The sequence below is a fragment of the Nonomuraea sp. NPDC004580 genome (assembly GCF_040609855.1).
Lineage (GTDB): Bacteria > Actinomycetota > Actinomycetes > Streptosporangiales > Streptosporangiaceae > Nonomuraea > Nonomuraea salmonea.
Window position 1 is genome coordinate 56,595 of sequence record NZ_JBEXLH010000018.1, and the last position, 57,671, is coordinate 114,265.

Here is a 57,671-nt window from a genome sequence, read left to right on the forward strand (position 1 = left end):
GTGCCGCGCCCCCAGCCGCTGCCAGGTGAGCCGAAATTCCTGCTCGACGTGCATCTCGGCACGCTGGCGCGGCGGCTGCGGCTGCTCGGCATCGACACCGCCTACCACAACGACATGGACGACCCGGCGCTCGTGGTGCAGGCCAACGAGGAGCGGCGGGTGCTGCTCACCCAGGACCGCGGCCTGCTGCGCCGCCGCGCGCTCTGGCTGGGCGCGTACGTCCGCGGCTCGGCCCCGTCCGACCAGCTGCGCGACCTGCTGGAGCGGTTCGCGCCGCCGCTGCGCCCCTGGACGCGCTGCACCGCCTGCAACGGCGTGCTGCGGCCGGTGACCAAGGACGAGGTGGAGCCGCTGCTGGAGGCGGGCACCCGGCGCTCCTACGACGCCTACGGCCGCTGCGGCTCGTGCGGCCGGGTCTACTGGCACGGCGCGCACAGCGGCCACCTGGAGGAGATCGTCCGCATGGCCACCGCCTGGTCCGCGTGAACCGGGCGACGATGGAGGGCCGCATGGAGTTCCGCATCATGGGGCCGCTCGCGGTGCTCGACGCCGAGGGCCGCGACCGCACCCCGACCGTGCCCAAGCACCGCGACCTGCTCGCCCTGTTCCTGCTGCACGCGGGCCGTCCGCTGACGGTCGAGCGGCTGCGCAGGCTGTTATGGGCGAGCGAGGGCGGCGACAGGTCCGACTCCCTGGTCCGCGGGTACGTGGGCGAGCTGCGCCGGCTGGTCGGCAAAGACGTGATCACGACCGTGTCCGGCTCCTACGTGCTGGCGCTGGGCGACGGCCTGCTCGACGTCGACAGGTTCCGGCTGCTGGTCGGCAGGGGCGCGAACGAGGAGGCGCTGGCGCTGTGGCGCGGCGAGGCGCTGGAGGACGTCGACCCCGAGGGCGCGCGGTGGGCCGGGACGCGCCGGCTGCGCGAGGAGCTGGAGGAGCTGCGGCTGCTCGCGCTGGAGCGCCGGGTGCAGGCCGACCTCGAGGCCGGGCGGCACCGCGAGCTGCTGGCCGAGCTGAAGCAGCTGACCCGGCTCCACCCGACGTGGCAGCGCTTCCGCGGCCAGTACATGCTGGCCCTCTATCGCAGCGGGCGGCGGGTCGAGGCGCTGGCGGCGTACGCGGTGCTGCGCGACAAGCTCGACGGCGGCCACGCCATCGAGCCCGACCCCGAGCTGCAGCTCCTCTACCACCGCATGCTGCACGACGACGTCTCCCTGCACGTGTCGGCGGGCCCGCCGGTGCTGCTGCCGCCCGACGTCAGCGGCTTCACCGGGCGCGCGGGACTGCTCGAGCGGGTGATCGGCGAGCAGGTGGTGGTGCACGGGCAGGCCGGCGCGGGCAAGTCGGCGCTGGCCGTGCACGCGGCCTGGCTGCGCCGTGCCGACTTCTCCGACGGCATCCTGTACGCCGACCTGCGCGAGACCACGGCACCGGCCGCCGTCCTCGAGGACTTCCTGCGCTGGCTGGGCTGCCCGGCCCAGGCCATCCCGGCCTCGCTGGAGCAGCGGGCCCGGCTGTTCCGCACGTACGCCGCCAACCGGTCGATGCTGGTGCTGCTCGACAACGCGGCGGACGAGGCCCAGGTGCGCCCCCTGCTGTCGGCCTGCCCGACGGTCGTGACCAGCCGGTCCCCGCTCGGCGGCCTGACCGGGGCGCGGCGGCTGTCGGTCGGGGTGCTCGACGAGAAGGAGGCGCTGGAGCTGCTGATCGCGGGTTCCGGCCGGGACGCGGGCGACGAGTCCTGGCCGCGGCTGGCGCGGCTGTGCGGCGGGCTGCCGCTCGCGCTGCGCATCGCGGCCTCCCGGCTGGCGGCCCGCCCCGAGTGGACGGTCGGCTACCTCGTGCGGCTGCTGGAGGACGAGCAGGGGCGGCTCGACCGGCTGCACGCGGGCGACCAGACCGTGCGCAGCGTGCTCGCGATCGGCTTCGACGGCCTTCCCGAGCCCGCCAAGCTGACGCTGCGCGGCCTCGGCGCCCTGTCCGCGCCCGACGTCGCCGACTGGGTGACCGAGCTGCTCGGCGGGCAGGCGGAGGCGCTGGTGGACGCGGGGCTGCTGGAGACGTACGGGGTCGACGTCGCGGGCCAGGTCCGCTACCGGATGCACGACCTGACCCGGCTGTTCGCCCGCGAGCAGCCGGTGCCCGGCGTGCCGGCGAAGGTGGCGGCGGCGGCGCTCGCGCGGGTGCGGGCCTCGCGGTTCTCGCTGGTGTCGGGCGATCCCGGGACGGCGGTCGCCACGCGGGACATCAGGGAGTCGGTGGAGTGGCTGGCGGCCGAGCGGGCGTTCCTGGTCGGCCTGGTCGGCGACCTGCACGCGGCGGGGCTCGACGAGGGGTGCTGGCGGCTCGGCCACCTGCTGGCGCCGTTCCTGGAGCGGCACAGGTTCCTCGACGACTGGCGGACGGTGGCCGGGCTCGGCCTCGCGTCGGCGCGCCGGGCGGGCGACGACCAGGGCGCCGGGCTCGTCCTGCTCGACCTGGGCGACCTGCACCTGGCGGAGCGGCGGTGGGACCAGGCCGAGGAGGTGCTGCGGCCGGCGCTGGAGACGTGCCTGCGGCACGGCGGGGCCCGCCACGCGAACCGGGTGCGGCTCCGGCTCGGCCGCGTCCACCTGGAGCTGGGCCGGCTCGACGCGGCCGAGGAGACGCTGCGGCAGTGCCGCGAGGCCGCCGGCAACGTGCGCGACGAGGCCGACGCCGACCGGGTGCTCGGCGAGGTGCTGCGCCGCGCGGGCCGCCTCGACGAGGCCGCCGGCCGTCTGCTCGCCGCCGTCGAGGGGCTGGCCAAGCTGGGCGACCGGCACCGGCAGGCCGACGCGCTGCTCGACCTGTCCGCCGTACGCCTGGCGCAGGCCGCCAAGCCGGCCGCCAGAGCCGCCGCCGAGCAGGCCAGGGGCATCGCCGTACGCCTCGGCGACCGGCTGCTCGACGCCTACGCCCTGCTGGCCCTGGCCGGGGTGAACCGGGCGGAGGGCGCGGCGGGGCGGGCCGCCGAGCTGGCGGGCGCGGCGCTGGAGGTGTTCGACGAGACCGGCGACCAGCGCGGCGCCGCCAACGCCCGCGCCTTCCTGGCCCACACCCCGCCCCGCTGACCGCCGTGCCCCGCCGTCTCTGAGCGCCCCGCCCCGCTGAGCAGCGCGATGTCAGACGGCCAGGAGTCGCTGGACGTCCTCCCTGTGCAGCTCCTCGGCCGTGCCGGTGCGCACGACGTGGCCCGCGTCGAGGATCACGAACGTGTCGGCCAGCCGCAGCGCGATGTCCAGGTACTGCTCGACCAGCAGCACGGCCAGCCCCGACGCGTGCAGCCGCTCGATGGCCGCCTCGATCTCCAGGATGATCGACGGCTGGATGCCCTCGGTCGGCTCGTCCAGGATGAGCATGCGCGGCCTGGTCACCAGCGCGCGGGCCATCGCGAGCTGCTGCTGCTGGCCGCCCGACAGGTGCCCGGCGCTGCGCTTGAGCAGCGGGCGCAGCGCCGGGAAGAGGTCGAGCGCCTCGTCCACGGCCGACCTGGGCTGCTTGGCGGCCTCGACGGTGACCAGCAGGTTGCCCAGCACCGACAGCTGCGGGAAGCACTGGTGGCCCTGGGGGACGTACCCCATGCCGAGGCGCACCCGCTCGTGCGGCTTGAGCCTGGTGACGTCGCGGCCGTCGAACGTGACCGTGCCCGCCGTCGCGGGCAGCACGCCCATGACGGTGTTGAGCAGCGTGGTCTTCCCCACGCCGTTGCGTCCCATGACGCACACGAGCTGCCCTGGCCCGACCTCCACCGAGACCCCGAACAGCACGCGGGCCCGTCCGTAGCCGGACTCAAGGCCGGTTACCGACAGCATCCCCTGTCCTCCTCCCCAGGTAGACCTCCTGCACGCGGGGGTCTGCGCTGACCTGCTCGACCGATCCCTCCACGAGCACCCTGCCCTCGTGCAGCACGGTCACCGTCGAGGCGTGCCGCCGCAGGAACTCCATGTCGTGCTCCACCACGATCACCGTGTGGTCGTCGGCGATCTGGGTGAGCAGCTCGCCGGTGCGTTCGCGTTCGTCCTTGGACATGCCGGCGACCGGCTCGTCCAGGAGCAGCAGCCGGGGCCGCTGCGCCAGCAGCATGCCGATCTCGAGCCACTGGCGCTGGCCGTGCGAGAGAACGCCGGCTGAACGTCCGGCGAGCTCTTCGAGACCCGTCCTGGCCAGCGCCTCCTCCACGGCCTCCGACACGCCGTCGCGCCTGCGCGCGAGCGTCCACAGCGGCTTGCGGAAGGTGGCCGCGAGGTCGAGGTTCTCCAGCACGGTGAGCGCCTCGAACACCACCGACGTCTGGAACGTGCGGCCGACGCCCATCCGGACGATCTGGTGCTCCTTCCTGCCGACGAGGTCCTGGCCGCCGAAGCGCACGGTGCCGGCCACCGGCCTGGTCAGCCCCGTGATCACGTCGATGAGCGTGGTCTTGCCCGCCCCGTTGGGCCCGATGAGGAAGCGCAGCTCGCCCTCGGGCACGGTCAGGTCCACGCCGTCGAGCGCGCGGAACCCGTCGAACACGACCTGGACGTCACGTAGTTCGAGCACGTCGCAGCCTCCCTGCCAGGCCCACGATCCCTCTCGGGGCCAGCGTCATGACCAGGATGAAGAGCGCTCCCTGCAGGTAGAGCCAGCCGTCGGCGAACTGCTCGCTGAAGGCGGTCTTGGCATACCCCATGACGACCGCGCCGAGCACGGCTCCGGCCAGCGCGTGCCGCCCGCCCACGGCCACCGCGACGACCAGCTCCAGTGACGGCACGACGCCGAGCAGGGCCGGCGAGATGATGCCGACGACCGGGACGAACAGGGCGCCCGCGAGCCCCGCCATGCCCGCCGAGAGGGCGAAGGTGACGGTCTTGACCAGGGCCGGGTCGTAGCCGAGGAAGCGCACCCTGTCCTCGCCGTCGCGTACGGCGACGAGCAGCCGGCCGTACCGGCTGTTCACCAGGTGCCTGGTGGCCAGGTAGAGCACGCCGAGCACGCCCGCGACGACCAGGTAGAGGCCGCGCTGGGTGGAGTCGTCGGCGAGGTCCTGGCCGAACAGCTCGAAGAAGTTCGTCATGCCGTTGGTGCCGCCGGTCAGGCCCTGCTGCCCGACCAGCAGGATGACCATGGCGGCGGCCAGTGCCTGGGTGAGGATCGCGAAGTACGCACCGCGTACGCGCTGGCGGAAGACCAGCGTGCCGAGCAGCACCGCGAGCGCCACGGGCCCCAGGATCGCCATCGCCACCGCGAAGACCGGGTTGGCGAACGGCGCCCACAGCGCGGGCAGCTCCTCCACCCCGCTCCACACCATGAAGTCGGGCAGCCCGCCCGGCCCGGCCTCGTTCAGCTTGAGGTACATCGCCATGGAGTAGCCGCCGAGCCCGAAGAAGACGCCCTGCCCGAGGGTCAGCATACCGCCCTGCCCCCAGGCCAGCCCGATGCCGAGCGCGACGATCGCGTAGCACAGGTATTTGGCGAGCAGCCCGAGCCGGAACGGCTCAAGCAGCAGCGGCGCGGCGATCAGCGCGATCACCGCGACGGTCGCGAAAGGAAGGTTTCGCTTGATCACGTCAGCACCCTCGACCTGAGCACGAACATCCCCTGTGGCCTGATCTGCAGGAAGGCGATGATGACGGCGAACACGATGACCTTGGCCAGCGAGGCGTCCGACCAGAACTCGGCGTAGGAGTTCAGCAGGCCCAGGCCGACGGCGGCGAGCACCGCGCCGCGCAGCTGCCCGAGCCCGCCCGCCACGACGACGAGGAAGGCGTCGACGATGTAGTACGTGCCGAGCGCCGGCCCGACGGGCCCGATGAGCGTCAGCGCCACCCCGGCCACCCCGGCGAGGCCGGAGCCGATGAAGAACGTCAGCATGTCCACCCGGCCGGTGTCGATGCCGCTGGTGGCGGCGAGCCGCCGGTTCTGCACCACGGCCTGCGTCCTGCGGCCCAGGCCGGTGCGCGTGAGGTACGCCCAGACCCCCACCACGCCGGCCACGGCCAGCGCCATGATGAACAGCCGGTTGTAGGGCAGGATGCCCACCCCGCCCGCCAGCCACGAAGGGGCGGGCACCTGCACGTTGGGCGCGCCGAACAGGTCCCGGGCGAGCTGCTGCAGCACCAGGCTGACGCCCCAGGTGAGCAGCAGCGTGTCCAGCGGCCTGCCGTAGAAGTGGCGGATCGCGGCCCGCTCCAGGATCAGCCCCATCACCCCGGCCACCAGGAACGCGACGGGCAGCGCGAGCACGAGGTCCTGCAGCAGGAACGCGGTGTAGGCCCCGGCCATGATGAACTCGCCGTGCGCCATGTTGATCACGCCCATCTGCCCGAACGTGAACGTCAGGCCGAGCGCGATCAGCAGCAGCACCGCCCCGATGGACAGCCCGATGGGGAGCTGGTTGACGAAGGCCGACATCACTGACCCGCCGCCAGGCCGCCCGCCCACGGGTAGCCCTTGAGGTACGGGTCGGGCTTGATCGGCTCGCCCGAGTCCCACACCTGCTTGATCAGGCCGTCGGGCTGGATGATGCCGATGCGGGCGGTCTTGTACATGTGCTGGTTCTCGCCGTCGATGGTGACCAGGCCCTCGGGGCGTTCGAGCGCGATGCCGGGCGCGGCCTTCTTGACCGCCTCCACCTCGGTCGTGCCGGCCTTCTTGACGGCCTCGGCCCACAGGTAGACGGCGTTGTAGCCGGCCTCCATCGGGTCGGAGGTGACCTTGTTCTGGCCGTACTTCGCCTTGTACGCCTTGACGAACGCGTCGTTGGCCGCGGTGTCGGTGGTCTGGTAGTAGTTCCAGGCGACGGGGTGGCCGGCGATGTTGTCCACGCCGATGCCGGTGACCTCCTCCTCGGCGACGCTCACCGACAGCACCGGCATGGTCTCGGCGCTGACCCCTGCGCTCTTGAGCTGCTTGAAGAAGGCCACGTTGCTGTCGCCGTTGAGCGTGTTGAACACGGCGTCGGGCTTGGCCTGGACGACCTTGTTGGTCAGCGTGGAGTATTCGGTGTGGCCGAGCGGGGTGTACTCCTCGCCGAGGATCTCCATGCCGTTCGCGGCGGCGTACGCCTTGATGATCTTGTTGGCCGTACGCGGGAAGACGTAGTCGCTGCCCACCAGGAACAGCTTCTTCTTGCCCTGCTCCTTCAGGTAGTCGAGGCCGGGGATGATCTGCTGGTTGGTGGTGGCGCCGGTGTAGAAGATGTACGGCGAGCTCTCCAGCCCTTCGTACTGCACCGGATACCACAGCAGCGCCTTGTACCGCTCGAAGACCGGCAGCATCGCCTTCCTGCTCGCCGAGGTCCAGCCGCCGAACACGGTGGCCACCTTGTCCTGCCTGATCAGCTTGGTCGCCTTCTCGGCGAAGGTCGGCCAGTCGGAGGCGCCGTCCTCCACGACGGGGACGAGCTTCTTGCCGAGCACGCCGCCGGCCTTGTTGATCTCGTCGATGGCGAGCAGTTCGGCGTCGCGGACGGTGACCTCGCTGATCGCCATCGTGCCGCTCAGCGAGTGCAGCAGGCCGACCTTGATCTCGTTGGACGAGGCGGCGGGTCCGGCGTCCGATCCACACGCCGCTAAGGTTGTGACGAGGAGCGCGGGGACGAGCGCGCGGGCAATCGGGCGGGAGATGCGCACAGCCGTTCCTTCCTGCCGACCGGTACTGCGAGAAAGGTGACTCCGCGACATTTCGCCTTCAGATCTCGAAGGTTAATTGGCGATTGCCGAGTCTTCACAAGCGCACATAACCCGTCATGTCGGTGCTCGCGAAGGCACGAAACCAACACGACATCGACCGGCAACAGGGCGGAAACGGCCGGTTCCTATGGTCCGGCCATGCGGCTTACCTCACACGAGCAGGAGCGGCTGCTCATCCATGTCGCCGCCGGGGTGGCGCGTGAGCGGCGGGCCAGGGGCCTGCGGCTCAACCATCCCGAGGCTACCGCCATCATCGCCTCGTTCCTCATGGAAGGCGCCAGAGACGGGCGCAGCGTGGCCGACCTGATGGAGGCGGGCCGGTCGGTGCTCGGCCGCGCCGACGTCATGGAGGGCGTGCCGGAGATGCTGGAGAGCGTGCAGATCGAGGCCACGTTCCCCGACGGCACGAAGCTCGTCACCGTCCACAGGCCGATCCCGTGATCCCCGGCGAGTACGTCCACCCAGAGGGCGCGATCCCGCTCAACCCGGGGCGCGAGCGGGTGACGATCCGCGTGGTCAACACCGCCGACCGGCCCGTCCAGGTGGGCTCCCACTACCACTTCGCCGCCGCCAACCCCGGCCTCGACTTCGACCGGCGGGCGGCCAGGGGCATGCGGCTCGACGTGCCCGCCGGCACCGCCGTCAGGTTCGAGCCGGGCGTCGAGCGCGACGTGACGCTCGTGCCGCTGGCCGGCCACCGGGTCGTCCCCGGGCTGCGGCCCGAGTGGGCGGGGCCGCTCGATGACTGAGCTGTCCCGCGAGCGATACGCCGCCCTCTACGGCCCCACCACCGGCGACCGCGTCCGGCTGGCCGACACCGACCTGTTCATCGAGGTCACCGACGACCTGTCCATGGGCGCGGCGGGCGCCGGCGACGAAGCCGTCTTCGGCGGCGGCAAGGTCATCCGCGAATCCATGGGCCAGGCCAGGACCACCCGCGCCGACGGCGCCGCCGACCTCGTCATCACCGGCGCGGTCATCCTCGACCACTGGGGCGTGATCAAGGCCGACGTGGGCGTCCGCGACGGCCGCATCGCCGCCGTCGGCAAGGCCGGCAACCCCGACACGATGGACGGCGTCGACATCGTCATCGGCCCGTCCACCGAAGTGCTGGCCGGCAACGGCAAGATCCTCACCGCCGGGGCCGTCGACTCCCACGTCCACCTCATCTGCCCGCAACTCCTCGACGAGGCCATCGGGTCCGGTGTCACGACGATCGTCGGGGGCGGCACCGGACCCGTCGAGGGCACCAAGGCCACCACCGTCACCGGCACCTGGTACCTCGGCCGCATGCTCGAGTCCCTCGACGCCTACCCGCTCAACTTCGCCCTGCTCGGCAAGGGCAACACGGTCAGCACCGAGGGGCTGGCCGAGCAGCTCAGGGCCGGCGCCTCGGGCTTCAAGCTGCACGAGGACTGGGGCACCACCCCGGCCGCCATCGACGCCTGCCTGAGCGTGGCCGACGCCTCCGGCGTGCAGGTCACGATCCACACCGACACGCTGAACGAGGCCGGCTTCCTCGAGTCGACGCTCAAGGCCATCGGCGATCGGACGATTCACGCGTACCACACCGAAGGGGCCGGCGGCGGGCACGCGCCCGACATCATCCGCGCCGCCTCCTACGCCAATGTGCTGCCCTCCTCCACCAACCCCACGAGACCCCACACCGTCAACACCCTCGACGAGCACCTCGACATGCTGATGGTCTGCCACCATCTCAACCCGGCCATCCCCGAGGACCTCGCCTTCGCCGAGTCCCGCATCAGGCCCGGCACGATGGCGGCGGAAGACGTGCTGCACGACCTCGGGGCCATCTCCATGATCGGCTCCGACTCCCAGGCCATGGGACGCGTCGGCGAGACGATCATCCGTACGTGGCAGACCGCCCACGTCATGAAGGCCCGCCGCGGGCAGCTCGGCGACGGCCCCGCCGACAACCTGCGGGCCCGCCGCTACATCGCCAAATACACCATCTGCCCCGCCGTCGCCCACGGGCTCGACGGCGAGCTGGGCTCCGTCGAGCGCGGCAAGCTCGCCGACCTCGTCCTGTGGGACCCGGCCTTCTTCGGGGTCAAGCCCGACCTCGTGCTCAAGGGCGGCGTCGTCGCCTGGGCGCAGATGGGCGACGCCAACGCCTCCATCCCCACGCCCCAGCCGGTGCTGCCGCGCCCCATGTTCGGCGCCTCCCCCGTCACCGCCGCCGCGACCTCCCTGCACTTCGTCGCGCCGCTCGCGCTGGAGTCCGGCCTGGCCGACCGGCTCGACGTCCGCCGCAGGCTCGCGCCCACGGCCGACGTACGCCGGCGCGGCAAGGCCGCCATGCCGCTCAACGACGCGCTCCCCCGGATCGACGTCGCCCCCGACACCTTCGAGGTCCGCATCGACGGCGAGCTGATCGAGCCCGCCCCCGCCACGTCCCTGCCCATGGCCCAGCGCTACTTCCTCTTCTGATGAACCCGTCCCTGCTGCTCCTCACCGACTCCAGGCTCCCCGCGGGCGGCCACGCCCACTCGGGCGGCGTCGAGCGCGCCGTCGCGGCGGGCTCGGTGCACGACGTGCCGTCGCTGGCCGCGTTCCTGCGCGGGCGCCTGCACACCGCCGGCGCGGTCGCCGCCGCGCTGACGGCCGCCGCCCGCACCCACGCCGCCGCCCCTGGCGCGCGGCGGTGGGCGGGGCTGGACGCCGAGGTGGACGCCAGGACCTCGTCCCCCGCCCAGCGCGACGCCTCCCGCACCCAGGGCAGGCTGCTGCTGCGGGTCGCCCGCCGGGTGTGGCCGTCGTCCGTGCTGGAGGAGCTGGGACGGGCCGTACGCGATCCGCACCACCCCACCGCCCTCGGCGCGGCGGCCCACGTCGCCGGCGCCACCTCCGAGGAGGCCGCGCTGGCGGCCGCCTACCACGCGATCACCGGGCCCGCCACCGCCGCCGTACGCCTGCTCGGCCTCGACCCCGTCGCCGTGCACGCCCTGCTCGCCGGGCTCACCCCCGACCTGTCCGCGATCGCCGCCCGCGCCGGATCCACCTCCGGGTGGGACTCGTTGCCCGCGCACTCCGCACCCGCCCTCGACCTCCTCGCCGAGCAGCACGCTCAGGCCGAGGTCAGGCTCTTCGTCTCCTAGGAAAGGACCCCGGCATGGGAGCCAATCACGACGACCACCACCACACGCCCGACGGCCGCGGCCGCGCACTGCGCCTCGGCGTGGGCGGGCCGGTGGGCAGCGGCAAGACGGCCCTGGTCGCGGCCCTGTGCCGGACGCTCGGCCCGTCCCTGTCGCTGGGCGTGGTGACCAACGACATCTACACCACCGAGGACGCCGACTTCCTGCGCCGCGCGGGCGTCCTCGACGAGGAGCGCATCCTGGCCGTCGAGACCGGCTGCTGCCCGCACACGGCGATCCGCGACGACATCGCCGCCAACCTCGACGCCGTCGAGACCCTCGAATACCGGTTCGGGCCGCTCGACCTGGTGATCGTGGAGAGCGGCGGCGACAACCTCACCGCCACCTTCAGCCGCGGGCTGGCCGACCGGCAGATCTTCGTCCTCGACGTGTCGGGCGGCGACAAGGTCCCGCGCAAGGGCGGTCCCGGCGTCACGACGGCCGACCTCCTGGTCATCAACAAGACGGACCTCGCGCCGATGGTGGGCGCCGACCTCGGCGTCATGGCGAGGGACGCGGCGGCCGTACGCGGGGAGCGGCCGGTGCTGTTCACCTCGATCCGCCAGGACCCGACGGCCGACACGGTGGCCGGCTGGGTCAGGGACGAGGTCCGCGCCTGGTCCCACTCCCACACCACCCCCGTCTCATGAACCCCCTCCCCACTCCCACGACCCTGCCCGACCTGCTCGGCACACAGACCCTGACCGCGGTCGAGACCATGGCGCCGGACACCCCGGCGGTGGACGCCGGGGAGGCCGGAGGGCGGGCGATGCGGGCGGGGGCGGTGGTGGAGACCGTTGCCGGGGGTGGGGGGCGTACTGTGATGCGGCGGTTGGCTTCCGCGCCGCCGCTCACGTTGCGGCAGACGGGGCCGCACACCGTGCATCTGGTGTCCACCGCGGCCGGACCGCTCGGTGGTGATCGGCTGCAACTGGACCTGCGGGTCGCCCCTGGCACGACGTTGGAGTTGGGGTCGGTGGCCGCCACTCTTGTGCTGCCCGGTGATGGACCGTCCACCATGGTGGTCACCGCGCATGTCGGTGCGGGGGCGACGCTCAGGTTCGTCCCCGAGCCGACCGTCCTGGCCGCCCGCAGCGACCACCGCCTCCACGTACGCCTCACCCTGGAGCAGGACGCGACGGTACTGTGGCGCGAGGAGATCGTCTTCGGCCGCCACGGAGAGCCGTCCGGCCGCTGCCATGCCCGCTTCGACGCCACCCGCGACGGCGTGCCGCTGCTCAGGCAGGAGTTCACGGTCGGCGACCCGGCCCTGGACGGCTCCCCCGCCGTGTACGGCAGCGCCCGCTGCGTCGGCACGACGTTCATGACCGCCCAGGCCCCGGCGACGGCGGTGGCCGAGGGTGTCGCCGTCCTCCCCCTGGCCGCCCCAGGCACCCTGGTGTCGGCATTGGCCGACGACGCCGTCCAGCTCCGCACCCGCCTGGAGTGGGGCGAACGCCAAGCACTCCCACCCGCCACCCCGTGACCGCACCCATCCTCGGACGGACGCCAAGCCCTCCACCCGCCACCCCCGTAACCGCGCCACCCATGGACGGACGCCGGACGACCGGCCCGCAGCCGGATGTCGGCCCGCAGCGGGGTGATCGGCTCGCACTCCTACCGCGCCACGGTGACGACTCCGTTGCGTACGGTGGTGAGGCGACCTTCCCCGGCTTACGCTGATCGTGTGGCCGAAGACCTCAAGCCCGCGCCCACCCGTTCCCGCCTCGGTCGCGGCCCCGCGTTCGCGGTGCTGGCGGCCGGAGCCCTGCTGGCGTGCTGCGCGGTCCTGCCGTGGGCCGGCCTCCAGGCGACCAGCAGCCTGTTCGGCGCCGGCGTGGCCAGCGACGTGCGCGGCATAGACGACCCGCTCGGCGTCTCCACCCTGCTCGCCGGCCTGACCGCGGTGGGCTGCGGCGTTGCGGGCCTGCTCGCCCGCCCCCGCCTGGCCGCCCTGGCGATCGTGCCGGGGAGCGTCGCGGTGTTCGGGCTGGTGACGTTCGTGATGGGCGACGGCGGCCTGCGCGACCGCGTCTCCATCCACCTCGGCGACCTGCTGTCGATCGAGCCGGTGATCAGATCGGGCTGGTTCGCCGCGCTGGCCTGCGCGGTCGCGGTGGTGCTGCTGTCGGTGCTCGCGCTGGTGCGCCGCTGACCGCCCGGCGCGGGATCAGTCGTAGAAGCCGAGCCGGCGCAGCTGTTTGGGGTCGCGCTGCCAGTCTTTGGCCACGCTGATGCGCAGGTCGAGATAGACGCGGGTGCCGAGCAGCGCCTCGATCTGCTTGCGCGCCTTGGTGCCGACCTCGCGCAGCCGCTCGCCCTTGTGCCCGATGACGATGGCCTTCTGTGAGGGCCGCTCCACGAACATGTGGGCGTAGATGTCGAGCAGGTCGTCGCGGCCCTCCCTGGGCAGCATCTCGTCGACGACCACGGCGATGGAGTGGGGCAGCTCGTCGCGCACGCCCTCCAGCGCCGCCTCCCTGATCAGCTCACCGACCAGCACCTGCTCGGGCTCGTCGGTGAGCTGGCCGCCCTCGTAGAGCGGCGGCGACTCGGGCAGGTGCTCGATCAGCACGTCGGCGACGACGTCGAGCTGGTCGCCCGACTCGGCGGAGACGGGCACGATCGCCGCGAACTCCGCGATCTGCGACACCGCGAGCAACTGCTGGGCGATCTGCTCCTTGCTCGCCAGGTCGCACTTGGTGACCACCGCGATGACGGGCGTCTTCTTCACGGCTGACAGCTTGTCGGCGATGAACCGGTCGCCCTTGCCGATGGGCTCGTTGGCCGGCACGCAGAACCCGATCACGTCGACCTCGGTCAGCGTGGACAGCACGAGGCTGTCGAGCCGCTCGCCGAGCAGCGTGCGGGGGCGGTGGAGGCCGGGGGTGTCGACGATGATGAGCTGGGCGTCGGGCCGGTGCACGATGCCCCTGATGACGCGCCTGGTCGTCTGCGGCTTGGACGAGGTGATCGCCACTTTGGTGCCGACCAGGGCGTTCATCAGCGTGGACTTGCCGACGTTCGGCCTCCCCACGAAGCAGGCGAATCCGGCGCGATGGTTGTCTGGCGAAGTCACATAGTGCATTGTGGCCCATCAACCGGCGTGTTCACGCCACCAGGCATAGGCGAGGGGCAGCACGCCGGGTGTCCAGGCGGTGGTGTCGAGGCCGCCCAGCTCCTCTTCCGCCACCCAGCGGCAGTCGTTGATCTCGACGCCGTCGGGCCGCGGCTCAGGGGATCCGGGCGCGAGCCGGCAGCCGTAGCCGGCGATGACGTAGCCGACCTGGTGCCCGTTGGGATAGACCGTACGGAACTCGGGCCCGCCGTAGACGCCGACCAGCCCCAGCACCTCGATCTCGACGCCCAGTTCCTCGCGCAGCTCCCGCACCACGGCCGCCTCGGGCCGCTCGTCGGGATCGACGCCGCCGCCGGGCGCCGCCCACCGCCCCACGTCGCCGTGGCGGGCCAGCAGCATGCGGCCGGCGTCGTCGAACACGAACCCGGTGACCGACGGCAGCATGAGCAGATCCGTGCCGACCTTCTCCCGCAACCTCGCCAAAAATGGCGACATGGGCATGTCAGCCTCGCAGGGTGCCGTCGGGACCGGCCAGCAGCAGCTTGCCCGCACCCAGCTCGGCCGCCACCGCCTCGTCGGCGGGGCTCGGGTCGCCCTCGCTCACCAGCGCCACCGCTTCGAGCGAGCGCGCGCCGCTGGAGACGGCCATGGCCACCGCCACCTGCACGGCCGAGAGCGTGAGCGCGGACAGGGCCACGTTCGTCGCCGAGTAGGTGCGGCCCGTCTCGTCGCGCACGGCCGCGCCCTCGGCGGAGCCGTTGCGCGCCCTGGCGGCGCGGGCCAGCGTGATGATCTTGCTGTCTTCGGGATCGAGTGTCACGCGCTCTAGGTTAGGCGTTGACCATGGAGATCGCCGCCTCGACGACCTTACGCGTACGCTCGGTGTCCACGTCGTTCATCCCGGTGTGCACCACCGACACCAGCGTGTCGCCGACGCGGGCGAGCACGACGTCCAGCGCGTACGGGTAGCCGTTGAGCCGCCCGCTGAACCGCGCGCCCACGGCGTCGTCGGCCGCCTGCTGCACCGCCTCCTCGATGGGCAGCTCGTGCAGCCGCATGTCGGTGCCGCTCGAGGTGTGCACTTCGCGGCAGTTCCGCATCGCCTCCGACAGGGCGTCGAGATGCTCTTCCGCTTCCTGGTTGGCGTACCTGGCGAGGCCGACCCCGGCCTGCTCACCCAGCCCGTCGCCGAGGTAGCTGACCGCGGCCTGCGCGGTCAGCGCCTGCCCGGGCGCCTGCCCGCCGGCCGGTTCCAGCACGGCCCGGCAGTTCCTGTCCGCCTGCCCGAACGGCATCCGCCAGGCCTGCTCCGGCCTGATCGTGAAGCCGTCGGGCAGGCGTGGCTGCTCCTTGCTGACCACCTCGCGCAGTTGCGCCATGGCCTGTGCGTCGAGGAAGCTCTCGGCTCCGCCGCCGCCGCAACCCGCCAGGAGGCAGGTCAGCAGCGCGCAGGCGCCGATCCCTGGTCTTCGTTTCATGGTCCCCCCTTGATCGGTGGCTTCCCCGCACGAGGAATGGGGCAATCCACCGGAGTGACCACCAATACGCAAAAAGGGTGCCCCCGCCCTGATCAGGACGAGAACACCCTTTACGCCGACCAGCGTCGCGACCAGGATCGTGACGCCGTCGTCCCCCCGGGATCGTCGTCAGGCCGCGAACCCCACCCGGCCTTCGGACGATTCCCCTGTAGACACCCACCGCACTGGATGTCGTGATTTGAGAGTGCCGGAGGCGGCTTGCAGTTGACTTGTAGAACGCTTGCCGTTTCGTCCGCATTCGCCGCCGTCTTGCACGCTCACTTCCGCCTTCGCGCACGCTCACTCCCAGCCCTCTCGCGCGCTCACTCCCGTCCGTTGGACCGCTCGCGCTCGGCGGCGGCGGGAACGACCTCGTCCGGCGGCGGCGTCACCCGCCGCACGACCACCGTGCTGATGCGGTTCCGCCGCCCGGCCAGGCTCTCCGCCGTCAGCGACAGCCCGGCCACCTCCGCGTGCGAGCCCGCGATCGGCACCCGGCCCAGGGCGTGGGCCAGCAGGCCGCCGACGGTCTCGACGTCGTCGACCTCGATCTCGGTGTGGAACAGCTCGCCCAGCTCGTCGACCGGCATGCGGGCGGTGACCCGCATGCCGCCGTCGTCCATGGGCTCGACGCGGGGCGCCTCCTGGTCGTACTCGTCGGTGATCTCCCCGACGATCTCCTCCAGGACGTCCTCGATCGTGACCAGCCCGGCGGTGCCGCCGTACTCGTCGATGACGATCGCGATGTGGATCTGGCGGGCCTGCATCTCCCGCATGAGCTGGTCGATGGGCTTGCTCTCCGGCACGTACGCGGCCGGCCGCAGGATCGACTCGATCGTCTCCTTGCCCCCGCCCTCGCCCGACTCGTGGATCTTGCGGGCGATGTCCTTGAGGTAGGCGATGCCGATGACGTCGTCCTCGTTCTCGCCCACCACGGGGATGCGGGAGAACCCGCTGCGCAGCGCCAGCGACAGCGCCTGGCTGATGGTCTTGGACCGCTCGATGTAGACCATGTCGGTGCGGGGCACCATGACCTCGCGGACGAGCGTGTCGCCCAGCTCGAACACCGAGTGGATCATCTCGCGCTCGTCCGGCTCGATCACCCGGCGCTCCTCGGCCAGGTCGACCAGGTCACGCAGCTCGGCCTCCGAGGTGAACGGGCCGTCGCGGAACCCCTTGCCGGGCGTCAGCGCGTTGCCCAGCAGGATGAGCAGCTTGGGCAGCGGGCCGAAGATGCGGGTCAGGCCGTACACGATCGGCGCGCTGGCCAGCGCGACCGGCTCGGCGTGCTGGCGGCCCAGCGTGCGCGGCATGACGCCGACCACGACGTAGCTGATCACGATCATCGCGGCCGCGGCCCAGAAGTAGGCCCAGCCCTGGTCGTCGAGCAGGTCGATGAAGAGCAGCGTCGCGATCACCGTCGCGACCAGCTCGCAGCTCAGCCGCAGCAGCAGGAGCAGGTTCAGGTAGCGCGGCGGGTCGGTCACGATCGTCTGCAACCGCGCGGCACCGCGCCGCGCCTCACGGACGTATTCGTCGGCACGCACCCGGGAGATGCGTGTCAGCGCCGTTTCCGCACTGGCGATCAGGCCACCGACGACGACGAGCGCGATGGCCGAAAGCAACCAGGCGTTCACCGCGGGTTGCGCACCTCCTGCCACGACTCGAGGAGCCGGGACTGCAGTCCGAACATCTCCTTGTGCTCCTCCGGCTCGGCATGATCGTAGCCGAGCAGGTGCAGGATGCCGTGGGTGCACAGCAGCTCGAGCTCGTCGGCCGTGCTGTGCCCGGCCTCCTTCGCCTGTCTGGCCGCCACCTGCGGGCACAGCACGACGTCGCCCAGCAGCGCCGGGTCGGCCGGCCCCTCGGACTCGCCGCGCGCGCCGCCTCCGGGCCGCAGCTCGTCCATCGGGAAGGCCAGCACGTCGGTCGGGCCTGGCTCGCCCATCCACTTCTCGTGCAGCTCCGCCATGGCGTCCTCGTCGACGACCACGATGGACAGCTCGGCGAGCGGGTTGATGCCCATCTCGCCGAGCACGTGGGCGGCCAGGGCGACGATGCTCTCCTCGTCGACCCCGACGCCCGACTCGTTGTTGATCTCGATGCTCACGGCCGCCGCTTCCCTCGCTGCTGGATCGCCTTCGGCTCCTGGGCCGCCTGCGTGGCGTCGTAGCGCCCGTAGGCGTCGACGATCTCGCTGACGAGCTTGTGCCGCACCACGTCGGAGCTGGTCAGCCGGGCGAAGTGGATGTCGGGGATGCCCTCGAGGATCTCCTGGACCACCCGCAGCCCGCTGACCGTGCCCGCGGGCAGGTCGACCTGCGTGACGTCACCGGTGACCACGATCTTCGAGTTGAACCCGAGCCTGGTCAGGAACATCTTCATCTGCTCGGCCGAGGAGTTCTGCGCCTCGTCGAGGATGATGAAGGCGTCGTTGAGCGTGTTGTGGGTGAGGAGGTGGCCCTCGGTGACGTAGAGGGAGTCCTCGGCCGCCACCTGGATGCACACGCACTCGGCGGTGCCGCCCGGCTCGATGCGCGCGATGTGCCGCGCGGGCCTGGTTTCGGGCAGGCGGATGTCGAGGACGTACGCCTCCTCCCGGCTCGCGTAGGCCACGCCGCCGAGCGACCGCACGAGGGCGATCACGTCGTCGCGGAGCCGCTCGGAGCCGGTGGTGAAGCGCGGGCCGTCTTCGGTTATCGTCCCGGCCGCGTCGAGCAGGCCCTGGAGCAGCGCGAGCCTGATCTCCGGCGTGTTGCGGAGATAGACCTCTGGCACGAACGTCGTGGCAGCGGTGCGGCCCGCCAGGCCGAGCTCGGTGAGCGGATGGGTGAGCGTCATGGTGCCGCCAGAGCGCCCTGCCGGGTGGTGGCCGCTCGTGCGCGGCTCGACGTCCCGGCCGTCGCCGAGGAACAGGCCCAGCGCGTACGGATCCATCGGCACCGCACGCTCGGGGAAGCGGACCGGCGCGGTGAGCATCGGCAGCTCCCACCGGCGCTCGCCGAGCAGCTGCTTGGTCTCCAGCACCCGCCACGGCTCATCCTCGCCGTCGCGGACGGTCCACAGGTGGTCTTCGCTGGCGAGCACGGAGGCGCCGTCGTCGCTGGACAGCCGGTAGATCGTCTTCTCGCCCTGCGGGTAGACCCCCAGCACGGGAGTCGGCTCGCCGTCGGAGCCGACGACGAGGTCGCCGACCTCCAGCTCGCCGATCGCCCGCCAGCCGTCGGGGGTCAGCACCTGGCTGTCCACCGGCTGGGCCCGGCCGCGCATGTAGGCCAGCGGCGCGACCTCGATCGTGCCCGCCGCCATCAGCTTGGGGATGGAGTCGGGGTCGACCATGTCGTGCAGCGCGTCGTAGAGCGGGCGCAGGTAGGGGTCGATCTTCTCGTAGAGCGTGCCGGGCAGGAAGCCCAGGCGCTCGCCCGCCTCGACCGCCGGCCGGGTCAGGATGATGCGGTTGACCCGCTTCTCCTGCAGCGCGCGCACCGCCTTGGCCATGGCGAGGTAGGTCTTGCCGGTGCCGGCGGGGCCGATGCCGAAGACGATGGTGTGGTCGTCGATGGCGTCGACGTAACGCTTCTGGTTGACGGTCTTGGGGCGGATGGTGCGGCCGCGCGAGGACAGGATGTCGAGCGAGAGCACCTCGGCGGGCCGGTCGGAGGTCATGCGGAGCATGGCGATGCTGCGCTCGACCGCGTCGGGGGTGAGCTCCCCGCCGCTGCGCAGGACTTCCACGAGCTCTTCGAAGAGGCGCACGACGGTGCCGCTCTCGTCGGGGCTGCCGGTGACGGTGATCTCGTTGCCGCGTACGTGGATGTCGGCCCGGAAGGCGCCCTCGATGACGCGTAGCAGCTCGTCGCGGGAGCCCAGGAGGCTGACCATCGGGTATTCGTCCGGTATCAGCACCTTCGCTTGAGTCCGCGAGGGAGGTGCTGTGCGTCGGGATTCGTGTAGTTCGGACATGGGCAGGCCAGCGGCCTGATGCCTCCCGGTCTCTTTCGGAGTTCTTCTCCGCCCATCGTATCCGGGGCCGGGCCGATTGCTCGCGTCAATATCACCGCGCCCGGCCTGCCCAGGCCGTCAGCCGGGCGGCCAGGTGAGATCGCGCCCGCCGAGCACGTGGGCGTGCACGTGGAAGACGGTCTGACCGGCGCCTGGACCGGTGTTGAAGACGACGCGGTAGCCGCTCTCGGCGACGCCGCCTTGCACGGCGACCTCGTGCGCGGCTTTGAGCACCTCGTCGGCGAGCCCGTCGTCGGCCGCGGCGAGCGCGGCGGCGTTGGCGTGGTGTTGCTTGGGGATCACCAGCACGTGGGTCGGGGCCTGCGGGTTGATGTCCTGGAACGCCAGGGTCCGGCCGGTTTCGTAAACGATCTCGGCGGGAATCTCCTTGGCGACGATTTTGCAGAAGAGGCAATCGCTCACTCGATCAGCCTACCGAGGGCGCCGCCGTCGGTGAGTCCGTTGCGAATCGGTAATCAGCTGTGTCGTGCGCAGGAAGATCCACAAGGTTAGGGTGAGTGTGCGACACTTCAGCAGAAAAGACGATTCAGGGTCGGGCGAGCGCCACCTGGCGAGGACACGACTGGGTAATGCACCCTAAGGAACCGGGGAAACCTCCAGAACCGGAAGAGCGTAAACCCTCTGGGAAGGCCGCGCGTCCCATTGATGTGACCACCGAAACCCTTCTGGCCGACAGGTCGATGGGGGCGGTGCCGGTCGGGTGGGATGCCGACATGGCCGTTACGGCGCTGTACAGTGCGCATTTTCGGTCATTGGTGCGTCTCGCTGTGTTGCTGGTGCGCGACATAGCAACAGCTGAGGAAGTCGTGCAGGATGCGTTCGTCGCCATCCATGGCGCCTGGCGCAGGCTGCGTGATCCCGACAAAGCACTTGCCTACCTGCGCCAGTCAGTCGTCAACCGGTCCAGGTCGGTGCTGCGCCACCGCGCGGTCGTCGAGAAGTATGCTCCCAAAGGTCTGCCCGACGCGCCGAGCGCCGAGAACGGCGCCATCGGCGAACTGGAACGTTCTGCCGTGATCGAGGCATTACGTGCCCTTCCGACCCGACAGAGAGAGGCTCTGGTTCTACGCTACTACGGTGATCTGTCCGAAGCTGAGATCGCCCACGCCATGGGCATCAGCAAGGGGGCGGTCAAGAGCCACACCGCACGTGGCATGGCCGCCTTGCGATCGGTCCTGGAGAAAATGTCATGACCCAGCCCCCCGACGAGTACGGCGACCTGCTGCGCCGTGCGCTCCGCGCGGAGGCGGACGCGGTCGTGCCCTCGCCGGACGGACTGGAGATCATCCGTGCCCGCATCGAGCGGCGGGGCGTACGCAATCTGTTCTGGTGGCGCGCGGGAGCGGCCGCGGCCAGCGCGGTGCTGGTGGCGGGCGCGATCGTGTTCGCCGTCCCCAGCCTGCGCTCCCAGATCATCGATCAGGCGCCCGTGCGGATCGTGGACGACGAGACGAGCAAGGTGCCGTCCAACTCCTCGACCACCCGGTCCATCGATCCGCCCGCGACCAGCCTGCCACCCCGTCAGTCGCCGCCCGCGGTGGTGCTCCCGGCGACGCCGTCGCCCACCTCGCCCAAGCCGACCCGTAAGGCCGAGTCGACCAGCAGGCCGTCTCCGTCGCCCACCCCCACGCCCACCACGACCCCGTGTCCTTCGGCGCTCGCCGAGGAAGCCGAGCCGCCGTCCGACTGCCCCACCCTCTCACCGTCGCCGACGCCGACACCGTCGTCCACCATGATCGAGACGTCCGCGCCGCCGTCGTGCCCGCCGGAGCAGTGCCCGCCGGACGACGAGATGACCGAGACGCCGCCCGTCGAGGCGACCCCCCTGCAGGACACGCAGACCACGCCCTAGCGGCCCAGCCTTCGCAGGACCCGCCTCAGCGGCTCACCCCTGCAGGACGCGCGAACGAGGCCCTAGCGGCTCACCAGCGACCCGTGCGGCTGAACAGCACGGCGGCCGCCGCCACTCCCGCCGTGGACGTGCGCAGCACCGTCGGCCCGAGCAGCACCGGCTCCGCCTTGGCCGCCCTGAACCGCTCCAGCTCCTCCTCCGAGACCCCGCCTTCCGGCCCCACCACCATGACGACGTCGCCGCCCGCCGGCAGCGCCACGCCCGACAGCGGCTCGGTGGCCTCCTCGTGCAGCACCAGCCCGAGCGCCGCCTCCGCCAGCAGCCGCTCGACGCGTGCCGTGGAGGCGAGGTCGGCCACCTCGGGCAGGTGGAAGCGGCGGGCCTGCTTGCCCGCCTCGCGCGCGGTGGAGCGCCAGCGGCCGAGGGCCTTGGCGACCTTGTCGCCCTTCCACTGGGTGATGCTGCGGGCCGCCGCCCACGGCACGATCACGTCGACGCCGGCCTCGGTCATCATCTCGACCGCAAGCTCGCCCCTGTCGCCCTTGGGCAGCCCCTGGACGACCACCAGCCGGGGCCGCGGCGGCTCGACGTCGTAGCGGCGCAGCACCTCCAGCCGCAGCGCGTCCTTCAGCGCCTCGCGTACGACGCACTCGGCCACCCCGCCCGCCCCGTCGGTGAGGTCGACCCGCTCACCGGCGCGCAACCGGCGTACGGAGGCCGCGTGCCGCCCCTCGGGGCCGTCGAGCGTCAGCTCGGGCCCTTCGAGGTGCGCGCTCAGGAAGACCGGGGCTGTCACCGGCCGTTGAACGCGTCACGCAGGCGGGAGAAAAAACCCTGCTGGCCCGGTGCGAACTTGCCAGGCGGGCGCTCCTCACCTCGCTGCCTGGCCAGCTCGCGCAGCAGCTCTTCCTGAGCCGCGTCGAGACGGCTCGGCGTCTCGACGTTGACGTGGATGAGCAGGTCGCCCCTGCCGGACTCGTTGAGGCGCTGGACGCCTCTGCCGTACATGGTGATGACCTGGCCCGACTGCGTGCCTGGCCGGACGTCGATCTCCTCGGCGCCGTCGAGGGTCTCGACGGACAGCACGGTGCCGAGCGCGGCGGCCGTCATCGGGATCTGGACGGTGCAGTGGAGGTCGTCGCCGCGCCGTTCGAAGATCTCGTGGGGCCGCTCGGCGATCTCGAGGAACAGGTCGCCGGGCGGGCCGCCCCCCGGGCCGACCTCGCCCTCGCCGGCGAGCTGGATGTGGGTGCCGTCCTCGACGCCCGCGGGGATGCGGACCTTGATCGTACGGCGGGTGCGCACCCGGCCGTCGCCGGAGCACTCCTGGCAGGGGTTGCGGATGATGCTGCCGAAGCCGCCGCACTGCGGGCAGGGCCGCGAGGTCATGACCTGGCCCAGGAAGGACCGCGTCACCTGGGAGATCTCGCCGCGCCCGCTGCACATGTCGCAGGTGTCGGGGTGGGTGCCCGGCGCGGTGCCGGCGCCGTGGCAGATGTCGCACAGCACGGCCGTGTCGACGGCCAGCTCGCGCGTGGTGCCGAACGCCGTCTCGCGCAGGTCGAGCTCGACCCTGATGGTGGCGTTGCGTCCCCTGCGGGCACGTGAGCGGGGCCCCCTGGCACCGGTGGCGGTGCCGAAGAAGGCGTCCATGATGTCGCTGAACGGGAAGCCCGCTCCGAAACCTCCCGCGCCGGCGCCCGCTCCCGCGCCGCCGCCGAAGGGGTCGCCACCCAGGTCGTACATCTGGCGCTTGTTCGGGTCGGACAGCACCTCGTAGGCCTGCGTGATCTCTTTGAACCGCTCCTGTGTGTCAGGATCGGGGTTCACGTCAGGGTGCAGCTCTCGGGCGAGCCGGCGATACGCCTTCTTGATCTCGTCCTGACTAGCGTCACGGCGCACCCCGAGGGTGGCGTAGTAGTCGCTGTTTGCCACTTATCGACCTCTTATGATGCAGCCAGGATCTGGCTGACGTAGCGTGCCACCGCGCGCACGGCGCCCATCGTCACGGGATAGTCCATCCTGGTCGGCCCCAGAACGCCGAGCCGGGCCAGTTGGTTGTCGCCAGAACCGTATCCGGTCGCGACGACGGATGTGCCCCTGAGGTACGGGTTTTCCGAGCCGATGCGCACGGTGAGCGCGGACGGGGTGTCTGAGGTTGTCTCGCCGAGCAGCCGCATGAGGACGACGTGCTCCTCAAGCGCCTCCAGCACGTCGCGCAGGCCGGTGGCGAAGTCGGCGCCGGCGAGGTTGGCCGCGCCGGCGAACACGATCTTCTCGTCGTGCCGCTCGACCAGCGTCTCGAGCAGCACGGAGAGGATCGTCGCCGCGGCGGGCCGGTCTTCGATCGGGAGCCTTTCCGGCAGGTCGGCCACCAGCTCGGGCACGCTGCTCAGGCCGCAGCCGTCGAGGCAGGCGTTGAGCACGGCGCGCAGGTTGGCGATGCGGTGGTCTTCGACCGCCTCGGGCAGCTCCACCACGCGCTGCTCGACGCGGCCGGTGTTGGTGATCAGCACGAGCATGACCCGCCGGTCGGTCAGCGGGACGAGCTCGACGTGCCGGACCGTCGAACGGTTGAGCGTCGGGTATTGCACGACCGCCACCTGCCTGGTCAGCTGCGCCAGCAGCCGGACCGTGCGGGTGACGACGTCGTCGAGGTCGACCGCGCCGGCGAGGAACGTCTCGATCGCCCGCCGCTCGGCCGCCGACAACGGCTTGACCTGGGAGAGCCGGTCGACGAACAGGCGATAGCCCTTGTCCGTCGGCACGCGGCCCGCGCTGGTGTGGGGCTGGGTGATGTAGCCCTCCTCCTCCAGCGCGGCCATGTCGTTCCTGACCGTCGCCGGGGAGACCTTCAGATTGTGACGCTCGGCCAGCGCCTTGGAGCCCACCGGTTCGTTGGTGGACACGTAGTCTTCGACAATGGCCCGGAGCACCGCCAGCTTCCGATCGTCGAGCACGTGCTCACCTCCTGCCTCTGTCCCTTACAGGAACGTGGTGTCTAGCACTCTGTGTTCCCGAGTGCCAAGTGTACGGCTCTCGCCCACAAGGTGCGATAACACCGCGTCCCAACTGCTGTCTGGCTTCCTGTGAGCGACAGGCCTCACACTTGCCCTCATGACCGACGATTCCCGGCCTCCGGCGTACGGCCCGCCGCCAGGCTACGGTCCGCCCCAGTACGGACCGCCCCCACAAGGACAGCCGCCGCAGGGACCACACCAGTACGGGCAACAGCCTCCGTTCGGACAGGGGCCACCGCAGTACGGTGATCCCGCTCAGTTCGGCCCGCCATCTCAGTACGGACAATACGGCCAACAGGCCCAATTTCCACCACGAATCGACTCCAAAGCCATAAAGCCCAGCCGCTGGTGGCTGGTGGCGGTCTGGGGCGTGTTCGTGGCCTGCCTGGCGGCCGGCGGCGTGCTGTTCGCCACCGGCCTGGGCGGCGCGACGGACCTGGTGCCCAGGCAGACGTTCGCGTCCGGCGAAAGCGTCACGGTGACGGTCGACCCGGCCGAGAAGCCAGGCGTCTACCTCGCCAGCGACACCGCCGTCACCTACGACTGCTCGATCAGCGGCGAGGCCAAGCTGGCCAAGACCCCCGACCGGCGCACGGTGTCGGCCGGCGACGCCGTGTGGGAGCAGTTCCTGGTGATCAACGCACCGGCCAAGGGCGACTATCAGCTCACCTGCGTCAACCAGGAAGAGGCCACCGTGCGCTACGGCGTCGGCCGCGACTCCTACTCCGTCGTGAACGGCGTCGCCGACGGCCTCATCGCCCTCGTGGTCCTGCCGGGTGCCGGGCTGCTCGCCGCCATCGCCGGAACGATCGTCGTCCTCGTCCGCCGCAGCGGCGCGCGGAAGCGCCTTGCAGTGAGCGGGTGATTTGCTACGGTCCCCGTGTGTACGAGGGCGATGTACTGGCGGGAAATTGGCGGCGGCCGGGCAAGGGCAAGATTCCCAAGGTGCCCGCGGAACCGGACCTCGTCGTGGAGGACGCCGACAGCGGCTTCTGCGGCGCCGTGGTGGCCTGTGACAAGGAGGCCGTCACGCTGGAGGACCGGTTCGGCAAGCGCCGGCTCTTCCCGCTCGCGCCCGCGGCGTTCCTGCTGGAAGGACGTCCCGTGACCCTCGTACGCCCCACCGCCCCCACCGCCCCCACCGGCCCTCGGCGCAGCGCGTCGGGCTCGATCGCCGTCGAAGGGCTGCGGGCCAGGGTCGCCAGGCAGAGCCGCATCTACGTCGAAGGCGTCCACGACGCCGCCCTCGTCGAGAAGATCTGGGGCCACGACCTGCGGGTCGAAGGCGTCGTCGTCGAATACCTCGAAGGCGTCGACCACCTGCCCGCCATCGTCGAGGAGTTCGGCCCCGAGCCGGGGCGGCGCCTCGGCGTGCTCGTCGACCATCTGGTGCCCGGCTCCAAGGAGAGCCGGATCGCCGCCGAGATCACCTCGCCCGACGTGCTCGTGGTCGGGCATCCGTTCGTCGACATCTGGCAGGCGGTCAAGCCGTCCGTGCTGCGCATCCCGGCCTGGCCCGACGTGCCGCGCGGGGTGCCATGGAAGGAGGGCGTCATCGCCGCGCTGGGCTGGCGCATGGAGCCCGCGGAGGCATGGCGGCGCATTCTCGGCGCCGTCTCGACGTACACGGACCTGGAGCCGGCGCTGCTCGGCCGGGTCGAGGAACTGATCGACTTCGTTACGGAGGCCCCATGAGCCAGGACTCGACCCCGCCGCCCGCCGACGACGACGCCACCCGCAGGTTCGCCCCGGCGGACGACGACGCCACGCGCAAGGTCACCCCATCCGACCTGCCGCCGCCCGCACCCGGCTCGGGCCCCCAACCCGGCCCGCCCCCGCCGTACGGACAACAGCCCGGCTCCACGCCCGGCTACCCACCGCAGCCCGGCTCCACTCCGGGTCACTCCCAGCAGCCCGGCTCCACTCCGGGTCACTCCCAGCAGCCCGGCTCCACTCCGGGTCACTCCCAGCAGCCCGGTTCCGTGCCGGGCTATGAGCAGCAGCCCGGTTCGTCCGGTTACGGGCAGCAACCCGGGTCCGCTCCCGGTTACGGGCAGCAACCCGGGTCCGCTCCCGGTTACGGGCAGCAACCCGGGTCCGCTCCCGGTTACGGGCAGCAGCTCCCCTACGGGCAGCAGCCCGGGTCGGCGCCGATCTACCACCCGCAGCCGCCCAGCGGCTACGGGCGGCAGGGCTCCTACGGCGGCCCCGGCGGCTACGGTCCCCCCGGCGGCTACGGCCGGCCCGGATATCCGCCGCCCCCGCCCGGCTACAGCTACGGCTACCCGCAGGCCCCCGGCGAGCCCTACGTGCCCGGCCGCTTCGGCCCCCGCCCCGGCACCGACGACAACTCCATGGCGATGCTGGCCCACCTCCTCGGCCTGCTGGTCTCGTGGATCGGCCCGCTCATCATCTACGTGGTCCGCAAGGACCAGTCGCCCTACGTCAGGGACCAGGCGGCGGAGGCGCTGAACTTCCAGATCACCATGTTCATCGGCTACATCGTGTCCGCGTTCCTGATGCTGCTGTTCATCGGCTTCCTGCTGCTGCCGGTGGTCTTCGTCGTGTCGCTGATCTTCCACATCCAGGCGGCGATGGCGACGTACCGGGGCGAGCGTTACCGCTATCCCCTCTCCATCCGTCTGATCACCTAGACCAGCAGGTCCCTGATCAGGGCGTCGGCGAGCAGCCGGCCCTGGAGGGTCAGCACCATGCGGCCCGCCTTGAACGGCTCCGGCTCCAGCAGCCCGCGCGCCAGGGCGCTCGCCACCACGGGCCGCGCGGCGGGCGCGACCTCGGCCAGCGGATAGCCGGACGACAGCCGCAGCTCCAGCATGAGACGTTCGGCGTCGCGGTCGTCGTCCCCGAGCACCTCGCGGGCGTGCGCGGGCGAGTGGCCCGCGGCCAGGCGCTGGGCGTAGGCGGCGGGGTGTTTGACGTTCCACCAGCGGGTGCCGCCGACGTGGCTGTGGGCGCCGGGGCCGGCCGCCCACCAGTCGCCGCCGGTCCAGTAGAGCAGGTTGTGCCGGCAGCGGGCGTCGTCGGTGACGGCCCAGTTGGACACCTCGTACCACGCGAACCCGGCCGCGGACAGCAGCTCGTCGGCGATGAGGTAGCGATCGGCGGCCACGTCGTCGTCGGGCATCGGCAGCTCGCCGCGCCTGATGCGCGCGGCCAGGCGGGTGCCCTCCTCGACGATCAGCGAGTACGCCGACACGTGGTCGGGCCCGGCCTCGATCGCCGCGCCCAGCGAGGCCCGCCAGTCGTCGTCGGACTCGCCCGGCGTGCTGTAGATCAGATCGAGGTTGACGTGCTCGAACCCGGCCGCGCGCGCCTCCCTGACGGCCGCGGCGGCCCGGCCGGGCGTGTGGCGGCGGTCGAGGACCTGCAGCACGTGCTCGCGTACGCTCTGCATGCCGAAGCTGATGCGGTTGAAGCCGCCGTGGCGCAGCTTCTCCAGCGACGAGGGATCGACCGACTCGGGGTTGGCCTCGGTGGTGACCTCGGCGTCCGGCCGCAGCCCGAACTCCGAGCCGATCGAGGCGAGTATGCGTGCCAGGTCTTCGGGAGGCAGCAGCGTGGGGGTGCCACCGCCGAAGAACACCGTCTCCACCGGCAGGTCGGTCTCGCCCAGGACGCGGCGCGCCAGGCGGATCTCCTCGATCACCTTGTCGGCGTAGTCGCGCTGCGAGGCGCCGGGGCCCAGCTCGGAGGCGGTGTAGGTGTTGAAGTCGCAGTAGCCGCAGCGGGTCAGGCAGAACGGCACGTGCACGTAGAAGCCGAACGGGCGCTCGCCGAGGCCGCGCAGGGCGCTGTCGGGCAGCTCGCCCGAGGTGGGCGCGGGATCGCCGTCAGGCAGGATGGATGGCACGTTTCCAGTGTGCCCGTCCCCCGCAGTGCTCCGACCGGTGCGGGTCGTTGACGAGGGCTCAGGGCGGCTCTACGATCGCGTTCAACTTATAGGAAAGTTTCCTATTTGTAGCTGTCCGGGAGCGGCCCCGTGAAGAAGAAGATCCTCATCGCCCTGTCCGTCTTACTCGGGCTCACGCTGGTCTCCGTACCGGCCGAGGCCCGCACCGGGTTCAACCGGGTCGCGTACTTCATCCAATGGGGCGTCTACGGCCGTGACTATCACGTCAAGGACGTGCACCTCAGCGGCGCCGCCGCCAAGCTCACCCACCTCAACTACGCGTTCGGGTTCGTGAACGGCGACGGCACCTGCTACTCCTCCGACCCGTGGGCCGACTGGCAGCGGCCCGTACCCGCCGAGCAGAGCGTGGACGGCGTCGCCGACGAGCCGGGACAGGCGCTCAACGGCAACCTCAACCAGCTCCGCAAGCTCAAGGCCAAGCACCCCGAGCTCAAGGTGATGATCTCGCTCGGCGGCTGGACCGGCTCCGCCGCGTTCTCCGACGCCGTGCTCACCGCCGAGTCGCGCTCCAAGCTCGCCTCCTCCTGCATCGACATGTGGCTGCGCGGCAACCTGCCCGGCCTCGAGCCCGGCGCCGCCGCGGGCGTCTTCGACGGCATCGACCTCGACTGGGAGTGGCCCGGCTCGGCCGGCGCCGAGGGCAACGTGATCAGGCCGGAGGACAAGCGCAACTTCACGCTGTTCGTGAGCGAGCTGCGCCGCCAGCTCACCGCGTTCTCGCGGAAGGCGCAGCTCAGCGCGTTCCTCCCGGCCGCCGCCGCCAAGATCGACGCGGGCTTCGAGGTACGCGAGGTCTTCAAGCAGCTCGACTTCGCCACCCTCCAGGGGTACGACCTGCACGGCACCTGGGAGCAGCAGACCGCGCACCACGCCAACCTGTTCACCGACCGGCGCGACCCCAACCCGGTGAAGTACAGCGTCGACCAGACCGTCCGCGACTACCTCAAGCGCGGGGCGCCCGCACGCAAGCTCGTGGTCGGCGTGCCCGCGTACGGGCAGGGCTGGACCGGCGTCACCGACCGCTCCAAGGGCCTCTACCAGCCCGCCACCGGCCCCGCCCCCGGCACGTGGGCCCCCGGCACCGAGGACTACAAGGACCTGGTGAACAAGCCGGGCAAGCGCCACCGCGACCTGCTCACCGGCGCCATGTGGCTGTACGACGGCAACGAGTTCTGGTCGTACGACGATCCGGCGGTCATGCTGCAGAAGGCGGCGTACATCCGGTTGAAGGGGCTCGGCGGGTTCATGCTGTGGTCCATCGACCAGGATGACTCCCGTGCCTCCCTCACCTCCGCCCTCTCCAGCGTCCTCCGCTGACCCGGGCTCTATGGGTGCGGACGATCCAGATCGAACGCCACGTCGGCCAGCCGGATCGTCCGCACCTGCGGGTCCTTGAGCAACTCCCGCAGCTCGCGGACCGAGCTGAGCTCGTCCACGTAGGCGTGGGCGAGCCCGGCCCGCGAAGCCTGCCGCAGCCGCTTCAGGCTCAGGTCGAAGGAGCGCAGGTTGGCGTCGTCGTGGTCACGCAGCAGCCCGACCCACGCCCGGAACTGCGGCAGCCCGCCCCGGCACACCTCATCCGTGACGTCGCCGCCCCTGCGAAGGTCCGCCGGGTCGGTCCAGTAGCCGAAGCCCCACGTGATCGGCAGTGACCCGGGCCTGCGTTCGTACACGACCCGTTCGGCGCAGGAGTCGTGGCGCCGTACGAACGCCTCGAACTCCGCCTCCCCCAACGGCCGCTCGAACTCCACCACCGCCAGCGCGCTCAGGTCGGCCGGCAACCGGGCGAGCACCTGCTTCACCTCCTCCTTCCTCCCCAGCGTGGTGCCGACGTTGAACAACGACTGGGACAGCCTGGTGTTGGCGGTGTGACCGAGCGGCAGCCGCCCGACCCGCCCGAAGAAGTCCTGACTGATCGCGAACGTCTGGCTCCCGCCCGGCCAGGCCCCGGCGGGTCCCATGGGACGCGCGCTCACCTGGAACGACATCGAGACGGGCGTCGTCTCGCAGCAGGGGTCGTTCGTCACGAGATAGGCGGGGTTGTACATCTTGAACGCGGTCCCGAGCACGTCCATCATGCGACGCTCACGATCGCCCCGCTTCTGCACCAGCGACGCCCCCTCGGTCACGACCACCGCGACCAGCGCCAGCACCGCCAGCACGCTGACCACCGTCCGCACCAGCCCCCGCCGGACGGCACGCCTGGTACGCCTGGGATCGAAGTCCGGCATCGCGGGCAACTCCGGCAGGCTACGTGCAGAACCCGCCGCCTCCGGCGCATCGAGCCGGCCATGCGCGCCCGGCGCATCGAGCGAACCTGGCGCGCCCGGCGCATCGGATGGGACAGGAGTATCCGGCGTATCGATTGGGCCAGGCGTACTTGACGCATCTTGCGGGCCAGGCGTGCCCGGCCTATCGGACGTGCTCATGCATCCTCCCCGTACAGGTCGGCGAAGGCGGCCCGCGCCCGCCACACCGCGGTCTTGATCGAGTTGTGCGACCTTCCGGTCATAGCGGCCACCTCGACCATCGAGAAGCCCTCGAAGTAGACCAAGGTGAGCAGGCGCCGCTGCTGCTCGGGCAGCCGCTCCAGCGCGTCGCGCACGTCCAGCGCGGCCACGTGCAGCGGCGGCACACCGAGCTCATCGGCGTCGGGCAGCACAAGCTCCCGCCGGCTCCTGCGTACGTGATCGAGCAGCACGTTTCTGGCGATCGTGAGGAGCCACGCAGCCGCGTTCTCCCCTCGCCAGCCGAGCAGCGCCCTGGTCGCCTTGACGAAGGTCTCCTGCGCCAAGTCCTCGGCGAGATGCGGATCGCGGGTCCTGCGCAGAAGGAACCCGCACACGAGCGGCCAGTGCTCGCGATAGAGCTCCTCGATGATGTCGCCCCCCGAACGGTTTCAATGGTCATGTCACCAACAGACGCACCAGAACCCGCAATGGTCACACCAACCTCAAACCCACAAAGCCCAACCGCTCACCCCAGCCCCTCCACCGCCTCGACCTCCCGCCAGCACCGACCACGCGGCACAACCAAACCCCCGGGCCGCCCGCCCGCATGAACGGCCCAGACTGCGCAGCCCGGCCGCTGGGCTGTGTGTCCACCCTCGGGTGGAGATCTGCGAAGCTCCACCCGCTGGTCGATCCGCCGCGACAGCCCCGTCCCTACCGTCACGTGTCATGAATCCCGTCGAAACCATGCTGGCCTGGCTGGCCTCGATAGCGGTGACGCCTACCGCCACGGCCTGGTCACCCCCGGCTGAGCCCACCTCGAGAACGCCCGCCAGGATGCCCGTTGAGCTGGGACTCCTCGTCGAATCCGGCGAGCTGTAAGAGCGTCTCCAACGCCGCCTGCCGGGTCTCCTCGACCGAGTCACCGCGTTCGCCGAAGCACTCGGCCGCCACGTCGAGCAGCGTCGCCACCACCGCCGCGTCGGGATAGGGCACATCGACCAGGACGGTGCCGTCAGCCGCCTCCTCCCCCTCGCCCACGTGGCGTCTCAGCAGCCGCCGTGTCTCCTCGGCCACGGCGACCCCAAGAACGGCTGCACGCTCGAATCGCTCAGAAGCAATCACGTCACCCTCCAGTCGCACAGGTGTTCGGAGATGGAAAGGTAGACGACGGCACCGACAAAATCCGCCCGCCAGCCCGACACGGCTCGGCTCGACTCGGCCGGCCCGCTGAACGCTGCGCCGCTTGACGGACCTCCGGATGCGTCGGGGGTGGTGGCGGAGACCCTTCGCCGGCTGTGGCGGCCGATCGCGCGATTGCGCTGCTGGTCAGCTAGCCTCGAACCGTGGCAGACCCCATCATCTGCGTCGATTCCCTCTCGGTTGAGCTCGGCGGCAATCCCGTACTCCGCGACCTGACGTTCACCGTGGCGCCGGGTGAGATCGCGGCCGTGGTGGGGCCCAACGGCTCCGGGAAGTCCACGCTGCTGCGCTGCCTGGCCGGGCTGCAGCCCGCCACCGCAGGTGGGGTACGCGTGTTCGGCGCCGCGCCGGTGGACGACGCCCGGTTCTGGGGCCGGGTCGCGCTGCTGGGCGATGAGCCCGCCTGGTATCCTGGGCTCACCACCCGCGAGCACCTGGAGCTGATGGGCGCCGTGCACCGTGCCGCGCGGATGACCGTGGACGCGGCGCTGGAGACGTTCGCACTGGTGGAGCGGGCGGACGCGGCTCCGCTGAACCTCTCCACCGGTCAGCGCCAGCGCCTCGCCCTCGCCGCCGCCCTGCTCAGGCCGAGCGAGCTGCTGCTCCTCGACGAGCCGGAACGCGGTCTCGACGTCGAGTTCCGGGCCGCCCTGGGCGATCTGCTCGACGAGTACGCCTCCGAGGGCGGCACCGTCGTCCTGGCCACCCACGACCAGGACCTCGCCGGCCACGGCCGCCGCGTCCTCCCGTCAGGCGTCCCCGCGTGACCGGCCTCTCCTCCGACGACCGACCGATGGCCGAGTCCGGCGTACGGGCCGTTCGCGCGTACCTGCGCTCCCGTGGTCCCGCCCCCGCCGGCCTCCTCGACCGGTACGTCACCGGGTTCTGCCTGCTCATGGCCGTCATGGTGCTCGGGCACCCGCTGGCCGGGGTGTTCGCGGGGCTGGCGGGCCCGGTCGATCCAGGCAGGATGGGAGCGGGTGCGGCGCTGCTCTCGCTCGCCCTGGCCGGCTTCCTGGCGGGTGCGCGGACGGCGGGCCCCGTGGTGCTGAACGGGCCTGACGCCTCCTGGCTGCTGCTCTCCCCGCTCAACCGCCGGGACCTGCTGGCCCGTCCGGCCAGGACGCTGGGCGTGGTGGCGCTGGTGGCGGGCCTGCTATTCGGGGTGGGCCTGCTGGCGGTGCTGGGAGCGCCTGATCAGCTCGTGTGGCGGGTGCTCGCCGCGCTCGTGCTCGGCGTGGCGACGACCGTGGGCGGGATGGCGCTGGCGGTGCTCGGGCAGGCGGGTCAGGCAGCGCAGGCGGGGCGGGCGGGTCAGCCGTGGCAGCTCTGGCTGACCATGGTGATCCTCGCGCTGCTGGTGCTGGCGGCGGTGGCGGTGACGAACCAGGTGCGTACAGTGCTGACCGTGGCGGCGCATGCCCCGCTGTCAGCCCTGGCCGCCACGGCAGCCGGGGCGGTCGTGACGGCGGGGCTGCTGGCCCGGCGCGCCTGGCGTTCGCTCGACCACATCCCCGCCCGTACGCTCACGACCACCTCCACCCGAGCCGGGCACGTGGCGAACGCCACCGCGTCGCTGGACACCGGCACGCTCACCTGGATCGTCGAGGACAACCACTGGCGCGCCAGGAGACTCGGTTCCCGTCGCTGGCCGCGGCTGTCCGGGCCGCTCGCGCCCGCCTGGCAGGACTGGCGGCGCCTGGCCCGCAGACCGGGATGGCTGGCGACGATCGCGGGGACGTCGGTGCTGCCCACGGTCCTCGGTCAGGCGGGCGCTCCCCCGGCGGCGCTCGCGATCGCGGTCCTGGCGGGCGGGCTGGCCGTGGCCGCGACGGCCACCTCGGGTGCCCGCCGCGACGCCGACAACCCGGCCCTGGCCAGGCTCATCGGAACCGCACACCGCCCCACGCTGGCGGCCCGCGCGGTGCTGCCCGCCCTGCTGAGCGGCACGTGGACGTCCCTGGCCCTCTTCCTGACCGGCCTGAGCGGCGCCGCGAACCTGCCCCTGAGTGACGTAGCGCCCCTGGGGCTGGTGGTGGCGCCCGCTCTGGCGGCGGCAGCGCTCCGCATGGCCAGGCGCGCGCCGGTCGACCACTCGATGCCGGTCATCGAGACGCCTGGCGGCCCGATCCCCACCGGTGTGCTGAAGTGGGCGGCCACGGGGCCCGACCTGGCGTTGGCCGGCTCGCTGCCCGCCCTGATCGCCCTCACCACCCCAGGCGCCGCCACGGCCCCCTACCTGGCGGCTCAAGCCGTGTGGAGCGCGGTGGTGCTGGCGGGATACGTCTGGCGCAGCAGAGCACGATGAGGGAGCGGCTCAGGCCACGTACAGGTCGCTCGGCACGCCCCCGTACGGGATGGTGCGATCTCGCCGCATGCCCGCCCGCTCCGCGACCTTGCGCGACGGCTCGTTGATGTCGCGGATGACCGCGACCACCGTTCCCAGCGACTTCCCCACGTCAAGGGCCGCCCGGGCGAGCTCCAGCGCGTAGCCGTGCCCCCACGCGGAGGGCCGGAACCGGTAATAGAGGTTGAGCACGTGCTGCCCGTCCACGATGGCGTGCCGCAGCCCGCCGAAGCCCAGCACATGGGAGTCGCCGAGCGGTCGCGCGGCCCAGTAGCCGATGCCGCGTTCGTCCCAGTCGTCGAGCCACAGGCCGAGCATGGCCCGGCTGGACTCGATGTCGGTGACGGGTCCGCTGGGATGGTAGACGCTGGTGCGCGGGTCGGAATGGATCTCGTGTACGGCGTCCAGATCATCAACCGTCACCCGAGACAGGGCCATACGCGCCGTCTGCACCATTTCCATGCTTTCAGGGTATTTCGCCGGGGCAAAGGACGGCACGAGCCCCGGCGACCCCCTACTTCTTGGCCTTCTCTCCGCCGGAGTCGGTGGACAGCGCGGCGACGAAGGCCTCCTGGGGCACCTCGACCCGGCCGACCATCTTCATCCGCTTCTTGCCTTCCTTCTGCTTCTCCAGCAGCTTCCGCTTACGGGAGATGTCACCGCCGTAGCACTTGGCGAGGACGTCCTTACGGATGGCGCGGATGTTCTCGCGGGCGATGACCCTGGCCCCGATGGCGGCCTGGATCGGCACCTCGAACTGCTGCCGCGGGATCAGCTCGCGCAGCTTCTTGGCCATGTCGACGCCATAGGCGTACGCCTTGTCCTTGTGGACGATGGCGCTGAAGGCGTCGACCGCCTCGCCCTGCAGCAGGATGTCGACCTTGACCAGGTCGGCCTCCTGCTCGCCCGCGGGCTCGTAGTCGAGCGAGGCGTAGCCGCGGGTGCGCGACTTGAGCTGGTCGAAGAAGTCGAAGATGATCTCGCCGAGCGGCAGCGTGTAGCGGATCTCGACGCGGTCTTCCGACAGGTAGTCCATGCCGAGGAGCTGGCCGCGCCGCCCCTGGCAGATCTCCATGATCGCGCCGATGAACTCGGCGGGCGCGAGGATCGTGGACTTGGTGACCGGCTCGAAGACCTGCGCGATCTTGCCGCCGGAGGGGAACTCGGACGGGTTGGTGACCGAGAGCTCCTTGCCGTCCTCCATGACCACGCGGTAGATGACGTTGGGCGCGGTGGAGATGAGCGACAGCCCGAACTCGCGCTCCAGCCGCTCGCGCACGATCTCCATGTGCAGCAGCCCGAGGAACCCGACGCGGAAGCCGAACCCGAGCGCCGCCGACGTCTCCGGCTCGTAGACCAGCGCGGCGTCGTTGAGCTGCAGCTTGTCGAGCGCCTCGCGCAGCTCGGGGTATTCGTCGCCGTCGATCGGATAGAGCCCGGAGAACACCATGGGCTTGGGGTGCTCGTAGCCGGCCAGCATCTCCCCGGCGGGCTTGGCGGCCGAGGTGACGGTGTCGCCGACCCGCGACTGGCGGACGTCCTTCACACCGGTGATGAGGTAGCCCACCTCGCCGACGCCGAGCCCGAGCTCGGCGGGCTTGGGCTCGGGCGAGATGACGCCGATCTCGAGCGTCTCGTGGGTGGCGCTGGTCGACATCATGAGGATGCGCTCGCGCTTGCTCAGATGACCGTCGATGACCCGCACGTACGTCACCACGCCGCGGTAGGTGTCGTAGACGGAGTCGAAGATGAGCGCCCGCGCGGCCTCGTCGGCCTGGCCGACGGGCGCGGGCACCGTCTGGACCACGTGGTCGAGCAGCTCGCGTACGCCCTCACCGGTCTTGCCCGACACCTTGAGCACGTCGGAGGGGTCGCACCCGATGAGCCCCGCCAGCTCTTCGGCGAACTTCTCCGGCTGCGCCGCCGGCAGGTCGATCTTGTTGAGGACGGGGATGATGTGCAGGTCGGCGTTCATGGCCAGATAGAGGTTGGCCAGGGTCTGCGCCTCGATGCCCTGGGCGGCGTCGACCAGCAGGATGGCGCCCTCGCACGCCTGCAGCGAGCGCGACACCTCGTAGGTGAAGTCGACGTGGCCGGGCGTGTCGATCATGTTGAGCACGTGGCCGTCCCACGGCAGCCGCACGGCCTGGGACTTGATCGTGATGCCGCGTTCGCGCTCGATGTCCATCCTGTCGAGGTATTGCGCCCGCATGGTGCGGTCGTCGACCACGCCGGTGATCTGCAGCATCCGGTCGGCAAGCGTCGACTTGCCATGGTCGATATGCGCGATGATGCAGAAGTTGCGGATCAACGCGGGGTCGGTCTGGCCAGGCTGAGTGCGCACCGAAGTCCGTTTCGACAGGGTTGAGGTCAGGCAGTCTTCCATGGTGACATGCCCGGGTGATTGCCCGAACCGTCATCCGCCGCGGCCTGCGCCTGATCGCGCTTGCCTTGGCCGTCCTGGTCGCGCTGGCCGGCCTGCTCGCCGCAGCGCTCCGCCTCCAGTTTACCGGTGCGCCGGCGGCCTGGGCGAAGAGCACAGGCAACGACGCCCTCTGGCTCGGCCACGCATGGGTGGACGGCCGCCGTACAGAGCGCGACCTGGAGCAGCTCGCCGTACGGCTGCGCACGACAGGGGTCAAGGACCTGTACGTCCACTCCGGCCCGTTCGAGGCGGACGGTCGATTAAATCCTGCTAAATACCCCAACGCAGGAAATTTCATCCAATGGGTACGAGAACATCTCCCCGGCCTCCGCGTCTCCGCCTGGCTCGGCCAGAAGGTGGACGGCACCCTCGACCTCGACGACCCCCGCTCCCGCACGAACGTCCTGACCAGCGTCGCCGCCATCATGAACCAGGGCTTCGACGGCATCCACTACAACTTCGAGCCCATCGGCGACGGCGACACCGAGTTCCTGGAGCTGCTGGCGCAGACGAGGCGGCACACCCGCCTGCTGTCGACCTCGACCCCGCAGGTGGAGCCCTACTGGGGCCTGCGCCTGGCCGCCAGAGCCGCACTGGGCCACGACAAGTACTGGTCGCAGGGCTACTTCCAGGAGGTCGCCGCCCGGGTCGACCAGGTGGCGGTCATGACGTACGACTCCTTCACGCCTCTCCAGTCCCTGTACGGCGGCCACGTCGCCCGCCAGGCCAGGCTCGCGCTGGACCTGGTGCCGCAGGACAAGACCCTCTACATCGGCGCGCCCGCGTACCACGACCACGGCGTACCCTGGCTGGACGGAGCCGAGAGCGTGGCGATGGCCGCGGAGGGCGCCCGGCTGGCGCTGACCGACCACGGCAGGCGCGAGCGCTTCGGCCTGGCCCTCTATGTCGACTTCGCCGCGACGGAAGAGGACTGGCACGAGTACATGACACGATGGCGTTGATTTGAGCAGCCGCCTCGGTTATTGGTAGCCTGGGCTACTGCGTGTGGCGCGCCCTCTCTCGAGCCCGCGCGCCCCATCCATCACTCAGACTTTCACCGAGGCTTCTTCGTGGCGAACATCAAGTCCCAGATCAAGCGCAACAAGCAGAACGAGAAGGCTCGCCTGCGCAACAAGGCGGTCAAGTCGTCCCTGAAGACGGCCGTCCGCAAGTTCCGCGAGGCCGCCGAGCAGGGTGACGTCGAGCAGGCCGTGGCCCTTCAGCGGGTCGCCGCCCGCCAGCTCGACAAGGCCGCGAGCAAGGGCGTCATCCACAAGAACCAGGCCGCCAACCGCAAGTCCGCGATCGCCAAGCAGGCCGCGGCGCTGGCCGCCAAGTAAGCAGCGACGCCGCGGCAGCGGCCACGGCGCTTCTCGACGCCGCACTCCACATGTCCGGAGTGCGGCGTTCTTGTCGTTTCCGAATGCGTTTTGTCACAGTTTCGATATCACACAGCCGTATCGGGTGAGTCACCGTTGCAGAGATCACCTTGCCCGTCACCTGCGCCATCCCCGAGGGTGCACTAAACACGACTAAGGGGGATGCATGCGGGGGCCGTTGGTCGTCAAAAGGGCGCTCAGCGAGCCGCTGCTTCTCCTGGCCGCGTTCGGGTCGATCCTGCTCGCCACCACCACGCTGGTGGCGCTCACCATGTACGCCTCCTCCATCGCCGACGCGGGCGTCCGCAGGACGATGGAGACGGCCTCCTACGAGCAGATCGCCGCCACGGTCAGCGCCCCCGTCACGGCCAAGACGTTCCCCGAGTTCGACAAGGCCGTGCGCGCGGAGCTGACCGGCGCCTACACCCGCCCGCCCGAGCTGAGCACCAGCTTCCGCTCCGACTCCTACACCATGCCGGGCCAGGAGGACAGGCAGCGGCCCGAGCTGCTGCGCTTCGGCGGCTACGACGGGCTCGACCGGCAGGCGCGGCTGGTCAGCGGCGCCTGGCCGCAGCCGGGCGACGACCCGGTGCAGGCGGTCATCTCGCTGTCGGCGGCCTCGGAGACCGGGTTCAAGGTCGGGCAGGAGTTCAGCACGCGCGGCCGGCTCGACAGCCGTCCCGTGCGGGTGCGCGTGGTCGGCGTGTTCCAGCTCGACGACCCGTTCGGGGCGCGCTGGGCGGGCGAGCAGCTGCTCAGCCGGGGCGTCGAGCGCGGCGACTTCACCACGTACGGGCCGCTGATGGTGCCCCGTGAGACGTTCATCGCCCGCTTCGCCACCAGCGTGAACGCCACCTGGACCGCCGTCCCCGACCTGCGCGCGCTCACCCCCGAGCAGCTGCGCCCGATGGCCGGCGCGGTCGCCGGCCTGGAGCAGCGGCTGAAGGCGGCCGGCTGCGGCAGCTGCGTGGCCGCGAGCCACCTGCCCGAGATCCTCACCCAGCTCGACACCGCCTCGCTGGTGGCCCGCTCCACCATGCTGATCCCGGTGCTGCAGCTGCTGTTGCTGGCCGCCTACGCGCTGATGCTGACCGCGCGGCTGCTGGCCGACCACCGCCGCATGGAGGTGGCGCTGCTGCGCTCGCGCGGCGCGGGAACCGTGCGGCTGGCGGTGCTGGCGGGCGGTGAGGCGCTGCTGGTGGCCTTGCCGTGCGCGGTCATCGCGCCGTTCCTCGGCCCGCCGCTGCTGGCCGCGATCAACCGGCTGCCGTGGATCGAGGCCGCCGGGGTGCGGCTGTCGCCGTCGGCCGACCTGGGAACGTTCCTGGTGTCGTTCGGGGTGGCGCTGGCCGCGGCCGTGCTGCTGATGGCGCCGGCGCTGGCCGGGGCGCGGCGGACGTACGTGGAGGAGCAGGCGGCGCGCGGGCGCGGCGGCGGGCGCGGCCTCATCGAACGGGCGGGCGCCGACCTCGCGCTGCTGGTCGTGGCCGGGCTCGCGATCTGGCAGCTGCAACGCTACGGCGCGCCCGTGACCACGACGGCGGCCGGCGGCCTGGGCATCGACCCGCTGATCATCTCCGGGCCGGCGCTGGCCCTGCTCACCGGCGGCATGCTGGGGCTGCGGCTGGTGCCGCGGGTGTCCAAGCTGGCCGAGAAGATCACTTCCAGGCGGCCCGCGCTCGCCCCCGCGCTCGGCGCGTGGCAGGTGAGCAGGCGCCCGCTCAAGTACGCCGGGCCCGCGCTGCTGCTCACGATGGCCATCGCGATCGGCATCGTGTCGCTGGCGACCGCCGCGACCTGGCGCACGTCCCAGCTCGACCAGGCCCGCCACCAGGCCGGGGCCGACCTGCGGCTGTCAGGGCCGCCGGACGGCACCGAGCTGGGGGCGCTCGGGCGCGGCACCGCGTTCACCACGCTGCCCGGCATCGGCGCCGCGTCGCCCGGCTTCCGCGGGCAGGTGGACGTCGGCGGCGAGAACGCGATGCTGGTCACGCTCGACGCGAGCAAGCTGGGCGAGCTGTTCCACCTGCGCCCCGACCTGTCGGAGCAGCCGGTGAGCGAGCTGTCGCGCACGCTGCTCGGCAGCCGTACGGACCGGCTCGAGCTGCCGGGGAAGCCCGCCAAGCTCACCGTGCACGCCGAGGCGAGCGACGAGGTGGCGGCGCGGCTGGTGCTCACCGACGCGCTCGGCGTCTGGCGGGACGTGCCGCTCGGCGTGCTCAAGGCGGGCACCAGCCAGGTCGAGGTGGACCTGCGGACGCTGGCCGGGCGGAAGGGGCGGATCACCTACCCGGTGTCGCTGCTCGGCGTGATCGCCGGGGCGCCCTCGGGCAGCGCGACGCTCAAGGTGACCGGGCTGAGCGCCGACGGGCAGCAGGTGGCCGCGCCGCCGCTGACGATGGAGGCCGAGCTCAGCAGCGCCGCGACGTTCGTCAAAGGAGCGCAGCCGGGGCCGATGCCGGTGGTGCTGACCGCCGACCTGGCCGCCGCGCTCAAGCTCTCCCCGGGGCAGTCGGGGCGGGTCAGCATCGACCGCCGGGTGCTGCCGGTGAAGGTCGCGGGCGTCGTCGAGAGCATGCCGACCACCACGGCCGGGCAGCAGGCCGTACTCGCCGACTGGGAGACGATGCAGGCGTACGAGCTGGCCATGGCCCAGCCACCGAGGCCCGCCACCGAATGGTGGCTGGGCACCGACGACCCAGGCGCCGCCACGGCCGCGCTCAAGAGCCACCCCGAATGGGACGTCACCGTGCTCGACCAGCGTGCACTCGCCGCCACCCTCCAGGACGACCCGTTGGCCAGCGGGCTCCAGGGGGCGCTCATGCTGGGCTTCCTCGCGGCGCTGGTGTTCGCGGCGCTCGGCTTCCTGGTGAACGCGGCCGTCGCGGCGCGTGAGCGGCTGGCCGAGTTCGCGATCCTGCGGGCGCTCGGAGTGAGCCCGCGGCAGGTGTTCGGGATGCTGGCCATGGAGCAGGCGTTCGTCGTGGGGCTGTCGCTGCTGGCCGGCACCGGGCTCGCGTTCGTCGTGGGCGAGCTGGTCGTGCCGCACATCGTGCTCACCGGGCAGGCCGCGGCCGTCACGCCCGGCGTGCTGCTCGACATCCCCTGGGCGGCGACCGCCCTCATGCTGGTGCTGGTGACGGCGGTGCTGTTCGCGATCCTCGCCGGGCTGGCACGCACCGTACGCGGCCAGGGCCTCAGCCTACGGGAGGAACAGTGAGGACGTGGCTGCTCGCCCGGGTGCACCTGGGCCCGCTGGCCGTGCTCTTCGCGCTGACGTTGAGCGCCTGCCTGCTGGTCGCCGGGCTGCCACGGGCCACGCAATCGGCCTACGACCAGGCGCTGCACCGCGCGCTGACCGGCGCGCCCGGCGTGCAGACCGACCTGACGGTCACCGTCGGGTCCTGGTCACCGGCGCTCGACCTGCGCGAACGCGCCCAGTTCGACACCCGCGACCGCCTCTGGCACAAGATCCTGCCCGCCGGGCTGCGTCCCCTGGTGACCGGGCCGGGCCACATGAGCGCCAAGACCACGCTCACCCCCATCGCGGGCACCGGCGGCTCGTCCTACCTCAACGTGGGCTGGCTGTCCGACGCCGGCCAGCGCGTCGAATGGGTGCGCGGCCGCGCACCCGGCACGCCCTCGACCATGCGGTACGAGGGCAAGACGATCCCCGTGTTCGAGGCCGGGATCGTCGACGAGGCCGAGCGGGAGATGGGCCTCGGCATCGGCAAGACCACGGTGATCGGCGAGCACGACCACGCCGCCGTCAAGATCGTCGGTGTCTTCCGCGCCAAGCAGCCCGACGACCGCTACTGGTCGCACCACAACGACCTCCTGCACGTGCTGAAGCAGCAGCCGCCGGGCAGCCTCGACTTCGAGAAGCACGCCACCGCCCTGCTGTCCGACGCCGGGCTGGCCGTCCTGAGCGGCGAGGGACGCAACCTCGCCTACCGGTGGACGCTGCCGCTCGACCCCCGAGAGGCGACCGCGCTGGCCGTGCCGGGGCTGCTGAACGACGTCGCCGAGTTCGGCCGGGTCGTGGACGTCCAGTCGAACGGGCCCGTCAGCCCGTACCGGCTGGAGACCGGGCTGCCCAACCTGCTCACCGGGTTCCAGGCGGAGCTGTCCACCGCGCAGACCGTGATGTCCCTCGTGCTCGGCGGGCTGCTGGCGGTCGCGCTCGGCGTGATCGTGCTGGCCCTGCAACTGCTGGCCGACCGGCTCGACCACACGTTGTCGCTGGCCAGGGCCCGTGGCGGGTCGCTGGGGCAGGTGGCCCGCACGGCGGCCGGGCTGACCGCCGTCGCCGTCGTGCCGGGGGCCGTCGCGGGGTACGCGCTGTCGTACCTGGTGCCGGGGCCCGTGCTGCCGATCGTGCACGCCGGGCCGGTGTTCGTGGTGCCGGTGGCCGTCGGCTTCGCCGCCGCCCGGCTCGCGCTGGCCCACCGCACCCCCTTGCACGAGCGGCGCGAGGACGTCGCCACCGCGCGGCCGTCCGCCCGGCGGATCACGCTGGAGGTGCTCATCGTCGTGCTGGCCGTGGCGGGGGCGTACCTGCTGCGGGCCAGGGGGCTGAGCGCGTCGGCGGGGCAGGATCCGTTCCTGCTGGTGGTGCCGGTCGCGCTGACCGTGGCGGCGGCGCTGGTCACGTTGCGCTGCTATCCGTACCCGCTGCGGCTGATCGTCCGGCTGGCCGCGCGCGGGCGGGCCGCGGTGCCGTTCCTGGGGCTGACCAGGGCGGCGCGGGCGCGGGCCGCCGCCGTCCTGCCGGTGCTGATCCTGCTGCCCGCGCTGGCCGTGTCGGTCTTCGCCGCCGTCGTCACCGACGGCATCGCCGGCACCCAGCGGCTGGCGTCCTGGCAGCAGACCGGCGCGCCGATCAAGATGACGTCCGAGATCGAGATCCCGGCCGGGACGATCGACAAGATCCGCGCGGTGCCCGGCGTCGAGCAGGTCGTGCTCGCCCAGCGGGGCCAGGTCCAGGTCGGGTACGGCGCCGAGCGGGCCGAGGCACTCGCCGTGGACATCGCGCAATGGCGGTCGATCCTGGCCGACGCGCCCGTGAGCGTGCCGCCGCTGTCGGAAGGCGTGCTGGTCTCCCCCGAGCTGCGCGGGCGCGGCACGCTCGACCTCGGCTGGCAGTCCCGGCTCAAGCTGCCCGCCCGCGGCGTCGTCGAGTCGGTGCCCGGCTTCTTCACCAAGGGCAAGTTCCTCATCGTGCCCATCGGCGTCCAGCTTCGCCCCGCCGTGAACACGCTGCTCATCAAGGGCGACGCGGACGTGGCCGAGCTGGCCGCGCTCGCGCCGTCGGCCACCGTCACCTCCCAGGAGGGCGTGCTGGCCGCCATCCAGGGCGACCCGCTGACCAGCACCGTACGCACGACGCTGGCCATCGTGACCGCCGCGCTGGCCGGTTACGCGCTGCTCGCCGTCGTCCTGACGCTCATCGTCGGCGCGGCCGACCGCGCCAGGGCGGTCTCCTTCCTGCGTACGCTCGGCCTGTCCGACCGGCAGGCGCAGCGGCTCACCGTCCTGGAGATCATGCCCGTGATCATCGTCACCGCGCTGGCCGGTCTGTGCCTCGGCCTGGCGCTGCCCGCCGCGCTCGGGCCCGGCGTCGACCTGTCGTCCTACGCCGGTGACCTGCCCGTCGGCGACTACTCACCCGACCCCGTCCTGCCCAGCGCGCTGGCCGCCGGGCTCGCCGTCGTCGCCGTGCTCGGCGCGTACGTCCACACCGCCATCAGCCGCCGCCGCAGTCTCGGCGCCGTCCTTCGAGTGGGGGACCTCACATGAACCCGACACTGTCCGAGCTGGAAGCCAAGGCCACGAAGGAGAAGGCCGCGTTCGGCGGGGACGCGCACATCGTGTGCGACAACCTCGTCCGCATCTACAAGACCGAGGGCGTCGAGGTCGTCGCGCTGCAGGGGCTCGACCTCGTCATCGACGAGGGCGAGCTGGTCGCCATCGTCGGCGCCTCGGGGTCCGGCAAGTCCACGCTGCTCAACGTGCTGTCCGGGCTCGACGTGCCGACCGCGGGCGTGGCCAGGGTGGCCGGCATGGACCTGCTGTCGATGACCGCGCGCGACCGGCTGCGGTACCGGCGGTCCGTCGTGGGCTTCATCTGGCAGCAGACCGCGCGGAACCTGCTGCCGTACCTGACCGCCAAGGAGAACGTCGAGCTGCCGATGAAGCTGGCCGGCAAGCTCCGCCGCGAGCGCGCCGGCGAGCTGCTCGACCTGCTCGGCGTCGCCTCCTGCGCCGACCGCAGGCCGCCCGAGATGTCCGGCGGGCAGCAGCAGCGCGTCGCCATCGCCGTCGCCCTGGCCAACTCGCCGCAGCTCATCCTCGCCGACGAGCCCACGGGCGAGCTGGACAGCGAGACGTCCGAGCAGGTCTTCGAGTCGCTGCGCACCGCCAACAGGGAGCTGGGCGTGACCGTCGTCATCGTCACCCACGATCCGCTGGTGGCCGAGCAGGTGGACCGCACGGTAGGCATCCGCGACGGGCGCACGAGCAGCGAGACTGTACGCCGCGAAGGGGCGGAAGGGCAGATCATCGCCGAGGAGTACGCCGTACTCGACCGCGTCGGCCGCCTCCAGCTCCCGCGCGACTTCATGAACGCCCTGGAGATGGAACGGCGCGTGCGCCTCGAACTCGAATCCGACCACATCGGCGTGTGGCCCGCCCGAGAGGAGCCTTCCGAATGAGTCAGTCGCCCCTGGTCGAGGTCGAAGGGCTGCGCAAGGTCTACCGCACCGGGCCCAAGGAGGTCGTGGCGCTGCGGGACGTGTCGTTCTCCGTCTTCCCCGGCGAGCTCGTCGCGCTGCGCGGGCGGTCGGGCTCCGGCAAGACCACGCTGCTCAACCAGATCGGCGGCCTGGACAAACCGGACGCCGGCCGGGTGGTCGTGGACGGGCGTGAGATCACCGCCATGTCCGAGGACGAGCTGCTCGCCGTACGGCGCGACGTCGTCGGGTTCGTGTTCCAGTCGTTCGGGCTGATCCCCGTCCTGTCGGCGGCCGAGAACGTGGGCGTGCCGATGCGGCTGATGCGCGCGCCGGCGGCCGAGCGCGAGGCCAGGGTCCGCATGCTGCTCGCGCTCGTCGGGCTCGAGCAGCACGTCAACCAGCGGCCGTACGAGCTGTCCGGCGGGCAGCGGCAGCGCGTCGCCATCGCCCGCGCCCTGGCCAACCGGCCCCGGCTGCTCGTGGCCGACGAGCCGACCGGGCAGCTCGACTCGCAGACCGGGCGGCAGATCATGGAGCTGCTGCGGGCGCTCGTCCGCAGCGAGGGGGTCACGGCCCTGGTCGCGACCCATGACCCGAGCTTGATGACGGTGGCGGACCGGGTGCTGGAGATCAGCGACGGCGTCGTCCACGAGGCCGCCCTGACGTGAGGACGGACGGGTGCACGGACTTCACCCGCGCCGGCCGCGTCCTGGCGCCCAGGCGATGGCGATGAGGTTGGCGGCGGCGACCAGCACGCCGCCCACGACCGCCGGCGCGGCGATCCCGGCCACCCCGGCCAGCGGCGCGGCCACCGCCAGCCCGAACGGCCGCGACGCGAACGAGATCAGCTGATCGAACGACCGCACCCGCCCCAGCGCACTCTCCGGGACCTCATCGGCCACCACCGTCTCCCACAACGGGCTGAGCAGCCCCAGCCCGAACAGCGCCACACCGTAGGCCCCTGCCATGACCGGCAGCGGCGCCCCTGCTGCCAGCGCCGTCATCGGGAACACGTAACAGGCGGCCCCGATCTGAACGACGACCAGGGGCCGCCGGACCGGCAGCCGAGGTGCAAGGAACACGCCCAGCACCATTCCGACGGTGCCGCACTGCACGATGAGCGCCCAGCTCGCCTCACCGCCCAGATCCCGTACGGCGACGACCGGCCCCAGCGCCAGGAACAGCCCGGCCATGAAGTGCCACACGCCGTGCCCGACCACGCACGCCACGAACCAGGGCCGCCTGCTGATCTCCCGCCACCCCTCGACCAGCTCCCGCCCGAACGCAGGCCCCCGCGCCACCAGCTCCCGCCTGACCGGGAGCGGCCGGCGAACACCGCCAGACCCCAGCCCCAGGACCGGCGCCCGAACACCAGACCCCACCGCCGGGACCGGCGCCCGGACACCACCAGATCCCACCGCCGGGACCGGCGCCCGGACACCACCGAGCGTCAATGCCGAGCACGCGAACACCGCAGCCGTGACCCCCGCGGCCCACCCAGGCCCGGCGACCACCGTGATCGTCCCGGCGATCGCCGGCGCCGCCACCGCCGACAGGCTCGTCACCACCCCGATCCGCGCGTTCACCCGCAACCGATCCGGCCCGGGCACCACCGCCACCACGAGCCGCGGCACCGCAGGACTCCCGAACGCGATCGCCACCCCCGCCACCGCCGACAACAGGACCAGATCGGCCACCCGATAGACGCCGAGCAGCAGTTCCCCGGCGATGACCGCCTGCGACAGGCACCGGGTCAGGTCGGCGAGAAGCACCACCCGCGCGGGCCTGACCCGATCGGCCAGCACCCCGCCCACCGGCAGCAACACCAGCAACGGAACCAGCTCGGCCGCCAGCACCAGACCGAGCTCTCCCTCACCGCCCCCGGCCCGCAACACCGCCAGCGTCAAAGTGGTCGGAATGAGCGCCGTGCCCAGCGCGGACAGGCACCGCCCGATGAGAAGCCGCATCACCATGCCGGTGACAATATTTCGTTAGCGAACATTACGTCAACGAATTAATCACTGCCCTATGCTCCCAGGCATGGAGGACTCGGTCGATCGTCACCTGGCCCGCTGGCGCGGCAAGGCCCCCTTCGACGAACGGGTGGAGGCGATCGTGACCCGCCTGCAGTTCCTGGTGAAACACATCGTCCACACCAAGGAGGCGGCCCTGTCGGAGGTGGGCATGCAGGACTTCGAGTTCGAGACCCTGCACCGCCTCGTCGCCCGCGGGGGCGTGGCGACGCCGTCGGAGCTGGCCGCCGACCTCCTCCTGTCGCCGGCGGGCATGACGGGCCGCCTCGACACGCTGGAACGCTCAGCGCTCGTACGCCGGGTCCGCAGCACCGAGGACCGCCGCCGGGTGGACGTGGAGCTCACCTCGAAGGGTCACGACCTGTGGATGGAGGCCATGACCATCCGCGCCGAGGTCGAAGCCTCCATGATCAAGGCACTGTCCCCCGAGGACCAGGCCCACCTGGACGGCCTTCTCAAGAAGCTGCTCCACAACGCCGAAACCACCCGCTAGCCCGTACTCGAGCGATTCCGGAGGGCCGCACTCACCGTCCGGTGCGGCTCGCCACGATCACCTGCACCGCGTGCTCCAGGGCGTAAGCCGGATCCGCTCCCCCACCCTTGACCTGCTCATCGGCATGAGCCACCGCCTGGATCGCCCGCGACAACCCCTCAGGCCCCCACCCGTTGAGCTGCCGCTTCACCCGGTCGACCTTCCACGGCGGCATGCCCACATGACTGGTCAACTGCCCGCCCCGCAGGTTACGAGGCGCGCTGCCGACCTTGGCCAGCGAGCGCAACCCACCGGCCAGCGCACTGACCAGCAGCACGGGAGCGACACCGGTGCCGAGCGCCCACCTCAACTGCTCCAGCGCCTCCGCCAGCCGCCCCTCCACAGCCGAGTCGGCGACGTTGAACCCGGTCACCTCCGCCCGCCCCTTGTGATAGCGAGCCACCGACGCCGCACTGATCGTCTTGTCCTCGGTGTCGAACATCAACTGCGAACAGGCCGCCGCCAGCTCCCGCAGATCGTTCCCCACCGCGTCCAGCAGAGCCTGAGCCGCATCGCCCGAGATGTTCCGCCCGGCCCGCTTGAACTCCCCCTTGATGAACTCCATCCGTTCACCGGCCTTGGTGACCTTGCTGACCGTGACCACCTTGGCCCCGGCCTTCTTCACCCCATCGACCAGCGCCTTGCCCTTCACCCCACCCGGGTGGGCGAGCACCATCACGGTGTCCTCGGACGGCCGCTTCGCGTACGCCACGATCTCGGCGATGACGTCCTTGCCGAGATCCTGCGCCCCCCGGATCACCACGACGGACCGATCCCCGAACAACGAAGGGGACGTCAGCTGCGTCAACTCACCCGTCGTGACCTTGCTCCCGACGAGGTCATGCACGTCGACCCCGGGATCGACACTCCTGGCCGCCGCGACGACCCCACTGACCGCCCGCTCGGCCAGCAACTCCTCGTCGCCGACGACCAAGGTCACAGGTGCTGGATCGGTTCCCGCCATGTCAGGCAGCATGCCACGCCCCGCCGACAACTGGGTACTCGTAACCCACCGCTGAACACCGTCATACGCAGAGGCGCAACCAACTCCGCGAACGGCCGCCCAGCGCATCCGGTTACGACCCAGGGATCGGCCGAAGAACGCCAAGGCGGACGACATGCCCGAGAACGGACCGCCACGGGCCCAACCACGTGCTGCGCGGGACCGACCACGTGCGGGGCCGGACCCACCACGTGCAGGACGAGACCCCACCACGCGCAGGACGAGACCCCACCACGCGCAGGACGAGACCCCACCACGCGCAGGACGAGGACCCACCACGCGCGGGACGAGACCCACCGCATGCCGGACGGGACCGACCACATGAGGGACGGGACCGGAACAGCTCGGGCGGTTCGGGAAGCTAGGGGCCACGGGGAACCACTGCCAGGCCGCCGCCTTCTCGCTCCACCACCGCGAGGTCCCCCGACCGGTCCGTACGGTGGACCGTGAGGCCGAGCCGTCGCAGGAGACCCAGCGTGGACGTCGCCGGGTGACCGTAGTCGTTGCCGGCTCCGACGCTGATCAACGCGGCCCGCGCCCCCAGCGACGCCAGGAACTCGGGAGACTGCCTGTTGGACCCGTGGTGCGGCGTCTTGAGGATGTCGGCCCGTACGATCAACCGCCGCGCCAGCTCGTCCTGAGCCTCGGTCTCCAGATCACCGCCGAGCAGCATCGACCCGGACCGCCACTGCACGTGCATCACCACGCTCGAGTTGTTGATCGCGCTGCCCTCACCCTGCCCGTGCAGCTCACCCGCGGCCGGGTCGGGCGCGAGGACGGTCAGCTCCGACGGCCCGAACCGCCATCGGGTGCCCGGCGGCACGGTCCACTCGGGTATGCCGTGTCGCCGCAGCATGCCGGTGATGCGTCCCCCGGACCGCGCACCCGTACGCTGCGGGCTGACGACGACGGCCCCGACGCGACGGTTCCTGAGGACGCCCGGCAGCCCGTCCACGTGGTCGGCATGGGGATGCGTGAGAACGAGCAGCGGCACGTCCGAGACCCCGAGTCTCCGCAGGCACCGATCCATGACCACCGGATCCGGCCCCGTGTCCACGACCACGCCCCGGCCCGGACCGGCTGAGATGACCAGGCCATCGCCCTGCCCCACATCACACATGACCATCACCCACCCCTTGGGCGGCCACGACCCGGCGATGGGCCGGAGCACCAGCACCGCCACCAGGGCCGCCCCGGCCACCGTCAGCGCCACCGCACGCCAGGCCCGGCGTCTCATCACCGGAACCACCACGGCCACCGCGAGCACCAGCAAGCCGAGCCCGGCGAGCCCGGCAGGCCACGGCACGGTCGCGAACGGCACGGTCACCGCCCACCGGGACACCGTGATGATCCACCCGACCGCGTATCCGGCGGGAATCGCCAGCATCCGCGCCCCATCAAGCCAGAGCGGCGCGATCAACGCGGCACCGAACCCGAGCAGAGTCGCGGGCGCCACCGCCGGCGCGACGAGCAGGTTGGCGACCACCGCGACGGGTGTCAGCTGCCCGGCCATCAACACCAGGACAGGCGTCACCGCAAGCTGCGCCGCCGCAGGCACCGCCACCGCCTCCGCCACCCACCGCGGCCAGCGCACCACGCGCCGCCGTCCGCTCCCCGGCGACGCGTCAGGATCCGGTTGAGAGGCCGGACGTGCCTCCCCCACAACAGAGGAACCCGGCCCGGAAGGACCTGAGCCGACAACAGAGGCCCCCTCTCCGCTCTCCGGAACACGGGCAAGACCGGCAACGCCCCCCCTTCCACGCATCGCGTGGGGGGCTGCGCCGGTAGGTGAGGGGTCTGTCTCTGCGCTGTTCCCGGCCATCAGCTTGTCTCGCCAGCGTGGGGCGAGGAGGAGGATGCCGACGGTGGCCGTTACGGAGAGGGCGAAGCCGTATGAGCGGGCGAGTTCGGGCACGAACAGCATCAGGAACAGGACCGTCGCCGACAGGGCCGCGACGCCGTCCTTGGAGCGGCCCGTGCCCATCGCGATCGCGGCTGCCAGGCCCATGAGGAGGGCTCGCAGGACGCTCGGCGAAGGCCGTGCGACCACGGTGAACGCCAGCATCGCGACGGCGGCGAAGCCCGCCCGCAGGGGGAGGGAGAGGCCGACGAGCCGGGAGAGCGCGAGTGCCGCGCCTGCCACTATGGCGAGGTTGGCCCCTGACACTGCGTTCAGATGGCTGAGGCCGGCTTCCCTGAAGTCGGCTGTCACCTGCGGGTCCATGCGGGAGACGTCGCCCACGACCAGGCCGGGCAGGAGGCCGCGCTGGTCGGGAGGCAGTACGTCGGCCGCTGATCTCAGGCCCGACCTGATGGCGCCCGCCGCCGTCTGCAGGGTGGACGGGGGTGTCAGGAGGCGGGGCGTCCCACGGACGAGCAGGATCGCCGCCACGGATGTGCCCGGTGTCGGCTCGGCCAGGCGGCCGGTGACCTCGACCTCCTGGGTGGGCAGCAAGGTACGCCATGCCGGGCCCGTCGCGAAGACCGTGATGGGGACGTCCACTGCTTGCCGTGCCGTGGAGGTCTGGAGGACCTTGAGGGTCGCCGGGATCACGTAGCTTTCCTGCTGAGAGCGGCCGGTTCCGTTCGGTCTGCGTCTCGGGTCGTCGGTGAGGGCGATCTGGGCGGTGATGAAGGAGTTCTGTTCGGCTAATTCGGCGGTCGGGCCGGTGGTGAGGGCGTGGACGCGGAGAGCCACGGAGGCGGCCGTCGCCGCCGTGCCGATGAGGGTGGCGAGGATGATGTTCCGCCATCCCGGACTGATCCGGCGGGCAGGCTCCGTGCGGGTGCGGCCTTTCGGGGGTTGTCGGGTACGCCAGGCCATTACGGCGGCGACGGTCGCGACACCGGCGGCGGTGCTCAAACCGATGAGCGCGGTGCAGCCGAGCAAGGTCAGTGCGGTGGCCCAGGCAGCCAGAGCCGGAAGAGCCAGCGGCCATGCAGGCTCAGGCTTGGCAACGGAAGGCTCTTTCGGGACAGCCGGGCGCCGCTTCTGGCGGTCAGGACCGGGACCGGAGCCGCGGGCGACGGCGGCAGGAGCGCGCTTGAGGCCACGGGCAGCCGCGGATCGGCCGCCGAGCCCAGTGCCGAGCCCAGTGCCGAGCCCAGTGCCGAGGGGGTCGGGGGTGGGGTCGGGGGCGGGCATGTCAGACGCGGACCTTTGGTTTGATTTCCTCGAACTTTCTCGGGCCGATGCCTGAGACGTCCCGGAGTTGGTCGATCGTGGTGAAGCCGCCACGGCTGGTACGGAACTCCACGATGCGGGCGGCTAGGACCTCTCCTACGCCTGGGAGTTGTTCCAGTTGGTCGGGGGTGGCGGAGTTGAGGTCCAGGATGGCGGTGGCGGGGTCGGTCATCGGGGAGCCCGGTGCTGCGTGGCCTGGTGGGGCGCCCACGACTATCTGCTCGCCGTCGATCAGGCGTCTGGCGAGGTTGAGTTGTCCTGTGGAAGCGCCCTTGGACACGCCGCCGGCCGCCGACACGGCGTCCGCCACCCTTGAGCCTGCGGGGAGCAGGTAGATGCCCGGCTTGCGGATCTTGCCGGCGACGTGGACGGTCACCTTGGCGGCGGTGGTCGAAGGGGTGATCGGAGTCAGCGGGGTGATGGGGGCCGGCGGAGGCAGGGGTTGGGGCGTCGGCTGTGAGCGCCAGACAAGGAAGGCCGCCACCGCCGTGGCGAGCACCCCGATGGCGAGCAGGACGCGTAGACCTGGCTTCCCAGGGTCGAGAGTGGGGCTCTGCGCGGCCAGGAGCTTGCGTAGGGACTGGAGGGAGGCTGTCGCGGGGTTGGGGGTGGGGGCGGCCTTCGGGGCAGGGTGATCGGGCGCTGAGGGCCGAGGCGGTTGCGTGTCGGGGCCAAGCGGGGTCGCGACGTCCGTTGAGCGGCTGAGGTACGCGGACGCGGCGAGACCCGGCGAATGCTCCAAGGGCTCCGGCATCGGCAAGCCCGCTGAGTGTGTGAGGTACGCGGGCGTCAGGTGCAGCGGTGTCCCGAGGTCGGTTGACGGGTCGAGGTGCGGTGGCGCGGCGAAGTGCGCCTCTGGGTCTGGAAGTGAGGCATGGTGCAGCCACTCGGCGAGATCTGGTGGCGAGGCAGGGTGGAGTGGCGCTGCGGGGTCGTGAGGCGTGCCGGGGTGTGGCGGTGGCGGAAGGGCCGGTGCGGAACCGCCTCCCTGACCTCCGGGAGCGCGCTGCGGGACGCCGGGCGGCGGTGGTTCGAAGGGGAGGCCGGGAAGCCGGGCGGGTGCGGCGTTGTGAGGTTCGCTGGTAGCTGGGGTGATGGTTTTCGGCGGCCTATGGGCGGTGGTGGATCCTGGGGTGTCTTGGTAGGGCGGTTTGTAGGCGGGACCGATGCCGGTGGCCCAGGTCGGCCTGGTGAGGCGGCGGCGGGCGCGGCGGGCAGGCGCGATGATCGACCGTAGCCGGGACTCGGCTATGGCGCGTTCTGCCGTCAGATCGGGGGTTCGCACGGCAGCGAAGGTACGGCGAGGCGGTGGGCGGGGAAGGGCCGAGCCGCGTTCTGGGGATACTGGCCGGAACCTGTGCCGAGGGTGTGGACAAGCAGCGGCCCTGGTCGCTCATGTCTCCTTCGCGGAGGACGTACCTGCCGCTACGTGTCGCGGGGCGTGACGGTTACGCCGAGCATCCCCGGGCCGACGTGTACGCCGATCACCGCGCCCACCTCCACCACCCGCAACTCCCCCAGCCCGGGCACCCGCTTCGAGAGGCGTTCGGCGAGGCCATCGGCTCGTTTCCGGGCTCCCAGGTGCTGCACCGCCACGTCCACGGGATCGGTTCCCGCCGCCTCCACGGCCAGGTCCTCCAGGCGGGCGATGGCGCGGGAGGCCGTACGGACCTTCTCCAGGAGGGAGATGCGGCCCTCTGTGATGTGCAGCAGCGGTTTGATCATGAGGGCGGAGCCGACGAGGGAGGCCGCCGTGCCGATGCGGCCGCTGCGGCGGAGGTATTCGAGGTTGTCCACGTAGAAGAACGATCGGGTGCCACAGATGCAGCGGTTGGCGGCCGAGACCACCTCTTCCATGGGGGCGCCGTTCGTGGCGGCTCGGGCGGCGGCCAGTACGGGGTAGCCGAGGCCCATGGCGATCGAGCGGCTGTCGATCACGGCCACCGGTACGGCTGCTTCCCTGGCGGCGGCGCGGGCGGACTCGATCGTGCCGGACATTTCGCCGGAAAGATGGATTGAGACGATCGCCGATGCTCCGGCTGCGGCGAGGTCGGAGTAGCAGGAGGCGAAGCTGGCCGGTGAGGGGCGGGAGGTGGTGGCCGAGGTGAGGTCGCCGGTGAAGGAGCCCTCGTCGAAGGCACCTGAGGAGTCAGGCTGGGCGGCCGGCGCCCCGGAAGAGGACATGGGTGGTGCATCGGAAGCGGCGGCCGATGCGCCGGAAGCGCCCCTGGGGTTCACCTGTACGGGAACCACGGACACCCCGGGGACGGAACCGAGATAAGCGGTCGAATCGGTGACAACAGCGACCAAGGGCGGCATACACCGAGATTAACTACTGAACGGGCGTTCCACCCCGCCACACCCGGCGCGGCTTGAGACCGAAGGACCAGGCGAAGGCGCCCTCGTGGTCGGCGTCCCACTGGACGATGTCGGCCAGCCGCCCAGGCGCCAGCACGCCGCGGTCGGGAGCGCCCAGGACCGTGGCGCCGCCGAGGGTGGCCGCGCGCAGGGCGTCGTTGACGCTCATCCCGAACGCCGAGACCGCCATCGCGATCACCAGCGACATCGAGGTGATGCCGCAGTAGCCGGGGTTGTGGTCGCTGCCCAGGGCGATCTGCACGCCGTTCTTGATCATCTGGCGGACCGGCGGCAGGTGGCCGCGCTGCAGCGCCGTGGCCGGGCAGACGACGGCGGGGACGCCGTAGCGCGACATGATCGCGATGTCCTCGTCGGACATGTGGTGCAGGCCGTCGGCGGAGGCGCAGCCGAGCTCGGCGGCGAGCTGGACGGCGCCGCGGCGGCTGTAGATGCCGGCGTGGATGCGGGGCAGCAGCCCGACATTACGGCCGGAGGCGAGCACCCAGCGGGACTCCTCGGTCGTGAAGTAGCCCTCGTCGCAGTAGACGTCGACGCTGTCGGCGCCGGCCGCCGCCGCGTCGGCGCACCACGCGCCCACGGCCTCGACGTATTCGCGCTGCCTGCCGAAGTATTCGGGCGGCACCACGTGCGCCGCCAGGAACGTGACGTGCACCCGCGGCATCATCGGCTCCTTCTCCAGCTCGCGCAGGAGCCGCACGTCGGCCAGCTCGCCGTCGCGGGTGAGGTGGTAGCCGGTCTTGGCCTCGACCGTGGTGGTGCCGCTGAGCAGCCAGCCGCGCAGGCGCTCGCGTACGCCGTTGCACAAGGTCCACGGGTCGGTGCCGCGGGTGACGGTGACGGTGGATCCCACGCCGCCGCCGGCCGCGGTGATCGAGGCGGACGTGGAGCCACCCGTGCGGATCGCCAGCTCGGCGTAGCGGTTGCCGGCGTAGACGGGGTGCGTGTGTGCGTCGATCAGCCCGGGCGTGACGAGAGCGCCGCCCAGGTTTTCGACGTGATCGACGTCGACGATGTCATCGACGACGCCCGGCACGCTCTGCGGCAGGTCCGGCGCACGGCCGACCCACGCGATGCGGTCGTTGTGCACCAGGATGGCGGCGTTGCTGAGAACCTCGTTGCCGGTCCAGAGACGGCCGATGTTGGTCAGCAGTCGAACGGTCACCGCATCACCACCCCGCACGACCCCTCGTACGGGTGCAGAGCACAGCGCACGGCCGGCGCCGCGCCCACTGAGTCCGCTCCGGGTCCGGACGACATGGGGGGTCTCCTGCTCTCATCCGCATCGAGTAGTGCGGTGACCGTATCGCCGGACGCATGATCCAGCGATTTCAGTTCAGTTACGTTATTTCACATGTCGGGCTGCTGTACAGGGTTATTCGGAAGAAAGACCATTCATCCCAACCGTCACGCAGCCCCGCCTCGTCCCCACGGCCCCCGCTGACGACTTGAACACGCGCAGTCATCATCCGAAACCTAGAACCTGAACCCAAAATCAGACCAACGTTAGGTCTGGCTAATCCTAGCAACCCCAGGGGGGTGGGGACCACTGCCGCTTTTGGGGAGGTCTGCACGCTTTGTGGAGAGTGTCGCCCAACCACGGGGATGGGTACGGCCTCGCGCGTTTTAGCAGCGTATGCATATCGCAGGACCGGTCTATCACGGGACCGTTATACGGCATGTGCACGCAGCGCCACCACGCCGCCGCCACACCCACCGGCCCGACCCCCCATGAAGGCCCGGCCGGCGCACGGGAAGGGAGGAGGCCGGGGCCCGCGAAAGCCACCGGCGGCGGGGCTGCGAGCCCCGAGGCGCCCCGAAGAAGGCCCGAAGACGCCCCGCAGGAGCGGGGCCCGCCCTAGGGCCTCCAGGACCACGGCAGAGCGCCGCGAGGGGTCTCAAGACACACACGGAGCCGGGAAGGAGGTGCTTAGCCTGCGAGAGGGGGCCCTGACAGGGACGTGGCCGCAAGGGCATGAGGGCCCAGGGCCGCAAGAAGGCCGGACTGCAAGGAAGTGGGGCCGCACCGGGCGGGTGGGGTTCCGGGGTGGGGTTCCGGGGTGGGGTGGGGGTGGGTGGCGTGGGAGCGGATGTAGGCGAGCGTCGCGTTCATGGACGCTGGACGTTGCGCATCGGCTGTGACCTTCAGGGTGCCGCCCTGGAGGGCCGTCATTGCGGGAGGGTGCTGGGTGGGCGCCTCTCACAGGGAGAAGCGCCCGCCCAGGAAATGAGCGTGAGCGCCTCTCACGCGGAAAGGCGCTCACAAACGTCCTCTCACCTGGAGAGGCGCGGAAGTCCTCTTACGTGGAGAGGCGCTCACGAAGCCCTCACACGTGAAGAGGCGCTCACGAAGGCGTCAGATGGCGTGCTCCACCGGCTTGCCCACGCGCTCCAGCTCCTGCGACAAGCTGGGCAGGACACGGGCGTGCAGGATGGTGCCGTCCTCGACGTGGTCCACCGAGAGGACCTCGCCCTCCTTGTGGGCCCGCGAGATCAGGTCACCCCTGTCATAGGGCACCAGCAGGTGGACCTCGTGGTCGAGGCGCGGCAACCGCTCCTCGATGAGCTCCATCAGCTCGGGGATGCCGGCCCCGGTGCGCGCCGAGACGACGATGCTGTCGCGCTCGCGGCGGGCGATGCGGTCGAGCACCTCCTGGTCGGCCGCGTCGGCCTTGTTGATCACCACGATCTCGGGCACGTCGGAGGCGCCCTCGATGTCGGCGAACACCTCGCGGACGGCCGCGAGCTGCCCCTCGGGGTCGGGGTGCGAGCCGTCGACCACGTGGAGGATCAGGTCGGCGTCGGCGACCTCCTCCAGGGTGGAGCGGAACGCCTCGACGAGCTGGTGGGGCAGGTGGCGCACGAAGCCGACGGTGTCGGCGATCGTGAACAGCCTGCCTTCGGCCGTGCGCGCCCTGCGCACGGTCGGGTCGAGGGTGGCGAACAGCGCGTCCTCGACCAGCACGCCCGCGCCGGTGACGCGGTTGAGCAGCGAGGACTTGCCGGCGTTGGTGTAGCCGGCGATGGCCACGGCGGGCACCTCGCGACGCTGGCGCCGGTGGCGCATGGTGTCGCGCGAGGTGGACATGCCGCTGATCTGGCGGCGGAGCTTGGACATGCGCTCGCGGATGCGGCGCCGGTCGAGCTCGATCTTCGTCTCACCGGGGCCGCGGCCGCCGATGCCGACACCGCCGGCGGCGCGGCCGCCGACCTGGCGCGACAGGTTGCCGCCCCAGCCGCGCAGGCGGGGCAGCAGGTAGGACAGCTGGGCCAGCTCGACCTGGGCCTTGCCCTCGCGGCTCTTGGCGTGCTGGGCGAAGATGTCGAGGATGAGCGCTGTGCGGTCGATGACCTTGACCTTGACCGTCTCCTCCAGCTGGCGGAGCTGACCGGGGGTCAGCTCGCCGTCGCAGATCACGGTGTCGGCGCCGGTCGATTCGACGACGTCGCGCAGCTCCAGGGCCTTGCCGGAGCCGATGTAGGTGGCCGGGTCCGGCTTCTGGCGCCGCTGGATGAGCCCGTCGAGCACCTGCGACCCGGCGGTCTCGGCCAGGAGCTTGAGCTCCAGGAGAGAGTTCTCGGCGTCTTCCGCCGTGCCGTTGGTCCAGACCCCGACGAGGACGACCCGCTCGAGCCGCAACTGCCGGTATTCGACTTCGGTGACGTCTTGAAGTTCGGTGGACAGGCCCGCCACGCGGCGCAGAGCCTGACGGTCCTCAAGGTCCAGGTCGCCG

Annotated in this window: 53 protein-coding genes and 1 pseudogene (2 of these 54 cut by a window edge); 24 read left to right on the forward strand and 30 right to left on the reverse strand. The window is 71.4% G+C overall.

Annotation, left to right across the window (positions count from 1 at the left end; all coding sequences use genetic code 11):
- Window positions 1-486, forward strand: partial view of a Mut7-C RNAse domain-containing protein gene (locus tag ABZW11_RS20350; protein WP_355419200.1) — the 3' portion only. Its footprint begins 225 nt before the window's first position; only the last 486 of its 711 coding nucleotides appear in the window; the start codon falls outside the window, past its left edge; the stop codon is at window positions 484-486.
- A 23-nt stretch (window positions 487-509) separates the two neighbouring features.
- Window positions 510-3,092: a BTAD domain-containing putative transcriptional regulator gene (locus ABZW11_RS20355; RefSeq protein ID WP_355419202.1), complete on the forward strand. Its 2,583-nt coding sequence runs from the start codon at window positions 510-512 to the stop codon at window positions 3,090-3,092.
- A 51-nt stretch (window positions 3,093-3,143) separates the two neighbouring features.
- On the opposite strand, the gene urtE is transcribed toward ABZW11_RS20355, so the two are convergent.
- The 5 genes from urtE to urtA are packed head-to-tail and all read right to left on the reverse strand — an operon-like array spanning window position 3,144 to window position 7,631.
- Window positions 3,144-3,833, reverse strand: a complete 690-nt coding sequence (gene urtE, locus ABZW11_RS20360) for an urea ABC transporter ATP-binding subunit UrtE (protein ID WP_355419204.1) — start codon at window positions 3,831-3,833, stop codon at window positions 3,144-3,146.
- Window positions 3,811-4,560 carry an urea ABC transporter ATP-binding protein UrtD gene (gene urtD, locus ABZW11_RS20365; protein ID WP_355419206.1) on the reverse strand — a complete coding sequence of 250 codons (750 nt, stop codon included), beginning with the start codon at window positions 4,558-4,560 and terminating at the stop codon, window positions 3,811-3,813. Before urtD ends, urtE begins: the two co-directional genes overlap by 23 nt.
- On the reverse strand, window positions 4,544-5,566 hold the full coding sequence (gene urtC / locus ABZW11_RS20370) for an urea ABC transporter permease subunit UrtC (protein WP_355419208.1): 1,023 nt from the start codon (window positions 5,564-5,566) through the stop codon (window positions 4,544-4,546). Before urtC ends, urtD begins: the two co-directional genes overlap by 17 nt.
- The gene (gene urtB / locus ABZW11_RS20375; RefSeq protein WP_355419210.1) at window positions 5,563-6,411 is read right to left on the reverse strand and encodes an urea ABC transporter permease subunit UrtB; all 849 of its coding nucleotides are present in this window, start codon (window positions 6,409-6,411) and stop codon (window positions 5,563-5,565) included. Before urtB ends, urtC begins: the two co-directional genes overlap by 4 nt.
- Entirely contained in the window at window positions 6,411-7,631 is a 1,221-nt protein-coding gene (gene urtA, locus ABZW11_RS20380; protein WP_355419212.1) for an urea ABC transporter substrate-binding protein, read from the reverse strand. The genes urtB and urtA overlap by 1 nt, the downstream gene beginning before the upstream one ends.
- Before the next feature lie 198 nt (window positions 7,632-7,829).
- On the opposite strand from urtA, the gene ABZW11_RS20385 reads away from it, so the two are divergent.
- The 7 genes from ABZW11_RS20385 to ABZW11_RS20415 all read left to right on the forward strand — a co-directional run bounded on the left by ABZW11_RS20385 (window position 7,830) and on the right by ABZW11_RS20415 (window position 13,004).
- Entirely contained in the window at window positions 7,830-8,132 is a 303-nt protein-coding gene (locus ABZW11_RS20385) for an urease subunit gamma (RefSeq protein ID WP_355419214.1), read from the forward strand.
- Window positions 8,129-8,440, forward strand: a complete 312-nt coding sequence (locus ABZW11_RS20390; protein WP_355419216.1) for an urease subunit beta — start codon at window positions 8,129-8,131, stop codon at window positions 8,438-8,440. Before ABZW11_RS20385 ends, ABZW11_RS20390 begins: the two co-directional genes overlap by 4 nt.
- Window positions 8,433-10,142: an urease subunit alpha gene (locus tag ABZW11_RS20395; RefSeq protein ID WP_355419218.1), complete on the forward strand. Its 1,710-nt coding sequence runs from the start codon at window positions 8,433-8,435 to the stop codon at window positions 10,140-10,142. Before ABZW11_RS20390 ends, ABZW11_RS20395 begins: the two co-directional genes overlap by 8 nt.
- Window positions 10,142-10,810, forward strand: a complete 669-nt coding sequence (locus ABZW11_RS20400; protein WP_355419220.1) for an urease accessory UreF family protein — start codon at window positions 10,142-10,144, stop codon at window positions 10,808-10,810. The genes ABZW11_RS20395 and ABZW11_RS20400 overlap by 1 nt, the downstream gene beginning before the upstream one ends.
- 14 nt (window positions 10,811-10,824) lie before the next feature.
- A complete protein-coding gene (gene ureG / locus ABZW11_RS20405) occupies window positions 10,825-11,499 on the forward strand; it encodes an urease accessory protein UreG (protein WP_355419222.1) in 675 nt (224 codons plus the stop codon).
- Entirely contained in the window at window positions 11,496-12,335 is an 840-nt protein-coding gene (locus tag ABZW11_RS20410; protein ID WP_355419224.1) for an urease accessory protein UreD, read from the forward strand. Before ureG ends, ABZW11_RS20410 begins: the two co-directional genes overlap by 4 nt.
- Before the next feature lie 201 nt (window positions 12,336-12,536).
- Window positions 12,537-13,004 (forward strand): hypothetical protein, encoded by a 468-nt coding sequence (locus ABZW11_RS20415; RefSeq protein WP_355419226.1) that lies wholly within the window; start codon window positions 12,537-12,539, stop codon window positions 13,002-13,004.
- A gap of 15 nt (window positions 13,005-13,019) precedes the next feature.
- Here ABZW11_RS20415 and era read toward each other — a convergent pair whose 3' ends face one another.
- The 9 genes and pseudogenes from era to ABZW11_RS20460 all read right to left on the reverse strand — a co-directional run bounded on the left by era (window position 13,020) and on the right by ABZW11_RS20460 (window position 19,870).
- Window positions 13,020-13,928 carry a GTPase Era gene (gene era, locus ABZW11_RS20420; RefSeq protein WP_355419228.1) on the reverse strand — a complete coding sequence of 303 codons (909 nt, stop codon included), beginning with the start codon at window positions 13,926-13,928 and terminating at the stop codon, window positions 13,020-13,022.
- 18 nt (window positions 13,929-13,946) lie between these two features.
- Entirely contained in the window at window positions 13,947-14,423 is a 477-nt protein-coding gene (locus ABZW11_RS20425) for an NUDIX domain-containing protein (RefSeq protein WP_355419230.1), read from the reverse strand.
- A 7-nt stretch (window positions 14,424-14,430) separates the two neighbouring features.
- Window positions 14,431-14,748: a cytidine deaminase gene (locus ABZW11_RS20430; RefSeq protein WP_355419232.1), complete on the reverse strand. Its 318-nt coding sequence runs from the start codon at window positions 14,746-14,748 to the stop codon at window positions 14,431-14,433.
- A gap of 10 nt (window positions 14,749-14,758) precedes the next feature.
- Window positions 14,759-15,406 carry a hypothetical protein gene (locus tag ABZW11_RS20435; protein WP_355419234.1) on the reverse strand — a complete coding sequence of 216 codons (648 nt, stop codon included), beginning with the start codon at window positions 15,404-15,406 and terminating at the stop codon, window positions 14,759-14,761.
- A 362-nt stretch (window positions 15,407-15,768) separates the two neighbouring features.
- Window positions 15,769-17,082, reverse strand: a complete 1,314-nt coding sequence (locus tag ABZW11_RS20440) for a hemolysin family protein (protein WP_355419236.1) — start codon at window positions 17,080-17,082, stop codon at window positions 15,769-15,771.
- Complete coding sequence (ybeY, locus tag ABZW11_RS20445; RefSeq protein WP_355419238.1) at window positions 17,079-17,555, reverse strand: rRNA maturation RNase YbeY; 477 nt, start codon at window positions 17,553-17,555, stop codon at window positions 17,079-17,081. Before ybeY ends, ABZW11_RS20440 begins: the two co-directional genes overlap by 4 nt.
- Window positions 17,552-18,715, reverse strand: a complete 1,164-nt coding sequence (locus ABZW11_RS20450) for a PhoH family protein (RefSeq protein WP_355419354.1) — start codon at window positions 18,713-18,715, stop codon at window positions 17,552-17,554. The genes ybeY and ABZW11_RS20450 overlap by 4 nt, the downstream gene beginning before the upstream one ends.
- A pseudogene (locus tag ABZW11_RS20455) lies at window positions 18,704-19,408 on the reverse strand (PhoH family protein); the annotation flags it as partial. The gene ABZW11_RS20450 and the pseudogene ABZW11_RS20455, both read right to left, overlap by 12 nt.
- A gap of 117 nt (window positions 19,409-19,525) precedes the next feature.
- Window positions 19,526-19,870, reverse strand: coding sequence for a histidine triad nucleotide-binding protein (locus tag ABZW11_RS20460; protein WP_355419240.1), 345 nt, complete (start codon window positions 19,868-19,870; stop codon window positions 19,526-19,528).
- Between the two features lie 278 nt (window positions 19,871-20,148).
- On the opposite strand from ABZW11_RS20460, the gene ABZW11_RS20465 reads away from it, so the two are divergent.
- Complete coding sequence (locus ABZW11_RS20465) at window positions 20,149-20,661, forward strand: SigE family RNA polymerase sigma factor (protein WP_080047132.1); 513 nt, start codon at window positions 20,149-20,151, stop codon at window positions 20,659-20,661.
- Window positions 20,658-21,320: a hypothetical protein gene (locus ABZW11_RS20470; protein ID WP_355419242.1), complete on the forward strand. Its 663-nt coding sequence runs from the start codon at window positions 20,658-20,660 to the stop codon at window positions 21,318-21,320. Before ABZW11_RS20465 ends, ABZW11_RS20470 begins: the two co-directional genes overlap by 4 nt.
- 70 nt (window positions 21,321-21,390) lie before the next feature.
- Here the strand turns inward: ABZW11_RS20470 and ABZW11_RS20475 are convergent, their stop codons facing one another.
- The 3 genes from ABZW11_RS20475 to hrcA are packed head-to-tail and all read right to left on the reverse strand — an operon-like array spanning window position 21,391 to window position 24,280.
- The gene (locus ABZW11_RS20475) at window positions 21,391-22,116 is read right to left on the reverse strand and encodes a 16S rRNA (uracil(1498)-N(3))-methyltransferase (protein WP_355419244.1); all 726 of its coding nucleotides are present in this window, start codon (window positions 22,114-22,116) and stop codon (window positions 21,391-21,393) included.
- Window positions 22,113-23,255: a molecular chaperone DnaJ gene (gene dnaJ / locus ABZW11_RS20480; RefSeq protein ID WP_355419246.1), complete on the reverse strand. Its 1,143-nt coding sequence runs from the start codon at window positions 23,253-23,255 to the stop codon at window positions 22,113-22,115. Before dnaJ ends, ABZW11_RS20475 begins: the two co-directional genes overlap by 4 nt.
- Before the next feature lie 11 nt (window positions 23,256-23,266).
- Complete coding sequence (gene hrcA, locus ABZW11_RS20485) at window positions 23,267-24,280, reverse strand: heat-inducible transcriptional repressor HrcA (RefSeq protein WP_355419248.1); 1,014 nt, start codon at window positions 24,278-24,280, stop codon at window positions 23,267-23,269.
- Window positions 24,281-24,695: 415 nt separating this feature from the next.
- Here hrcA and ABZW11_RS20490 point away from each other — a divergent pair, with 415 nt between their 5' ends.
- Genes ABZW11_RS20490 through ABZW11_RS20500 form a run of 3 tightly spaced genes read left to right on the forward strand, consistent with a single transcriptional unit; the run spans window position 24,696 to window position 26,994 of the window.
- Window positions 24,696-25,205, forward strand: a complete 510-nt coding sequence (locus ABZW11_RS20490; protein ID WP_355419250.1) for a hypothetical protein — start codon at window positions 24,696-24,698, stop codon at window positions 25,203-25,205.
- 17 nt (window positions 25,206-25,222) lie between these two features.
- Window positions 25,223-26,035: a DUF3097 domain-containing protein gene (locus tag ABZW11_RS20495; RefSeq protein WP_355419252.1), complete on the forward strand. Its 813-nt coding sequence runs from the start codon at window positions 25,223-25,225 to the stop codon at window positions 26,033-26,035.
- Window positions 26,032-26,994 carry a DUF4870 domain-containing protein gene (locus ABZW11_RS20500; RefSeq protein WP_355419254.1) on the forward strand — a complete coding sequence of 321 codons (963 nt, stop codon included), beginning with the start codon at window positions 26,032-26,034 and terminating at the stop codon, window positions 26,992-26,994. Before ABZW11_RS20495 ends, ABZW11_RS20500 begins: the two co-directional genes overlap by 4 nt.
- On the opposite strand, the gene hemW is transcribed toward ABZW11_RS20500, so the two are convergent.
- Window positions 26,991-28,211 carry a radical SAM family heme chaperone HemW gene (gene hemW, locus ABZW11_RS20505; RefSeq protein WP_355419256.1) on the reverse strand — a complete coding sequence of 407 codons (1,221 nt, stop codon included), beginning with the start codon at window positions 28,209-28,211 and terminating at the stop codon, window positions 26,991-26,993. The genes ABZW11_RS20500 and hemW overlap by 4 nt on opposite strands.
- A 129-nt stretch (window positions 28,212-28,340) precedes the next feature.
- Between hemW and ABZW11_RS20510 the strand changes: the two genes are divergently transcribed.
- A complete protein-coding gene (locus ABZW11_RS20510) occupies window positions 28,341-29,588 on the forward strand; it encodes a glycoside hydrolase family 18 protein (RefSeq protein ID WP_355419258.1) in 1,248 nt (415 codons plus the stop codon).
- A gap of 8 nt (window positions 29,589-29,596) precedes the next feature.
- On the opposite strand, the gene ABZW11_RS20515 is transcribed toward ABZW11_RS20510, so the two are convergent.
- The 3 genes from ABZW11_RS20515 to ABZW11_RS20525 form a co-directional block, all read right to left on the reverse strand.
- Window positions 29,597-30,511: a hypothetical protein gene (locus tag ABZW11_RS20515; protein ID WP_355419260.1), complete on the reverse strand. Its 915-nt coding sequence runs from the start codon at window positions 30,509-30,511 to the stop codon at window positions 29,597-29,599.
- Window positions 30,512-30,696: 185 nt separating this feature from the next.
- The gene (locus tag ABZW11_RS20520) at window positions 30,697-31,152 is read right to left on the reverse strand and encodes a sigma-70 family RNA polymerase sigma factor (RefSeq protein ID WP_355419356.1); all 456 of its coding nucleotides are present in this window, start codon (window positions 31,150-31,152) and stop codon (window positions 30,697-30,699) included.
- A gap of 367 nt (window positions 31,153-31,519) precedes the next feature.
- Window positions 31,520-31,798, reverse strand: coding sequence for a hypothetical protein (locus tag ABZW11_RS20525; protein ID WP_355419262.1), 279 nt, complete (start codon window positions 31,796-31,798; stop codon window positions 31,520-31,522).
- 269 nt (window positions 31,799-32,067) lie between these two features.
- Here ABZW11_RS20525 and ccmA point away from each other — a divergent pair, with 269 nt between their 5' ends.
- Complete coding sequence (gene ccmA / locus ABZW11_RS20530) at window positions 32,068-32,691, forward strand: heme ABC exporter ATP-binding protein CcmA (protein ID WP_355419264.1); 624 nt, start codon at window positions 32,068-32,070, stop codon at window positions 32,689-32,691.
- Complete coding sequence (locus tag ABZW11_RS20535; RefSeq protein ID WP_355419266.1) at window positions 32,688-34,232, forward strand: DUF6297 family protein; 1,545 nt, start codon at window positions 32,688-32,690, stop codon at window positions 34,230-34,232. Before ccmA ends, ABZW11_RS20535 begins: the two co-directional genes overlap by 4 nt.
- 9 nt (window positions 34,233-34,241) lie before the next feature.
- Here the strand turns inward: ABZW11_RS20535 and ABZW11_RS20540 are convergent, their stop codons facing one another.
- Together ABZW11_RS20540 and lepA are read right to left on the reverse strand one after the other, a co-directional pair.
- Complete coding sequence (locus ABZW11_RS20540) at window positions 34,242-34,733, reverse strand: GNAT family N-acetyltransferase (RefSeq protein WP_355419268.1); 492 nt, start codon at window positions 34,731-34,733, stop codon at window positions 34,242-34,244.
- A 52-nt stretch (window positions 34,734-34,785) separates the two neighbouring features.
- Window positions 34,786-36,615 (reverse strand): translation elongation factor 4, encoded by a 1,830-nt coding sequence (gene lepA, locus ABZW11_RS20545; RefSeq protein WP_355419270.1) that lies wholly within the window; start codon window positions 36,613-36,615, stop codon window positions 34,786-34,788.
- A gap of 56 nt (window positions 36,616-36,671) precedes the next feature.
- Between lepA and ABZW11_RS20550 the strand changes: the two genes are divergently transcribed.
- From ABZW11_RS20550 to ABZW11_RS20575, 6 genes are all read left to right on the forward strand, one after another.
- Entirely contained in the window at window positions 36,672-37,658 is a 987-nt protein-coding gene (locus ABZW11_RS20550; protein WP_355419272.1) for a glycosyl hydrolase family 18 protein, read from the forward strand.
- A gap of 108 nt (window positions 37,659-37,766) precedes the next feature.
- Window positions 37,767-38,036 (forward strand): 30S ribosomal protein S20, encoded by a 270-nt coding sequence (rpsT, locus tag ABZW11_RS20555; RefSeq protein WP_355419274.1) that lies wholly within the window; start codon window positions 37,767-37,769, stop codon window positions 38,034-38,036.
- A 205-nt stretch (window positions 38,037-38,241) separates the two neighbouring features.
- Window positions 38,242-41,295 carry an ABC transporter permease gene (locus ABZW11_RS20560; RefSeq protein ID WP_355419276.1) on the forward strand — a complete coding sequence of 1,018 codons (3,054 nt, stop codon included), beginning with the start codon at window positions 38,242-38,244 and terminating at the stop codon, window positions 41,293-41,295.
- Window positions 41,292-43,874: an FtsX-like permease family protein gene (locus ABZW11_RS20565; protein ID WP_355419278.1), complete on the forward strand. Its 2,583-nt coding sequence runs from the start codon at window positions 41,292-41,294 to the stop codon at window positions 43,872-43,874. Before ABZW11_RS20560 ends, ABZW11_RS20565 begins: the two co-directional genes overlap by 4 nt.
- Window positions 43,871-44,788, forward strand: coding sequence for an ABC transporter ATP-binding protein (locus ABZW11_RS20570; protein ID WP_355419280.1), 918 nt, complete (start codon window positions 43,871-43,873; stop codon window positions 44,786-44,788). Before ABZW11_RS20565 ends, ABZW11_RS20570 begins: the two co-directional genes overlap by 4 nt.
- The gene (locus ABZW11_RS20575) at window positions 44,785-45,477 is read left to right on the forward strand and encodes an ABC transporter ATP-binding protein (RefSeq protein WP_345399043.1); all 693 of its coding nucleotides are present in this window, start codon (window positions 44,785-44,787) and stop codon (window positions 45,475-45,477) included. The genes ABZW11_RS20570 and ABZW11_RS20575 overlap by 4 nt, the downstream gene beginning before the upstream one ends.
- Before the next feature lie 21 nt (window positions 45,478-45,498).
- On the opposite strand, the gene ABZW11_RS20580 is transcribed toward ABZW11_RS20575, so the two are convergent.
- Entirely contained in the window at window positions 45,499-46,782 is a 1,284-nt protein-coding gene (locus ABZW11_RS20580; RefSeq protein WP_355419282.1) for an MFS transporter, read from the reverse strand.
- A gap of 67 nt (window positions 46,783-46,849) precedes the next feature.
- On the opposite strand from ABZW11_RS20580, the gene ABZW11_RS20585 reads away from it, so the two are divergent.
- Window positions 46,850-47,335 carry a MarR family transcriptional regulator gene (locus ABZW11_RS20585; RefSeq protein ID WP_355419284.1) on the forward strand — a complete coding sequence of 162 codons (486 nt, stop codon included), beginning with the start codon at window positions 46,850-46,852 and terminating at the stop codon, window positions 47,333-47,335.
- 31 nt (window positions 47,336-47,366) lie between these two features.
- Here ABZW11_RS20585 and holA read toward each other — a convergent pair whose 3' ends face one another.
- From holA to hflX, 6 genes are all read right to left on the reverse strand, one after another.
- Complete coding sequence (gene holA / locus ABZW11_RS20590) at window positions 47,367-48,350, reverse strand: DNA polymerase III subunit delta (protein WP_355419358.1); 984 nt, start codon at window positions 48,348-48,350, stop codon at window positions 47,367-47,369.
- A gap of 388 nt (window positions 48,351-48,738) precedes the next feature.
- Window positions 48,739-51,267 carry a ComEC/Rec2 family competence protein gene (locus ABZW11_RS20595; RefSeq protein WP_355419286.1) on the reverse strand — a complete coding sequence of 843 codons (2,529 nt, stop codon included), beginning with the start codon at window positions 51,265-51,267 and terminating at the stop codon, window positions 48,739-48,741.
- Window positions 51,268-51,523: 256 nt separating this feature from the next.
- A complete protein-coding gene (locus ABZW11_RS20600; protein WP_355419288.1) occupies window positions 51,524-51,937 on the reverse strand; it encodes a ComEA family DNA-binding protein in 414 nt (137 codons plus the stop codon).
- 1,049 nt (window positions 51,938-52,986) lie between these two features.
- Complete coding sequence (locus tag ABZW11_RS20605; RefSeq protein WP_355419290.1) at window positions 52,987-53,745, reverse strand: DegV family protein; 759 nt, start codon at window positions 53,743-53,745, stop codon at window positions 52,987-52,989.
- A 148-nt stretch (window positions 53,746-53,893) separates the two neighbouring features.
- The gene (gene hutI / locus ABZW11_RS20610) at window positions 53,894-55,102 is read right to left on the reverse strand and encodes an imidazolonepropionase (protein WP_355419292.1); all 1,209 of its coding nucleotides are present in this window, start codon (window positions 55,100-55,102) and stop codon (window positions 53,894-53,896) included.
- 1,191 nt (window positions 55,103-56,293) lie between these two features.
- On the reverse strand, window positions 56,294-57,671 hold the 3' portion of the coding sequence (gene hflX / locus ABZW11_RS20615; RefSeq protein ID WP_355419294.1) for a GTPase HflX. Its footprint extends 35 nt past the window's final position; only the last 1,378 of its 1,413 coding nucleotides appear in the window; its start codon lies off the right edge, out of view — the gene reads right to left on this strand; the stop codon is at window positions 56,294-56,296.

Coding starts and splice junctions, on each gene's coding strand:
- ABZW11_RS20385 (WP_355419214.1), top strand. CDS start 7,830: ATGCGGCTTACCTCACACGAGCAGGAGCGGCTGCTCATCCATGTCGCC.
- ABZW11_RS20605 (WP_355419290.1), bottom strand. CDS start 53,745: ATGTCCTCTTCCGGGGCGCCGGCCGCCCAGCCTGACTCCTCAGGTGCC.
- ABZW11_RS20465 (WP_080047132.1), top strand. CDS start 20,149: ATGGGGGCGGTGCCGGTCGGGTGGGATGCCGACATGGCCGTTACGGCG.
- ABZW11_RS20585 (WP_355419284.1), top strand. CDS start 46,850: ATGGAGGACTCGGTCGATCGTCACCTGGCCCGCTGGCGCGGCAAGGCC.
- ABZW11_RS20580 (WP_355419282.1), bottom strand. CDS start 46,782: ATGGTGATGCGGCTTCTCATCGGGCGGTGCCTGTCCGCGCTGGGCACG.
- ABZW11_RS20425 (WP_355419230.1), bottom strand. CDS start 14,423: ATGTCGCCATTTTTGGCGAGGTTGCGGGAGAAGGTCGGCACGGATCTG.
- ABZW11_RS20400 (WP_355419220.1), top strand. CDS start 10,142: ATGAACCCGTCCCTGCTGCTCCTCACCGACTCCAGGCTCCCCGCGGGC.
- ABZW11_RS20500 (WP_355419254.1), top strand. CDS start 26,032: ATGAGCCAGGACTCGACCCCGCCGCCCGCCGACGACGACGCCACCCGC.
- ureG (WP_355419222.1), top strand. CDS start 10,825: ATGGGAGCCAATCACGACGACCACCACCACACGCCCGACGGCCGCGGC.
- ABZW11_RS20435 (WP_355419234.1), bottom strand. CDS start 15,406: ATGAAACGAAGACCAGGGATCGGCGCCTGCGCGCTGCTGACCTGCCTC.
- ABZW11_RS20410 (WP_355419224.1), top strand. CDS start 11,496: ATGAACCCCCTCCCCACTCCCACGACCCTGCCCGACCTGCTCGGCACA.
- ABZW11_RS20470 (WP_355419242.1), top strand. CDS start 20,658: ATGACCCAGCCCCCCGACGAGTACGGCGACCTGCTGCGCCGTGCGCTC.
- ABZW11_RS20575 (WP_345399043.1), top strand. CDS start 44,785: ATGAGTCAGTCGCCCCTGGTCGAGGTCGAAGGGCTGCGCAAGGTCTAC.
- urtB (WP_355419210.1), bottom strand. CDS start 6,411: ATGTCGGCCTTCGTCAACCAGCTCCCCATCGGGCTGTCCATCGGGGCG.
- ABZW11_RS20570 (WP_355419280.1), top strand. CDS start 43,871: ATGAACCCGACACTGTCCGAGCTGGAAGCCAAGGCCACGAAGGAGAAG.
- ABZW11_RS20450 (WP_355419354.1), bottom strand. CDS start 18,715: ATGCGCGGCCGGGCCCAGCCGGTGGACAGCCAGGTGCTGACCCCCGAC.
- ABZW11_RS20395 (WP_355419218.1), top strand. CDS start 8,433: ATGACTGAGCTGTCCCGCGAGCGATACGCCGCCCTCTACGGCCCCACC.
- urtE (WP_355419204.1), bottom strand. CDS start 3,833: ATGCTGTCGGTAACCGGCCTTGAGTCCGGCTACGGACGGGCCCGCGTG.
- ABZW11_RS20355 (WP_355419202.1), top strand. CDS start 510: ATGGAGTTCCGCATCATGGGGCCGCTCGCGGTGCTCGACGCCGAGGGC.
- holA (WP_355419358.1), bottom strand. CDS start 48,350: ATGCTGCCTGACATGGCGGGAACCGATCCAGCACCTGTGACCTTGGTC.
- ABZW11_RS20540 (WP_355419268.1), bottom strand. CDS start 34,733: ATGGAAATGGTGCAGACGGCGCGTATGGCCCTGTCTCGGGTGACGGTT.
- ABZW11_RS20560 (WP_355419276.1), top strand. CDS start 38,242: ATGCGGGGGCCGTTGGTCGTCAAAAGGGCGCTCAGCGAGCCGCTGCTT.